The 44,390-nt window shown below is 61.5% G+C and carries 43 protein-coding genes and 2 pseudogenes; 30 read left to right on the top strand and 15 right to left on the bottom strand.

Annotated elements, in window-relative coordinates:
- Together AAFO90_RS15160 and AAFO90_RS15165 are read left to right on the top strand one after the other, a co-directional pair.
- Window positions 1-109: pseudogene (locus AAFO90_RS15160) on the top strand (IS5/IS1182 family transposase); the annotation flags it as partial.
- Window positions 110-169: 60 nt separating this feature from the next.
- Entirely contained in the window at window positions 170-1,051 is an 882-nt protein-coding gene (locus AAFO90_RS15165) for a LysR family transcriptional regulator (RefSeq protein WP_065270780.1), read from the top strand.
- Window positions 1,052-1,147: 96 nt separating this feature from the next.
- Here the strand turns inward: AAFO90_RS15165 and AAFO90_RS15170 are convergent, their stop codons facing one another.
- A complete protein-coding gene (locus tag AAFO90_RS15170) occupies window positions 1,148-2,104 on the bottom strand; it encodes an NADPH:quinone oxidoreductase family protein (protein ID WP_274832489.1) in 957 nt (318 codons plus the stop codon).
- Window positions 2,105-2,456: 352 nt separating this feature from the next.
- On the opposite strand from AAFO90_RS15170, the gene AAFO90_RS15175 reads away from it, so the two are divergent.
- The 3 genes from AAFO90_RS15175 to AAFO90_RS15185 all read left to right on the top strand — a co-directional run bounded on the left by AAFO90_RS15175 (window position 2,457) and on the right by AAFO90_RS15185 (window position 5,171).
- A complete protein-coding gene (locus AAFO90_RS15175; protein WP_065270778.1) occupies window positions 2,457-2,837 on the top strand; it encodes a helix-turn-helix transcriptional regulator in 381 nt (126 codons plus the stop codon).
- A 65-nt stretch (window positions 2,838-2,902) separates the two neighbouring features.
- Window positions 2,903-3,694: a histidinol-phosphatase gene (hisN, locus tag AAFO90_RS15180; RefSeq protein ID WP_274828344.1), complete on the top strand. Its 792-nt coding sequence runs from the start codon at window positions 2,903-2,905 to the stop codon at window positions 3,692-3,694.
- Between the two features lie 136 nt (window positions 3,695-3,830).
- Window positions 3,831-5,171 (top strand): 8-oxoguanine deaminase, encoded by a 1,341-nt coding sequence (locus tag AAFO90_RS15185; protein ID WP_274835737.1) that lies wholly within the window; start codon window positions 3,831-3,833, stop codon window positions 5,169-5,171.
- Between the two features lie 26 nt (window positions 5,172-5,197).
- Here AAFO90_RS15185 and guaD read toward each other — a convergent pair whose 3' ends face one another.
- The gene (gene guaD / locus AAFO90_RS15190; protein ID WP_274839544.1) at window positions 5,198-6,484 is read right to left on the bottom strand and encodes a guanine deaminase; all 1,287 of its coding nucleotides are present in this window, start codon (window positions 6,482-6,484) and stop codon (window positions 5,198-5,200) included.
- A 135-nt stretch (window positions 6,485-6,619) separates the two neighbouring features.
- Between guaD and mgtE the strand changes: the two genes are divergently transcribed.
- From mgtE to AAFO90_RS15210, 4 genes are all read left to right on the top strand, one after another.
- Window positions 6,620-8,008, top strand: a complete 1,389-nt coding sequence (gene mgtE / locus AAFO90_RS15195) for a magnesium transporter (protein ID WP_065270774.1) — start codon at window positions 6,620-6,622, stop codon at window positions 8,006-8,008.
- A gap of 28 nt (window positions 8,009-8,036) precedes the next feature.
- Window positions 8,037-8,600, top strand: a complete 564-nt coding sequence (locus tag AAFO90_RS15200; RefSeq protein ID WP_347509903.1) for a 5-formyltetrahydrofolate cyclo-ligase — start codon at window positions 8,037-8,039, stop codon at window positions 8,598-8,600.
- A 106-nt stretch (window positions 8,601-8,706) separates the two neighbouring features.
- Window positions 8,707-9,522 carry a TIGR00282 family metallophosphoesterase gene (locus tag AAFO90_RS15205; protein ID WP_347509904.1) on the top strand — a complete coding sequence of 272 codons (816 nt, stop codon included), beginning with the start codon at window positions 8,707-8,709 and terminating at the stop codon, window positions 9,520-9,522.
- A gap of 179 nt (window positions 9,523-9,701) precedes the next feature.
- Window positions 9,702-11,480: an SLC13 family permease gene (locus AAFO90_RS15210; RefSeq protein ID WP_347509905.1), complete on the top strand. Its 1,779-nt coding sequence runs from the start codon at window positions 9,702-9,704 to the stop codon at window positions 11,478-11,480.
- Between the two features lie 7 nt (window positions 11,481-11,487).
- On the opposite strand, the gene AAFO90_RS15215 is transcribed toward AAFO90_RS15210, so the two are convergent.
- The gene (locus AAFO90_RS15215; protein ID WP_347509906.1) at window positions 11,488-13,263 is read right to left on the bottom strand and encodes an SLC13 family permease; all 1,776 of its coding nucleotides are present in this window, start codon (window positions 13,261-13,263) and stop codon (window positions 11,488-11,490) included.
- A 250-nt stretch (window positions 13,264-13,513) separates the two neighbouring features.
- On the opposite strand from AAFO90_RS15215, the gene AAFO90_RS15220 reads away from it, so the two are divergent.
- The gene (locus AAFO90_RS15220) at window positions 13,514-14,254 is read left to right on the top strand and encodes a YebC/PmpR family DNA-binding transcriptional regulator (protein ID WP_065270771.1); all 741 of its coding nucleotides are present in this window, start codon (window positions 13,514-13,516) and stop codon (window positions 14,252-14,254) included.
- An 85-nt stretch (window positions 14,255-14,339) separates the two neighbouring features.
- On the opposite strand, the gene AAFO90_RS15225 is transcribed toward AAFO90_RS15220, so the two are convergent.
- The 4 genes from AAFO90_RS15225 to AAFO90_RS15240 form a co-directional block, all read right to left on the bottom strand.
- Complete coding sequence (locus AAFO90_RS15225; protein ID WP_065270770.1) at window positions 14,340-15,371, bottom strand: DUF1036 domain-containing protein; 1,032 nt, start codon at window positions 15,369-15,371, stop codon at window positions 14,340-14,342.
- Between the two features lie 119 nt (window positions 15,372-15,490).
- Window positions 15,491-16,339, bottom strand: a complete 849-nt coding sequence (locus AAFO90_RS15230; RefSeq protein WP_347509907.1) for a hypothetical protein — start codon at window positions 16,337-16,339, stop codon at window positions 15,491-15,493.
- Between the two features lie 13 nt (window positions 16,340-16,352).
- Window positions 16,353-17,045, bottom strand: coding sequence for a nitroreductase family protein (locus AAFO90_RS15235; protein WP_274832497.1), 693 nt, complete (start codon window positions 17,043-17,045; stop codon window positions 16,353-16,355).
- Window positions 17,046-17,066: 21 nt separating this feature from the next.
- Complete coding sequence (locus AAFO90_RS15240; protein WP_347509908.1) at window positions 17,067-17,954, bottom strand: LysR family transcriptional regulator ArgP; 888 nt, start codon at window positions 17,952-17,954, stop codon at window positions 17,067-17,069.
- Between the two features lie 96 nt (window positions 17,955-18,050).
- Here AAFO90_RS15240 and AAFO90_RS15245 point away from each other — a divergent pair, with 96 nt between their 5' ends.
- Together AAFO90_RS15245 and AAFO90_RS15250 are read left to right on the top strand one after the other, a co-directional pair.
- Window positions 18,051-18,656 (top strand): LysE/ArgO family amino acid transporter, encoded by a 606-nt coding sequence (locus AAFO90_RS15245; RefSeq protein ID WP_347509909.1) that lies wholly within the window; start codon window positions 18,051-18,053, stop codon window positions 18,654-18,656.
- 113 nt (window positions 18,657-18,769) lie between these two features.
- Window positions 18,770-19,690 (top strand): DMT family transporter, encoded by a 921-nt coding sequence (locus AAFO90_RS15250; protein ID WP_274828356.1) that lies wholly within the window; start codon window positions 18,770-18,772, stop codon window positions 19,688-19,690.
- Between the two features lie 30 nt (window positions 19,691-19,720).
- Here the strand turns inward: AAFO90_RS15250 and betI are convergent, their stop codons facing one another.
- Window positions 19,721-20,296 (bottom strand): transcriptional regulator BetI, encoded by a 576-nt coding sequence (gene betI / locus AAFO90_RS15255; RefSeq protein ID WP_065270764.1) that lies wholly within the window; start codon window positions 20,294-20,296, stop codon window positions 19,721-19,723.
- A gap of 219 nt (window positions 20,297-20,515) precedes the next feature.
- On the opposite strand from betI, the gene betC reads away from it, so the two are divergent.
- The 4 genes from betC (at window position 20,516) to AAFO90_RS15275 (ending at window position 25,714) form a co-directional block, all read left to right on the top strand.
- The gene (betC, locus tag AAFO90_RS15260) at window positions 20,516-22,024 is read left to right on the top strand and encodes a choline-sulfatase (protein ID WP_274828357.1); all 1,509 of its coding nucleotides are present in this window, start codon (window positions 20,516-20,518) and stop codon (window positions 22,022-22,024) included.
- Window positions 22,025-22,054: 30 nt separating this feature from the next.
- The gene (betB, locus tag AAFO90_RS15265; protein ID WP_347509910.1) at window positions 22,055-23,512 is read left to right on the top strand and encodes a betaine-aldehyde dehydrogenase; all 1,458 of its coding nucleotides are present in this window, start codon (window positions 22,055-22,057) and stop codon (window positions 23,510-23,512) included.
- A gap of 109 nt (window positions 23,513-23,621) precedes the next feature.
- The gene (gene betA / locus AAFO90_RS15270; protein WP_065270762.1) at window positions 23,622-25,277 is read left to right on the top strand and encodes a choline dehydrogenase; all 1,656 of its coding nucleotides are present in this window, start codon (window positions 23,622-23,624) and stop codon (window positions 25,275-25,277) included.
- Window positions 25,278-25,471: 194 nt separating this feature from the next.
- Window positions 25,472-25,714 (top strand): DUF465 domain-containing protein, encoded by a 243-nt coding sequence (locus AAFO90_RS15275; protein ID WP_274828360.1) that lies wholly within the window; start codon window positions 25,472-25,474, stop codon window positions 25,712-25,714.
- 55 nt (window positions 25,715-25,769) lie between these two features.
- Here the strand turns inward: AAFO90_RS15275 and AAFO90_RS15280 are convergent, their stop codons facing one another.
- From AAFO90_RS15280 to AAFO90_RS15290, 3 genes are all read right to left on the bottom strand, one after another.
- Window positions 25,770-27,158 carry a short-chain fatty acyl-CoA regulator family protein gene (locus AAFO90_RS15280; protein ID WP_347509911.1) on the bottom strand — a complete coding sequence of 463 codons (1,389 nt, stop codon included), beginning with the start codon at window positions 27,156-27,158 and terminating at the stop codon, window positions 25,770-25,772.
- Between the two features lie 65 nt (window positions 27,159-27,223).
- Window positions 27,224-28,444, bottom strand: a complete 1,221-nt coding sequence (locus AAFO90_RS15285) for a multidrug effflux MFS transporter (RefSeq protein WP_347509912.1) — start codon at window positions 28,442-28,444, stop codon at window positions 27,224-27,226.
- Between the two features lie 105 nt (window positions 28,445-28,549).
- A complete protein-coding gene (locus AAFO90_RS15290; protein WP_347509913.1) occupies window positions 28,550-29,722 on the bottom strand; it encodes a matrixin family metalloprotease in 1,173 nt (390 codons plus the stop codon).
- 258 nt (window positions 29,723-29,980) lie between these two features.
- Here AAFO90_RS15290 and AAFO90_RS15295 point away from each other — a divergent pair, with 258 nt between their 5' ends.
- The 5 genes from AAFO90_RS15295 (at window position 29,981) to AAFO90_RS15315 (ending at window position 33,334) form a co-directional block, all read left to right on the top strand.
- Entirely contained in the window at window positions 29,981-31,513 is a 1,533-nt protein-coding gene (locus AAFO90_RS15295) for an acyl-CoA carboxylase subunit beta (protein WP_274828364.1), read from the top strand.
- A gap of 7 nt (window positions 31,514-31,520) precedes the next feature.
- Window positions 31,521-31,871 (top strand): hypothetical protein, encoded by a 351-nt coding sequence (locus tag AAFO90_RS15300; RefSeq protein WP_274832506.1) that lies wholly within the window; start codon window positions 31,521-31,523, stop codon window positions 31,869-31,871.
- 304 nt (window positions 31,872-32,175) lie between these two features.
- Window positions 32,176-32,553 carry a DUF6497 family protein gene (locus tag AAFO90_RS15305; protein ID WP_347509914.1) on the top strand — a complete coding sequence of 126 codons (378 nt, stop codon included), beginning with the start codon at window positions 32,176-32,178 and terminating at the stop codon, window positions 32,551-32,553.
- 214 nt (window positions 32,554-32,767) lie between these two features.
- On the top strand, window positions 32,768-32,908 hold the full coding sequence (locus AAFO90_RS15310) for a hypothetical protein (RefSeq protein WP_165832697.1): 141 nt from the start codon (window positions 32,768-32,770) through the stop codon (window positions 32,906-32,908).
- 69 nt (window positions 32,909-32,977) lie between these two features.
- Complete coding sequence (locus tag AAFO90_RS15315; protein ID WP_065270754.1) at window positions 32,978-33,334, top strand: hypothetical protein; 357 nt, start codon at window positions 32,978-32,980, stop codon at window positions 33,332-33,334.
- Window positions 33,335-33,498: 164 nt separating this feature from the next.
- Here AAFO90_RS15315 and AAFO90_RS15320 read toward each other — a convergent pair whose 3' ends face one another.
- Entirely contained in the window at window positions 33,499-33,741 is a 243-nt protein-coding gene (locus AAFO90_RS15320; RefSeq protein ID WP_274828368.1) for a hypothetical protein, read from the bottom strand.
- Window positions 33,742-33,833: 92 nt separating this feature from the next.
- Between AAFO90_RS15320 and AAFO90_RS15325 the strand changes: the two genes are divergently transcribed.
- The 3 genes from AAFO90_RS15325 (at window position 33,834) to AAFO90_RS15335 (ending at window position 36,990) form a co-directional block, all read left to right on the top strand.
- A complete protein-coding gene (locus AAFO90_RS15325; protein WP_065270752.1) occupies window positions 33,834-34,037 on the top strand; it encodes a hypothetical protein in 204 nt (67 codons plus the stop codon).
- A gap of 134 nt (window positions 34,038-34,171) precedes the next feature.
- Entirely contained in the window at window positions 34,172-36,217 is a 2,046-nt protein-coding gene (locus tag AAFO90_RS15330) for an acetyl/propionyl/methylcrotonyl-CoA carboxylase subunit alpha (RefSeq protein WP_347509915.1), read from the top strand.
- 272 nt (window positions 36,218-36,489) lie between these two features.
- Window positions 36,490-36,990 carry a hypothetical protein gene (locus AAFO90_RS15335; protein WP_347509916.1) on the top strand — a complete coding sequence of 167 codons (501 nt, stop codon included), beginning with the start codon at window positions 36,490-36,492 and terminating at the stop codon, window positions 36,988-36,990.
- Window positions 36,991-36,994: 4 nt separating this feature from the next.
- Here the strand turns inward: AAFO90_RS15335 and AAFO90_RS15340 are convergent, their stop codons facing one another.
- Window positions 36,995-37,453, bottom strand: coding sequence for a DUF4174 domain-containing protein (locus tag AAFO90_RS15340; RefSeq protein WP_065270749.1), 459 nt, complete (start codon window positions 37,451-37,453; stop codon window positions 36,995-36,997).
- Between the two features lie 179 nt (window positions 37,454-37,632).
- Between AAFO90_RS15340 and AAFO90_RS15345 the strand changes: the two genes are divergently transcribed.
- Window positions 37,633-38,565 (top strand): hypothetical protein, encoded by a 933-nt coding sequence (locus AAFO90_RS15345; protein WP_347509917.1) that lies wholly within the window; start codon window positions 37,633-37,635, stop codon window positions 38,563-38,565.
- Window positions 38,531-40,657, top strand: a complete 2,127-nt coding sequence (gene scpA, locus AAFO90_RS15350; protein WP_347509918.1) for a methylmalonyl-CoA mutase — start codon at window positions 38,531-38,533, stop codon at window positions 40,655-40,657. The genes AAFO90_RS15345 and scpA overlap by 35 nt, the downstream gene beginning before the upstream one ends.
- A gap of 91 nt (window positions 40,658-40,748) precedes the next feature.
- Here scpA and AAFO90_RS15355 read toward each other — a convergent pair whose 3' ends face one another.
- The gene (locus AAFO90_RS15355) at window positions 40,749-41,243 is read right to left on the bottom strand and encodes a VOC family protein (protein WP_347509921.1); all 495 of its coding nucleotides are present in this window, start codon (window positions 41,241-41,243) and stop codon (window positions 40,749-40,751) included.
- 276 nt (window positions 41,244-41,519) lie between these two features.
- Between AAFO90_RS15355 and AAFO90_RS15360 the strand changes: the two genes are divergently transcribed.
- The 4 genes from AAFO90_RS15360 to AAFO90_RS15375 all read left to right on the top strand — a co-directional run bounded on the left by AAFO90_RS15360 (window position 41,520) and on the right by AAFO90_RS15375 (window position 44,270).
- A complete protein-coding gene (locus tag AAFO90_RS15360) occupies window positions 41,520-42,122 on the top strand; it encodes a VOC family protein (protein ID WP_347509919.1) in 603 nt (200 codons plus the stop codon).
- A gap of 64 nt (window positions 42,123-42,186) precedes the next feature.
- Window positions 42,187-42,885, top strand: a complete 699-nt coding sequence (locus AAFO90_RS15365) for a molecular chaperone DjiA (protein WP_347509920.1) — start codon at window positions 42,187-42,189, stop codon at window positions 42,883-42,885.
- The gene (locus AAFO90_RS15370; RefSeq protein ID WP_274838647.1) at window positions 42,866-43,861 is read left to right on the top strand and encodes an endonuclease/exonuclease/phosphatase family protein; all 996 of its coding nucleotides are present in this window, start codon (window positions 42,866-42,868) and stop codon (window positions 43,859-43,861) included. The genes AAFO90_RS15365 and AAFO90_RS15370 overlap by 20 nt, the downstream gene beginning before the upstream one ends.
- A 31-nt stretch (window positions 43,862-43,892) precedes the next feature.
- Window positions 43,893-44,270, top strand: coding sequence for a hypothetical protein (locus AAFO90_RS15375; protein ID WP_274835714.1), 378 nt, complete (start codon window positions 43,893-43,895; stop codon window positions 44,268-44,270).
- 29 nt (window positions 44,271-44,299) lie between these two features.
- On the opposite strand, the pseudogene AAFO90_RS15380 reads toward AAFO90_RS15375, so the two are convergent.
- Window positions 44,300-44,390: pseudogene (locus AAFO90_RS15380) on the bottom strand (IS5/IS1182 family transposase); the annotation flags it as partial.

Raw genomic sequence — 44,390 nt, forward strand, 5'->3', positions numbered from 1 at the left:
CTTCGCAAAGATCAAGGAATTCAGAGCCATAGCGACCCGCTACGAAAAGACAACGTCCAGCTACGCCGCCAATTGGCATCTCGCGGCTGCCATCATCGCCTCACGATGAATGTCCACAGACCCTAATATTGGAAACGAATGTTTTTGATATCTTCCATCAGAGGTCGTGATGATTAGAAATTTGGACCTGACGACGCTGCGCTCATTTGTGGCAGTGGCAGACAACGGTGGCGTGACACGCGCAGCAGGTTTTTTGCATCTCACTCAATCGGCGGTTTCGATGCAGTTGAAACGGCTGGAGGAGTTGCTGGGGCTTGAACTGCTGGACCGGTCGGGGCGCTCCATTGCCCTGACCCCATCGGGGGAACAGCTGCTCGGTTATGCTCGCCGCATGGTCGCGCTCAATGACGAGGTGATCACCCGGCTGACCGATCAGGCTTTTGAAGGTGAGGTTGTTCTGGGGGTGCCGCATGACGTGGTCTATCCGGTCATCCCGCGCGTACTACAGCGGTTCAACACCAGCTTTCCCCGCGTCAGCGTCAATCTGGTGACCTCGAATACCCGCGATCTGAAGGCCGGCTTCGCCAAGGGGGCCTATGACCTGATCCTGACAACCGAGGGAACTGCGGGCGAGGGCGGCGAGCCCATCCACGAAATGCCGCTGCGCTGGATCGGGGCGGTGAACGGCTCGGCCTGGCGGCAGCAGCCGCTGCGTCTTGGTTTTTGCCGCAACTGTATTTTCCGGGCCTCTGCAACCGCGGCACTGGATGAGGTTGGGATCGAGTGGGATATGGCGGTGGACAGCGAATCCGACCGCACGGTTGAGGCCACGGTAAGTGCTGACCTTGCCATTGGCGTTCTGCTGGAAGGTACCCAACCCGCTCATCAGGAGGTCATAGAACACGGTGGCGTGCTGCCTGCCTTGCCGGTGCAACAGATCAACCTCTATGGCGCGGATCGGGTGCGGGCCGAGTATGTTGGCGATCTTGCCAATATCATTCGGCAGGGATTTGCCGCTCTGCGTCCGGCGCAGTTGCGCGCAGCGGGCTGATCAAAGGGGCCGAGGGAATAAACGGCTCTCGAAAAGGGATGTGATCGCCATGGCCCTATAACCGTGCGATGGCGATTTCCCGGTTCTATTTACCTGTCACGGGGTAATAACGACCTTCCCGGTCGAGGCCCGGCTGCGCAGCAGCTCCATTCCTTCCGCGACCTGCGACAGTGGCAGGACGTGGCTGATATGCGGTTTGATCCGGCCTGCCGCGTGCCAGTCGAACAGAGTTGCAAAGGCCTGCTGAATGACCTCTGGCCGGGCTTTCATGTAGCCGCCGATATAAAAGCCGATCACGGTCAGGTTCTTGACCAGAAGATGATTGGCCGGGATCTGGGGCACTTCGCCGCTGGCAAACCCGATCGGTAGCAGCCGCCCGCAGGGATTGGTCGCCCTAAAGGCAGCTTTCCACACCGGGCCCCCGACCGCATCATAGACAACATCGGCGCCGCCCAGGTCCTTTACGATGCTGCGCAGATCCTCGCTGTCGTCGATCACGTGATCCGCTCCAGCGGCCCGGGCCACCTCCAGTTTGTCGGCGCCGCGCGCATGAGCAATAACGCGGGCGCCCATCAGCTTGCCAATCTCCACTGCGGTCAGCCCAACGCCTCCGGCAGCGCCGGTGACAAGCAGGGTTTCGCCCGGTTGCAACCGGGCGCAGTGATCCAGCGCCACCAGGCTGGTGCCATAGGCGATCTGCAGCGCGGCGGCGTGTTCAAAACTCATGCTGTCCGGAATGCGGACCGCGCGGCTGGCGTCAAACACACCTTCTTCAGCCAAGCCACCTTGACCGCAGAAGACTGCAACCCGGTCACCGATCTTGAACTCTGTTACCGTTTCTCCCAGTGCGGTTACCGTGCCAGAGACCTCCAAGCCCGGTACGAAGGGCAGGGTGGGGGTGTCCTGATAAGTGCCTTTCTGCATCAGCAGATCCGCGAAATTCAGCCCGCAGGCGGCGATCCTGACAGCGATCTGGCCTGCAGCCGGAGCCGGGCAGGCAATTTCGATCAGTTCCGGGGCGGCGTCGAAGGCGGTGACCTGATAAGCCTGCATGATGTCCTCTTGGTTTTTGCCGCGCGAAAGGTGATTCGTTGCGTGACTGTTTGACAACAGACGGCGCAAATTCACCTCGCTATTTATGGGGAGGCATTATTTCACATGTTGTTGGTCGCATTAGCATGACAAAATGATGCATGAAATCATGTATTTGGATATCTTCAACCGCGACTGACCTTTGTCGCACTTGAATTCAACCGTGGAGGTCGTAAGCTCAGCTGAGGGGTTGAGCCTCTGTCGCGGTTTTAGAAGGTCCGGTAACGCGGGCCAGTGTTGATATCCTGACGGATTTAGCAATCATCGCGGCTACTTGGGCGCGAACCACTTTGGTATAACTAGGAGATAGCACATGGCTCATCCTGTAGATGTGCATGTCGGCAAACGGATCCGTCACCGTCGCTGGCTAATTGGTATGACACAGCAGCAACTGGCCGAGAAAGTCGGCATCAAGTTCCAGCAAATTCAGAAATATGAAACCGGTGCCAACCGGGTCAGCGCCTCCCGCCTTTGGGATATTTCTGACGCGATGGACGTCCCGGTCAGTTTCTTCTTTGATGGTCTACAGGAAGAGGATAAGGCCCCTGCCGACAAGGCGGACAAGGCGTCGGTGCCTGAGGATCTGATGGGCGATAAAGAGGCCCTGGATCTGGTGCGTTCCTATTACGCGATCCCCGAGAACCAGCGCAGGCGATTGTTCGAGCTGGCCCGTGTGCTCAGCGACGCAGCCTGAAAGTGAAAAGACCCTTCGGGGTCTTTTTTCTTGAATAGCGTGCGGCCAGATGGCACCGCCATCGCATGACACAGAATCCTGATTCCGATTTGGACGTTGCGCAGAAGATGGCCGATGCGGCCGGCGCAGCGATCCTGCCGTATTTTCGCAGCGCCACTCTTGGAGCGGACAACAAGCTGGAGGACGGGTTCGATCCGGTCACCGTCGCTGATCGCGAGGCGGAACTCGCGATGCGGGCGGTGCTGGCGCAGCTGCGCCCTGATGATGGTATTCTGGGCGAGGAATTCGCTCCCGTCGAAGGCAGCTCTGGCCGGACCTGGGTTCTGGATCCTATCGATGGCACCCGCGGTTTCATAAGCGGCACGCCGACCTGGGGGGTGCTGATCGCCATGTCCGAGGCAGACGGCCCAGTGCTGGGCGTGATCGATCAGCCCTACACCGGCGAACGCTTTATCGGCGCGGCCGGGCTGGCGCAGATGACCGGGCCACAGGGAGCACGCGATCTGGCGACCCGCAACGGCACGGCGCTGGATCAGGCGATCCTTTTCACCACCTTTCCCGAAGTCGGCACCCCTGAAGAACGTGCCGGGTTCGAACGTGTCTCCGGAAAGGTCCGGCTGACGCGCTATGGCATGGATTGCTACGCCTATGCACTGCTGGCGGCGGGGCAGATCGATCTGGTGATCGAGGCAGGCCTCAACGCCTATGACGTGCAAGCTCCGATCGCAGTGATCCAGGCTGCAGGCGGTGTCGTAACTGATTGGGAGGGCGGCCCGGCTCATGAAGGCGGTCGGGTGCTGGCCGCCGCCAATGCCGAGTTGCACGCGGCGGCGCTGGCCCTTTTGAAAAACAGCTGATCAGGTCCCGTCCGGGGCTTGAGCGCGGCCATGGCAGTGCTGTATAGCACAGCCACGGCCCGAGTCCTTTACCCGTATTCTGTCGGGCCAGTTCACACTTCCAAAACCGAAACGGGTGACAAAGGAGTGTGAACCGATGCAGGAAATCCTGATTCAAAATGCGACCACCGTCATCACCATGGATGATGCGGGCCGCGTATTGCACGATGCAGATGTTCTGATCCGGGGCGGTCAGATTGCCGAGGTGGGGCAGGGGCTGCGCACGACAGGGCAGATCGTCTCTGGCCGGGGCTGCGTGGTGACGCCGGGCCTCGTCAATACGCACCACCATCTTTATCAGAACCTCACGCGCGCAGTGCCCGGGGCGCAGGACGCGCTGCTGTTTGGCTGGTTGCAACGGCTCTATCCGATCTGGGCGCGCTTTGGCCCGGAGGAGATGTTCGTCTCTGCCCAGCTGGGGCTGGTGGAACTGGCTCTCTCCGGCTGTACGCTCAGCTCTGATCATCTGTACCTTTATCCCAACGGCGCGCGGCTGGAGGATACCATCCATGCCGCCCGAGAGGTCGGTTTGCGGTTTCACCCCACACGCGGCGCCATGAGCATCGGGGAAAGCGACGGGGGATTGCCGCCGGATAGCTTGGTCGAGCAAGAGACGGCCATTCTTGAAGATATGATCCGCGTGGTTGATGGCTTTCACGATGCCTCTGAGGGCTCCATGTGCCGGGTGGGGCTTGCGCCCTGTTCGCCGTTTTCCGTCAGCCGCGAGTTGATGCGGGATGCGGCGCTGCTGGCGCGTGACAAGGGCGTGATGCTGCATACCCATCTGGCCGAAAACGATGAGGATATCGCCTATTCCGAAGCGCAGTTCGGCTGCCGCCCCGGGCAATATGCCGAGGAACTGGGCTGGACCGGCGATGACGTCTGGCACGCCCATTGCGTCAAGCTGGACGCGCAGGAGATCGATCTGTTTGCGCGCACCCGGACCGGCGTGGCGCATTGCCCCTGTTCCAATTGCCGCCTTGGCAGCGGCATTGCCCCGGTGCGGGCGATGCGCGATGCCGGGGTGCCGGTGGGGCTGGGCGTTGATGGCTCGGCCAGCAACGATATCGCCAACTTGATCGGCGAGGCGAGGCAGGCCATGCTGCTACAGAGGGTTGCGCAGGGCGCTGACGCCATGAGCGCCTATGAGGCGCTGGAAATCGCCACCCGTGGCGGCGCTGATATTCTGGGTCGTCCCGATTGCGGTCGGCTCAGCCCCGGCAAATGCGCCGACGTGGCAGTCTGGGATGTGACCGGTGTTGCTTCCAGCGGCAGCTGGGACCCGGCGGCCTTGCTGCTGGCCGGGCCGACACAGGTCAAGCATCTGTTCGTGGAAGGGCGTCAGATCATCTCTGCAGGCGAGGTCACCAGCCTTGATCTGCCACGGCTGATCGAACGCCATGGTCAGCTGGCCCGCGCCTTGGCCGAGAAGGCGTAACGAAGGGCTTCAGGCGGGGCGGGTCGTCAGACCTGCCGCCCGCCGATCCACACTTCGGACACAGCCCGGTCATCACCCATCATGATGGTGGCAAAGGCGGCCTCCCAGATGTCATCGGCGCGGGCGGCGCGCTGGGCGATGGCGGGGGTGGAGGCGAGATCGAGCACCACAAGATCGGCCTCCATGCCCGGGGCGACATTGCCAATCTTGTCTTCAAGCCGCAGCGCCGTGGCCGAGCCTTGCGTTGCCAGCCACAACAGCTGGGCTGCGTGCAGGGGCGTGCCGCGCAGCTGGCCGATCTCATAGGCTGCCGCCATGGTGCGCAGCATGGAAAAGCTGGATCCGCCGCCGGTGTCGGTGGCAAGGCCGATTCGCTGCCCTTCGGCCATCAGCCCGGCCATATCGAACAGCCCGGACCCAATGAAGGTGTTCGAGGTGGGGCAATGCACCAGCGCGGCGCCATGTTCGCGCAGCCGGTCACGTTCGCGCGGTTCCAGATGGATGGCATGCCCATAAAGGCCACGCGCGCCCAACAGGCCAAAGGCCTCGTAGGTGTCCAGATAATCGCGGGCATCCGGGAACAGATCCTTGACCCAGGCGATCTCATCCGTCTGTTCGCTGAGGTGGGTTTGCATCAGGCAGCTGGGGTTGGCGGCCCAGAGGGCGCCGATGGCCTCCAGTTGTTCAGGGGTAGAGGTGGGGGAGAACCGCGGCGTGATCGCATAATCCAGCCGGTCGACCCCGTGCCAGCGCGCGATCAGCGCGGCACTGTCGTCATAGGCAGACTGAACCGTATCCTGCAGCCCTTCTGGGGCGTTGCGGTCCATACAGGTTTTACCCGCCACAACCCGTTGCCCGCGCGCCTGCGCCGCCGTGAAGAAGGCATCGACGCTTTCGGGATGAATGGTGCAATAGCTGCAGACCGTGGTGGTGCCATGGGCAGCGGTTAGGTCCAGATAGCGGGCTGAGATCTCATCGGCATAGGCACGATCACCAAAGCGCATCTCCTCGGGGAAAGTATAGCTGTTCAGCCAGTCGATCAGCCGCTTGCCCCAGCTGGCAATGATGGCGGTCTGTGGATAGTGCACATGCGCATCGACGAAGCCGGCAAGAATCAGCTTCTCCCCGTGATCATGCAACGCGGCTGCGGGAAACCTCTGGCGCAGATCGTCAAAGCTGCCGACGGCGGCAATCTTCCCATCCTGCACGGCCACTGCCTCGCGCAGCCTTGCCGCTTCCTGCGGTGCCTCGGTGGCAAAGGGGGAGCCTTGAAAGGACAGGACCTGTCCCCGCAGGATGTGGGCGTTGCTCATGATGTGCTGTCCTTTCGTGCGAATTCACCGCGTGCAGGATACGCGCGGCGCGCGCGGCGGTAAATTGTGTCATTGTCATTGTTTTCCGGTAGCAGCTTCTTCTATTCATGGGACAAGCATCGGAAGGGGCAGCGTATGAGCACAGGCGACGAGACCATCGGGACCGACAAGGGCCAGGACGACGCCTATATGCTGGATCGCCGCCGCGTGGCGCAGATCCTTTATGCTGTGGATACCAACGACAAGGCCGAGCTGGCGAACCTGATGGAGCCGCTGCACGCGGCTGACATCGCCGACCTTCTGGAGCAGGTGAACGCCTATGATCGGGCCCGGCTGATCCGGCTTTATGACCGCGAATTCGACGGCGAAATCCTGTCAGAACTGGACGAGGCGATCCGCGAGGAAGTGATCGCGATCCTCAACCCGCAGGTTTTGGCTGAAGCAGTCCGGGATCTGGACAGCGACGATGTGGTCGACCTGCTGGAGGACCTTGAGGAGCCGCAGCAGGAAGCCATTCTCGACGCGCTGGAGGACTCCGACCGGGTCGCCATCGAACAATCGCTGAGCTACCCGGAAAACTCCGCCGGCCGCCTGATGCAGCGCGAAGTGGTGATGGCGCCGGAACACTGGACGGTTGGGCAGGCGATTGATTTCATGCGCGAAAGGTCGGACCTTCCAGCGCAGTTCTATCACGTGGTCATGGTCAGTCCGCGCCTGCATCCGGTGGGCAATGTCACCCTTGGCCGGATCATGTCGGCCCGACGCGAGGTACCGCTTACCGATCTCAGGGAAGAAACCTTCCAGGTCATTCCCGCCGATCAGGACGAGGAAGACGTGGCCTATGCCTTTAACCAGTATCACCTGATTTCGGCCCCGGTGGTCGATGACGAGGGGCGTCTTGTGGGTGTCATCACCATCGACGATGCCATGGCGGTTCTGGATGAAGAGCACGAAGAAGACATCCTTCGCCTGGCCGGTGTCGGCGAAGGCAGCCTGTCGGACCGGGTGATTGACACCACCAAGCGGCGGTTCCCCTGGCTGGCGGTCAACCTCGTAACAGCGGTGCTGGCGTCGATGGTGATTTCAATGTTCGAAGATACCATCGCCCGGTTCGTGGCCCTCGCCGTGCTTATGCCCATCGTGGCCTCGATGGGCGGCAATGCCGGCACCCAATCGCTGACGGTGGCGGTGCGTGCGCTGGCCACACGCGACCTGACAGGATCAAACGTCTGGCGGGTGATCCGGCGTGAGGTTCTGGTGGGGCTGGTCAACGGTCTGATCTTTGCCGTTGTGATGGGCTGTGTCGGGCTGTTGTGGTTCGGCTCGCCGCAGCTTGGCGCGGTGATTGGCGTCGCGATGGTCATCAATCTGGTCGTGGCAGGCCTCGCCGGGACCGTGGTGCCGGTTATGCTGGAAAAAATGAATGTGGACCCGGCACTTGCCTCGGGGGCTTTTGTGACGACGGTGACCGATATCGTTGGATTCTTTGCCTTCCTCGGTCTGGCCGGGCTGGTTCTTCTCTAGGCATTCAATCCCGGCAAAGGAGGGAGCAATGGCGGATCTGGCAGCGATCAAGGCACAAGCGCGCAAGGCGGCCTTTGCCCGGCGTAAAGAGGCCTTTGATATGGGCAAACCCGGCGCGGCCGGACATCTGTCCGAGGTGCTGGCCGGGTATCGCGGTGTTCCATTGTCCGGATACATGCCGATCCGCACCGAAATCGATCCGCTGCCTGCCATGGCCGAAGCCGCGGCTCATGGTGTGGTCGGCGTACCGGTGATCGAAGGTGCAGGTCTGCCCTTGCGGTTCAGCCGCTGGCAACCCGATGCGCCGCTGCGTGAAGGACCATTCGGCGCGATGGTGCCTGCGGTGGATGACTTCTTTGAACCCGAAATCCTGATCGTGCCGCTGGTGGCCTTTGATCGGTCCGGCGGGCGGCTTGGCTATGGCGGCGGCTTTTACGATCGCACGCTGGAGCTCTTGCGCAGCAAGCGGGCGACGCTGGCCATCGGCTTTGCCTTTGATGCGCAGGAGGCGGAAGATCTGCCGCTGGAGCCGACCGATCAGCCGCTTGACATGATCGTGACCGAAAGCCGTATCCTCCAGTTTTCCCGATAAGGAGGGGGCTTAGGCTGCGTTGTTTCAGTGGGGTTTGGCGCGAAAAACAGCGCAATAAACGTCCAGAGGGCTTGTTCCCTGCCGCAGCGCCGCCTAGGACTGAGCCATGAGAATTCTGTTTCTAGGCGATGTGATGGGCCGCGCGGGGCGCCGTGCCATCACCGAAAACCTGCCGCGACTGCGCAAGGAGTGGCGGCTGGATTTTGTTGTGGTCAACGGCGAGAACGCGTCGAATGGCATGGGGCTCAGCGGCGATCACGCCAAGCTTCTGCTTGATGCCGGGGCCGATTGTCTGACCCTTGGCGATCATGCCTTTGATCAAAAGGACATGATGCAGTTCATCGAAAAGGAACCGCGCATCATCCGGCCACTGAATTTTGCAAAAGGCGCACCGGGGCGGGGGCACCGCCTGTTCGACGCGCCCGGCGGGCGCAAGGTGCTGGTAACGCAGGCGCTGGGTCAGGTGTTCATGAAACGGGCCTATGACGATCCCTTTGGCGCTGTCGAAGGCGTGCTGAAGGCGCACCCGCGCGGCGGGCTGGCGCAGGCGGTGATCGTCGACATGCATTGCGAGGCGACCTCGGAAAAGATGGCGATGGGGCATTTCTGCAATGGCCGGGCCTCGCTGGTGGTCGGCACCCACACTCATGTCCCCACCGCTGATGCGCAGCTCCTGTCCGAAGGCACCGGTTATCTGACCGACGCGGGTATGTGCGGCGACTACAATTCCGTCATCGGCATGGATAAGGCCGAACCGATGCGCCGGTTCCTGACTGGCATGCCCAAAAGCCGCTTCACCCCGGCGGAAGGGGAGGCGACCCTGTCGGGTGTCTTTATCGTAACAGACGACCGCACCGGCGCGGCCAAGGAAATTCACATGGTCCGGGACGGTGGTCTGCTGCAAGGCGCGGCGCCGGTCTGATCCACTGACCTGTCGCTCCGGCCACCAAATGTGCATTGAAACCATCGTGAGATGCCAAATGCTTGTGGCCGGGGTGCAGAAGTGCTTGCCCCGCAATTTAGGATCGGGGACACTCTGTGCCGGTCTGGCATAATGGGCGGGACCGCAGCATCGCAAACCAGGTGGGATATTTGCCGCACATGCATGTCTTTCAAGTCGCTCAGAACGGCAGCGCCCTGATCACCCTTCTGATCGTCGCACTGATGTTTCTGGCCTTTCTGAAGGAAACCTACCCGACCGAGGTGGTGGCCCTCGCTGGGGTGTCTCTGATGCTGATCACCGGCGTTCTGCCTTATGATGCGGCGCTGCCGGTGCTTTCCAACCCGGCGCCGTGGACGATTGCGGCGATGTTCATCATCATGGGGGCCTTGGTGCGCACCGGGGCGCTGGATGCCTTTACCGCGATTGCCCGCAAACAGGCCGAGGTCAGCCCCAAGCTGGCCGTTGCCATGTTGATGGCCTTCGTCGTGGGCGCCTCTGCTATCGTCTCCAACACGCCGGTCGTGGTGGTTATGATCCCGGTGTTCATCCAGATCTCCCGCACGCTGGATGTCTCGGCCTCCAAGATGCTGATCCCGCTCAGCTATGCGGCGATCCTGGGTGGCACGCTGACGCTGATCGGTACCTCGACCAACCTCTTGGTGGATGGTGTGGCCCGGGCACAGGGTTTGGCGGCTTTCAGCATTTTCGAAGTCACGCCGCTAGGGGTCATTCTTGTGATCTGGGGCATGGTCTACTTGCGCTTCATCGCGCCGCGACTGCTGCCGGACCGGGATAACCTGGCCAACCTGCTGAGCGACCGTTCGAAGATGAAATTCTTTACCGAGGCTGTCATTCCCCCCGAAAGCAACCTGATCGGCCGTGAGGTTTCCGGCGTTCAGCTGTTCAAGCGTCCGGGCGTACGCCTGATCGACGTCATCCGCGGCGATGTCTCGCTGCGGCGGAACCTCAAGGGTGTCGAACTGCAGGTCGGGGATCGGGTGGTGCTGCGCACACAGATGACCGAACTTCTGAGCCTGCAAAGCAATAAAGAGCTGAAGCGCGTCGATCAGGTGTCAGCGGTGGAGACCAAGACTGTCGAGGTTCTGATCACCCCCGGTTGCCGTTTGGTCGGGCGCTCGCTGGGTGCCATGCGCCTGCGTCGCCGCTACGGTGTTTATGTGCTGGCGGTGCACCGGCGCAATCAGAACATCGGTGTGCAGCTCGACGATCTGGTGGTACGGGTCGGAGATACCCTGCTGCTGGAAGGCGCCCCAGCGGATATTCAGCGTCTGGCGGCAGACACCGATATGGCCGATGTCTCTCAGCCGACGCAGCGGGCCTATCGCCGCAGCCACGCACCCCTTGCGATTGCTGCGCTCCTGGGGATCGTGCTGCTGGCCGCGCTGGGCGTTGCGCCGATCCTGCTGCTGTCGGTTGTCGCGGTTGCGCTGGTGCTGGTCAGCCGCTGCATCGACGCGGATGAGGCGTTTTCCTTTGTCGACGGGCGGCTATTGGCGCTGATTTTCTCGATGCTGGCGATTGGCGCTGCGCTGGAAAGCTCGGGCGCGGTTGCGCTGATCGTCAATGCCATCGCACCGGGCCTGTCCGGCCTGCCGCCCTTCCTGCTGGTCTGGGCGGTCTATCTGCTGACGTCGGTGCTGACCGAGCTGGTGTCGAACAATGCGGTGGCGGTCGTGGTGACCCCCATCGCAATCGGGCTTGCCCAGGCGATGGGGCTGGATCCGCGTCCGCTGGTTGTTGCGGTGATGGTGGCAGCCTCGGCGTCCTTTGCGACGCCCATCGGCTATCAGACCAATATGCTGGTCTATGGTCCCGGCGGCTACAAGTTCACCGACTTCCTGCGCGTCGGCATTCCGCTGAACCTCAGCATCGGCCTGCTGGCCTCGGCCCTTATCCCGCTGTTCTGGCCTCTTTGAGGCGCGATTACATCGGCCAGAAGAACAGGATGGCCGGGATCGAAACCGCGATCACTAGGATTTCCAGCGGCAGGCCCATGCGCCAGTAATCGCCGAAATGATAGCCACCGGGACCAAGCACCAGCGTGTTGTTCTTGTGGCCGATGGGAGTCAGAAACGCCGCAGAGGCCGCCACTGCGACCGCCATCAGGAAGGGGTCTGGGGAGACATTCAGCGCCGTTGCCATCTGGATACCCACCGGGGCCGCAACAATGGCCGTGGCCGTGTTGTTCAGCACATCTGACAGCGTCATTGTGACCACCATCAGTACGGTCAGGATCGCCCAGGCAGGCAGGCCCTCGGTCAGGCCGATCAGGCCGTTGGCGATCAGCTGGGTACCGCCGGAACTGTCGAGTGCGGCGCCGAGTGGGATCATCGAGCCCAGAAGAACGACCACAGGCCATTCGACGTGATCATAGATCTCCGCCACCGGCAGGATCTTGGTCAGCACATAGGCAATCGCCACCAACCCGAGCGCCACTGGCAGGTAGACAAGGCCAACCGAGGCCGCCGCTACAGCCGCGGCAAACAGGCCGATGGCCATCCATGTTTTATCATTGGCGGTGACGGATAGGCCCCGTTGGGCCAGTGGCAGGCAGCCAAGCCATTCGGTCACATCGGCGCTGCGGTCGCGTGGGCAGAGCAGCAACAGGATATCGCCCGGCTCGATGGTGGTCTGGCGGATATGGCTGGTCAGGCGCCGCCCTTGCCGGGAAATGCCCAACAGGACCGTGCTTTGCCGCCAGGCAAGGCCTACGGCCTGGGCGCTGCGCCCGTTGACGCGCGCGGTTTCCGGCACCACCACCTCGACCAGTTCCAGCCCTTCGCCCGCGGCGGTCAGCTTTTCCTGCCGTGCGGCATCGGCAAAATCAAGCGACAGCGCTGTGCGGAACTCGTCCAGCGCTTCGGGCGTGGCCTCGATCACCAGCGTGTCGGCGGCCCGCAGGCTGTATGCGGCGGCACGACCATAAAGCCGTTTGCCGTCCCGGATCAGGCCCAGAATCGCCACGTCCGCCTTTTCGGCCTCGCTGTCCAGCTCTCCCAGGCGCCTATCGATCAGGGGGGACTCGTCGGGCACTGTCAATTCGGCGATGTAATCGGCAATCTGCGCCTCTGACGCGCCGGCGGCGTTCTCGCGCTGCGGGATAAGGCGCCAGCCGATCAGGGCCACGAAGGCGAGACCGGCAACCGAGGCAACAAGGCCGACCGGGGCGAAGTCGAACATGTGGAAGGGCTCACCAAGGGTGTCTTGGCGGATCGAGGCGATGATGATGTTGGGCGGGGTGCCGATCAGCGTGACCATACCGCCAAGGATCGTTGCAAAACTCAGCGGCATCAGGCTCAGCCCCGGCGCGCGGCCCGCCTTGCGCGCGGTCTGGATATCCACCGGCATCAACAGGGCGAGCGCAGCAACATTGTTCATGAAGGCCGACAGGACCGCGCCGATCCCTCCCATCAAGCTGATATGCAGGCCCAGGGCGCGGCTGCTGTCGAACAGCGTGCGGGTGATCAGGAACACCGCGCCAGACCGCACCAACCCGGCAGAAACGATCAGCACCAGCGCCACCACCAGCGTCGCGGGATGGCCGAAACCGGCAAAGGCATCCTTGGCCGGGACGACGCCGATCACCACCGCCACCATCAGCGCTGAAAAGGCCACCAGATCATAGCGGTAGCGCCCCCAGAGCAGCATCCCGAAGACCGCTGCGAAGATGGTGAAAAGAATGCCTTGGTCAAATGTCATTGCTGCCTGTCCCTGGTTAAATCCGGCATGAAGCCCTGCAAACGCCGGGACAGTCATTCCGGTAATGGGGGCAGTGTCGCGCAAAGCTGCAGCCGATGCCAGCACTGGCCTGAAACCGGGGCGGATTTGTGTGCCTGAAGCTTTGAGGCGTGCTGCTGAGGTGGCTGTGGCACCAATCTCTTGCGGCCCGCGATGCAGGGCTGTATCAAACGCTCCGACAAGATCAATCGGTAGAAATGGAGGCTGGCGCATGGCAGGCCACTCAAAATGGGCGAATATTCAGCACCGCAAGGGTCGTCAGGACGCCGCGCGTTCAAAGCTTTTTTCCAAGCTGGCCAAGGAAATCACCGTGGCCGCGAAGATGGGCGACCCGGATCCTGAAAAGAACCCGCGCCTGCGTCTTGCGGTGAAGGAAGCCAAGAGCCAATCGGTCCCCAAGGACGTGATCGAACGCGCGATCAAAAAGGCGATCGGCGGCGATGCGGAAAACTATGACGAGATCCGCTATGAAGGCTACGGGCCGAACGGCGTGGCGGTGATCGTCGAGGCGATGACCGACAACAAGAACCGGACCGCTTCGACGGTGCGCTCGACCTTTACCAAGAACGGCGGCAACCTTGGCGAGACCGGCTCGGTCGGCTTCATGTTCGACCGCAAAGGTGAGGTGACCTATCCGGCTTCGGTTGGCGATGCGGACACCGTGATGATGGCCGCCATCGAAGCGGGCGCCGAGGATGTCGAAAGCTCGGAAGATGGTCATATCATCTACTGCGCCGACACCGATCTCAACGATGTCTCCAACGCGCTCGAAGCGGAGCTGGGCGAGTCTGAATCGACCAAGCTGATCTGGAAGCCGACCACCACCACCGAGCTGGACCTGGAAGGCATGCAGAAGCTGATGAAGCTGGTCGATGCGCTTGAAGATGACGACGATGTGCAGCGCGTCACCACCAACTTCGAAGCCTCGGACGAGGTCATGGCGCAGCTCTAACGCGGCTATAGAACCTTCGCAGTACAAGACAAAGGCCCGCCAATTTGGCGGGCCTTTTGCGGTTGGGTTCCCGTGGGCCGAAAGGTCAGTCCAGCTTGCGGTAGCTGAGGAAATTACCGCCGGGCAGATACATCAGGGTCATTTCGAAATCGGACATGCTGTCGATGGCATAGCAGTAGCTCTCGCCGGTCTCTTCCTCGCGCGCATAAAGGTAAGGGCCTGCGCCCTGAAAACTGTCACACCAGTCTGACACGGAAATATAGTCGCGTCCGGTGATTGCACCGTCATATGTGTTGTCGCGCTCAGACCCCAGAATGTTAAACTGGGAATTGGGATCATCGACCGAGTACCAACTGCCTTGCATCCGGTTCAGGATCGAATCCGCGTTGGTCCAGGGACGAATGGTGATATCGCGCAGCACAACATCCGCGCTGCGGTCGTAAATGGCTTCCAGATCGCCCTGAACCTCGATGGGCGTGCCGGGGTCCAGTTTCTCCATGATGGCAAAGACGAACTGTGGCGTGCGCCCGTCATCGGAGACGTAGAACTTGGTGCCGTCGGCGTGAAAGCTGCAGGTGCGGGCACCCTCATAGGTGCAGTCCTGCAGGTTGGCCATGTTGGAATAGGGTTCGCCATAGGTGCCGGCCGGGGCGGGGCCTGTGGCTGGAGCAGGTGCAGGTGGCGGAGGGGCGGGCTTCGGTGTGGTTTCGCTCTTGCTGGTGGAATTGTCCACCAGCGTCAGGGTGAACTGTTTCGCGGTCTTGCCGGTGTCCAGTTTGCGGAAGCCAGTGCTCTCATATCCCCGTGCAGCACACTCGGAATCTCCCGATATTGTGAAGGCCTGTGAGGTGGTGCAGAAGGTGAAATCACCGCTGGCAAAGGCCGAACCCGAAGAATTGGCACGGTAGTAATAGTAGCGATTCTTCAGATCCCCGCCGAGCGGCGTCTTGCAATCGCCCGCATCGATGTTCCACCAGCCCTTGGATACCCAGGTATCGCCATCGGCGTATCCGATCGCCACGCTGAGGCTGCGCCCGGCATCGTTGCAGATTTCAAGGCCTGCAAAGGCAGGAGCGGCAGAGAAGGCGAGGCATAAACCGGCAGTGACAAAGCGCATAACATATCCTGAATTTGAACGATTTCAGGCTAGGCACGGGGAATGCATCGCGCAAGAAAAACTGGTCTGTAACGTGTCAGCACCGTAAAAGGCACCGCAATTGTGGCGTTTTGAGCTTTTCAGTCGGCCCCGGCGGTGATCACGCCCGCCGCGCGCAGTTCCGCGTGCTCCGGTATCCAAAGGTCTGAGTTAGCCACCTCAAAGACCCTCTGCACAAACCCTTCGCTGATGCCCTGCTGCAGGAAAAAGGACAGGTCCTTCTCCTGCTCTTTCTTCAGGTCCAGTTGCGGCAGCCCGCCTTCGAACATCAGTGCATAGCCGTGAAATCCGAGCTGTCCCTTGGGGGCGAGGAGGCGCTCCTGCCCGGCGGCAAAGATCACTGTGCAGGCAGAGGCACAGAGGTCGGCAGCCTCGGTATCAAGGCCATGGGGCCGGATCAGCTTGGCCACGCCGCGCGCCTCGTAGATCAGCCCGCCGGGGCCGGTCAGATGCAGGGAGCGGACCTCTGGCGCCGCGTCCAGCGTTGCTGCTATGCGCCGGGTCAGCCCGTGGGTGATCTCGCCTGTAAAGATCAGCGTGCGGCCATCATCGGATAGGGTCAGACTATAGAGCTGCTGGCGCGCCTGTTCCTGCTGCTTGGCATAGGGCAGGGTCTCCACCTGTCCGGCGGTCAGCAAGGCGCCCCACCACTGCGTTAGTGTCGCAAATCCTGCAAACAATAGAACCAGATAGCTGCCCCAGACTGGCGCCATCGATCCGGTGCTGCGGATGTGCCCGTCCGTGCTGCGCAGCAAATCGCGGCTTTGCCAGGCCAGCAGCAGCCCATCTGCCGCGATCAACCCCCAAGCCAGGAATACGGGCAGCCAGAAGAAATGATTGAGGGCCAGCCAGACCAGCAGAACCCCGGCCCGTGGCAACACCAGGTGCAGGCCAAGGCTGCGGCGCAGAGAGGCTGGCCCGGGTGTCACGCCGGGCTTTCTGTCATTCGAAGACCTGGCAAATCTCCTCCAGAGGTTTTTTGAACTTGGCGACTGAGGGAACCATAGCATTTTCTGCCGGATGGCCTACAGCGATGATCATCGTAGGCTTTTCCGAGGCCGGGCGACCCAGGGCGCCATTGAGGAACTTCATCGGGTTCGGCGTGTGGGTCAGGCTGACCAGACCAGCGGTATGCAGCGCCGTCAGCAAAACGCCGGTGGCAATGTTCACGCTTTCGGGTACGTAGTAGTTCTTGTAACGGGTGCCGTCCGCAAACTCGCCCCAGCGCTGGGCGAAGACCACGATCAGCCAGGGCGCGATGGTCAGATGCGGTTTGTCTTCATTCGTGCCGATCGGCTCAAGCGCCTTGATCCATTCATCGCCAGCGCCGCCTGCATAGAACTTGCGTTCTTCTTCCTCAGCCTCGGCGCGGATCCGGGCCTTCAGTTCTGGGTTCGAAACGGCCGCAAAGAACCAGGGCTGGTGGTTGGCGCCCGATGGTGCGGTGCCCGCCGCCCGGATGCAGTCCTCGATCACCTGTCGGGGCACTGGCTGATCTGTGAAATCGCGCACCGTGTGGCGCCGCTGCATATGGGCGAGAAACTCAGTCGCCTTTTCCTGCATCTGCGCATCCGTGTACGCGGCCCGGTCGGGCAATGGCAGCGGATCATAGCTGAGAGAGTCTTGTGAAAACATGAGGGGTCTTTCCGATTGGTCTCAACGGTCTTGGGTCAAATGCCGTCGCGCTGATGTCTGCACAGACCGGGTGACCTCTGCAAGGGCAGGCGCCATCACCCGCGCCACCTGCCACGTGAGCGGAACCGGCAGGATTGTGTCGGGAATGAGTGGCACCAGACGCCCGCTGTGCAGCTCTTCCCCGATGATGGAAAGCGGGTTCATGCCCCAGCCGAGACCGGCCGCTGCGGCTTCGATGAAAGCCTGGGTGGAGGGCAGGTAATGCGCGGGTGGCGACAGCCGGGGCGCCACGTTCCGCTCCAGCCACTGCTGCTGCAGCCTGTCCTTTGCGTTAAAGATCATGCAGGGCGCATCGGCAGCGGCCTCTGGCGTGACGCCGTCTGGAAACCAGCGCGCCATGAAGTCCGGGCTGGCGGTTGCCGCATAGTCCAGCGTGCCGAGCGGGTAGGCATCGAACCCGGGCACGGGCCGGGTGCTGGCGGTGACCGCGGCTGAGACCTCGCCGCGCTTCAGCCAGTCGGCGCTGTGATCCTGATCGTCCACCAGGAGATCGAACAGCACGCCGTCAGTTCCGGCCATCGCGTCGATGAACCAGCTGGCAAGGCTGTCGGCATTGACCGCGATGCGCAGCCGTACCGGGGCCGTGCCGTTTTCCAGCGCCAGCTCCCGCGCCAGCTGCGCCTCAAGAAGGCCGATATCCTCGGCATGTTTGGCAATCCTCAGCCCCGCCGCCGTGCCGGTGCAGGGCGCGCCGCGCAGGACCAGTGCGATGCCGGTACGGTCCTCCAGCGCCTTGATCCGCTGTGAAATGGCCGAGGGCGTCACCCCAAGGGTATGGGCCGCTGCCTCGAACGAGCCATGGTGTAAAACGGCCCGGAGCGCGGAAAGGTGATTGGGGTCGAGTTGCATTAGCTGTGCTTAATCTGGGTTATCATAATTAATTGGATTATCCGGGCTGCGGCGCATAGTCAAAGCGCGAAGAGTTCCAGAAGAAAGACGCCCCGCATGTCAGCCAGCCTTGTTTCCGGATTTGCCCTTGGCTTTAGCCTGATCCTCGCGATCGGGGCGCAGAACGCATTTGTGCTGCGGCAAGGGTTGCGGCGGCAGCATGTGTTCTGGATTTGCCTGACCTGTGCAGGTTCGGACGCGGTTCTGATCTATGCCGGGGTTCTGGGGTTTGGATCGCTGACGCAGGCGCTGCCGGGGATCGAGACCATCATGCGCTTTGGCGGGGCCGCTTTCCTGATCTGGTATGGCGCGCGCAGTCTGCTGGCGGCCTGGCGCGGCGGCGCCGTGCTGGAGGCGGCGGGGCAAGGCAATCAAAGCGCGCCGCTGCTGCCGGTTCTGGCGACGGTGCTGGCGCTGACCTGGCTCAACCCGCATGTCTATCTCGATACGGTGGTTCTCTTGGGCACGATCTCGGCGCAGGATCCGGCGCCGCTGATCTTTGGCCTTGGGGCCGTTTTGGCAAGTTTCACGTTTTTCTTTTCCCTTGGATATGGCGCGGGTCTGCTGGCGCCTGTGTTTGCCAAGCCCCGGTCCTGGCAGGTGCTTGAGGCAGTTGTCGGGCTGACAATGTGGGCCATTGCAGCGAACCTCCTGTTGATCTGAGGGAGGGCAAGTGCTGGGCGAGGCAGAGCGCTTCGCGGGCAAGGGTGGATGCCGAAAATAATTGCCATGTTCAGGGTTGTACCCTTTGCCGTTTGGGTGTTCTGTCTGGCGTCATGAGTGATGCGCAGCAGACAAAAGACCGGGACACCAATCCCGTGATGGGCATTTTCTGGATGCTGGTGACCGGGCTGAACTTTGTCGCGGTTACCGCATTGGTCAAATACCTGGGCGGTCGGATCCCCCCTGCCGAATCCGCCTTCCTCAGATACCTTCTGGGGCTGGTGTTCCTGATCCCGATGATTGGCGCGCTGCGTCAGGCCAAGCTGACGCCCAAGCTGTGGGGACTGTTTGCTGGACGCGGCGTTCTGCATACGCTTGGGGTGATGCTGTGGTTTTTTTCCATGACACAGATCCCGCTGGCCGAGGTCACGGCGATGAATTACCTGGCGCCGGTCTATGTCACCATCGGGGCGGCTGTGTTTCTGGGGGAAAAACTGGCCCTGCGCCGGATCGCGGCGATCATCGCGGCTTTGATTGGTGCGCTGATCATCCTGCGGCCGGGGTTTCGGGAAATCTCCCCCGGGCATATCGCGATGCTGGCGGCAGCGGTGGTTTTTGGCGGCTCTTACCTCTTGGCCAAATTCACCGTGGACGGCACCAATCCGGTTGTGGTGGTGGCGATGCTGTCGCTGTGGGTGACGGCGGGGCTGGCGCCCTTTGCGGCGGCGGTCTGGGTGACGCCGACGCTGGCCGAGCTTGGCATTCTCTTTGCGGTGGCCTGTTTCGCCACGGCGGGGCACTACACGATGACGCTTGCCTTCTCGGCGGCGCCGGTTGCGGTGACGCAGCCGGTGACCTTCCTGCAGCTGATCTGGGCGACGCTTCTGGGCGCGCTGGTGTTTGACGAGGCGATCGACATCTGGGTGGTCTCGGGCGGCGCGCTGATCCTTGGAGCAATCAGTTTCATCACCTGGCGCGAGGCGGTTCTGAAGCGTCGCGCCATCACACCGCCGGTGCCTGCGACCAAGGTCTGAAGGTCCTGCCTGTAGGCAGTTTGGCCGGTCTTACGACAGGGCCAGGTCCACGACTCGGTGTGCCGCGCGCCGTGCGGCTTCGGGATCGACCGGACCTTCGGACTGCGCGGTCTGCAGCCAGACACCGTCCATATAGCACTGCAGGGCCTGCCGCGCGGTTTCAATCTCTGCCTCGGGCAGAAGATGCCGAAGTTCGGCCAGAAAATGGCTGCGCACCCGGGTCCTATTGATGCGGTGCAGCCGCGACAGGCGCGGCGAGTAGGGCGCATTGGCCCAGAACTGCATCCACAGGCTGCATTGCGTCACGGTGAACAGATTGTCGGAAAAGTTCGCATCCATCACCGCGTATAGCCGTTCTTTCGGCGTGCGCGCGGTGGCGTAGCCTTCGACCATGGCGGTCCGCAGCTTGCGCAACAGATGCCGCATCGTGGCTTCCATCAGCCCTTCCTTGGAGCCGAAGTAATAGTTGATCGACGCCGCCGAGGCTCCGGCTTCAGCGGCGATTTCGGCCATGGTCACAACACCATAACCGCGCTTGTGCACGGCAACGATGGTGGCTTCGATCAGCTCTTCGTTGCGGATATCTCGGATGCGTTTTCGTCCCATACCGCAGTTTTGCGTTACATGCGCGCCGGATACAAGCGATGTTATGTAGCTTCAATAACTTGTATGGCGGTACAAAAAAATGTTTGGCTTACCGGCAAGTCGTGGTAGGGCAGAACAGAACCGGGGTGCCGTGCAGATCGCGCGTGGCAGGACCCGCAGCAACAGCTGCCGTTTTCCGGATTGGCCGGAGCTCAGCACAAAATGAAACAGGAGAGGCGCATGACTGCACCCAATATTCTGATCCTGATGGTGGACCAGTTGAACGGGACGTTGTTTCCGGATGGTCCGGTGGACTGGCTGCATGCGCCCAACCTGAAGAAACTGGCGGCGCGCTCGACGCGTTTTGCCAATGCCTATACCGCTTCGCCGCTTTGTGCTCCGGGGCGGGCCAGCTTTATGTCCGGGCAATTGCCCTCGCGCACTGGCGTTTATGACAACGCCGCCGAATTCCGCAGCGATATCCCGACCTACGCGCACCACCTGCGCCGTGCGGGCTATTACACCTGCCTCAGCGGAAAGATGCATTTTGTCGGCCCTGACCAGCTGCACGGGTTCGAGGAGCGCCTGACCACGGATATCTACCCGGCCGATTTCGGCTGGACGCCGGATTACCGCAAGCCGGGTGAGAGGATCGACTGGTGGTATCACAATATGGGTTCGGTGACTGGGGCAGGCGTCGCGGAAATCTCCAACCAGATGGAATACGACGACGAAGTCGCCTATCACGCCAAGGCCAAGCTTTACGATCTGGCGCGGGGCAAGGATGACCGGCCCTGGGCGATGACCGTGTCCTTTACCCATCCGCACGACCCCTATGTCGCGCGCAAGAAATACTGGGACCTTTATGAGGATTGCGAGCATCTGCTGCCCGAGGTCCCGGCGATGAAGTATGAGGACCACGACGCCCATTCCAAGCGCATCTTTGACGCCAACGACTGGCGCAGCTTCGACATCACCGAAGAAGACATCCGCCGCTCGCGCCGTGCCTATTTCGCCAATATCTCATATCTGGATGACAAGATCGGTGAGATCCTTGAGGTGCTGGAAACCACCCGCCAGGAGGCGATCATCCTGTTCGTTTCCGATCACGGCGACATGCTGGGCGAGCGCGGACTTTGGTTCAAGATGAGCTTCTTCGAAGGCTCTTCGCGCGTGCCGCTGATGATCTCCGCCCCGGATCTGCCCGCCGGGCGTATCGATGCGCCGGTGTCGACGTTGGATGTCACCCCGACGCTGGGTGTTCTGGCTGGGGTGTCGATGGAGGAGATCGCCCCCTGGACCGACGGCGAGAACCTTGTGCCGCTGGCCAAGGGCGAAGAACGCAGCGCACCGGTGACCATCGAATACGCAGCCGAGGCGTCCTATGCGCCGCTGGTGTCGCTGCGCTATGGCAAGTGGAAGTACAACCGCTGCGCGCTCGACCCTGATCAGCTGTTTGATCTGGAGGCCGACCCGAAGGAACTGACCAATCTGGCGGATCACCCCGACCATGCGGGCACCCTGCAAACCCTGCGTGCAAAATCCGAAGCGCGCTGGAACCTGGAACAGTTCGACGCCGAGGTGCGCGCCAGCCAGGCGCGCCGCTGGATCGTCTACGAAGCGCTGCGCCAGGGCGGCTATTACCCCTGGGACTACCAGCCGCTGCAAAAGGCTTCGGAACGTTACATGCGCAACCACATGGATCTCAATGTGGTTGAGGAAAACGCCCGCTTCCCGCGCGGCGAATAACCCAATTTCAAGACTGGACAGGCCACTATCATGACCCATCCCGCAGCCCCCAAGGCCAGCCATTTCATCAATGGCGCCTATGTCGAAAACACCGCTGGGACCGCCATTCCGGTGATCTATGCGGCCACCGGCGAAGAGATCGCCACCGTGCATGCCGCGACGCCCGAGATCGTCGAAGAGGCGCTCGCTTCGGCCCAGGCGGCGCAAAAGGCCTGGGCGAAGATGACGGGTGCCGAGCGCGGCCGTATCCTGCGCCGCGCCGCCGACATCATGCGCGAACGCAATCACGAGCTGTCGGTGCTGGAAACCTATGACACCGGCAAGCCCTTGCAGGAAACGCTGGTGGCGGATGCGACCTCTGGCGCCGATGCGCTGGAGTATTTCGGCGGTCTGGCCGCCAGCCTCACTGGCGAGCATATCCCGCTGGGCGAAGACTGGGTTTATACCGTGCGCGAACCCCTGGGGCTGTGCGTCGGGATCGGCGCCTGGAATTATCCCACGCAGATCGCCTGCTGGAAGGCGGCGCCGGCGCTGGCCTGTGGCAATGCCATGGTGTTCAAACCTTCCGAGACAACGACGCTTTGCGCCCTGAAGGTTGCCGAGATCCTGCACGAGGCAGGCCTACCTGCAGGGGTGTTCAACGTGGTTCAGGGCATGGGCGAAGTTGGCGGAGCCTTGGTTGCCGACCCGCGCGTCGACAAGGTGTCGCTGACCGGATCGGTACCGACTGGCAAAAAGGTCTACGCTGCCGCTGCGGCCGACATGAAGCACGTCACAATGGAGCTGGGCGGCAAGTCACCTCTGGTCATTTTCGACGATGCCGATATTGAAAACGCGGTTGGCGGTGCGATCAACGGCAACTTCTATTCTTCCGGGCAGGTCTGCTCGAACGGCACCCGGGTCTTTGTGCAAAAGGGCATCAAGGAGAAATTCCTCGCGCGGTTGGCCGAGCGGACCAAAGGCGCGGTTCTGGGAGATCCGCAGGACGAGGCGGTCAACTTTGGCCCCATGGTGTCAGAACGGCAGATGGAGATCGTTCTGGGTTATATCGAAAAGGGTAAGGCCGAGGGCGCGCGCCTGATCTGCGGCGGCGAACGTGTGGACCGACCCGGCTATTTCATTGCGCCGACCGTCTTTGCCGATGTGACGGACGATATGGTGATCGCGCGCGAGGAGATCTTTGGTCCGGTGATGTCGGTTCTGGATTTCGAAACCGAGGAAGAGGTGATCGAACGCGCCAATGCCACGGAATTCGGCCTCTCCGCAGGTGTCTTTACTCGTGACTTCACTCGGGCTCACCGGGTGATCGGGGCGCTGGAGGCGGGCAGCTGCTTTATCAACTCCTACAACGACGCGCCGGTCGAGGCGCCCTTTGGAGGGGTCAAGGCCAGCGGTGTGGGGCGCGAGAATTCCAAGGAAGCCATCAAACACTTCAGCCAGGTCAAATCCGTCTATGTGCGCATGGGCGATGTCGAAGCGGCCTTCTGATTGCCCTTCCGGTCAACGCCCACCCACCCGCCCCGTCGCCCGGAAGGGCAATCGGGGCAGGGGGCAGGCCAGGTTTGGACGGGTCGTTGACCGGTGACGGAGAAATGCGATGAACGCTGATTATGTGATTGTGGGCGCCGGATCTGCTGGTTGTGCGCTGGCCTACCGGCTGAGCGAGGCCGGGCACCGGGTGTTGGTGATCGAGCACGGGGGCACCGATATGGGCCCCTTTATCCAGATGCCTGCGGCGCTGTCCTATCCGATGAACATGTCGCTTTATGACTGGGGCTATAAATCCGAACCGGAACAGCATCTGGGCGGACGCGAATTGGTCTGCCCGCGTGGCAAGGTGATTGGGGGCTCTTCCTCGATCAACGGGATGGTTTATGTGCGCGGCCATGCCGGCGACTACAACCACTGGGCCGAAAGCGGCGCCCGGGGTTGGTCCTATGCGGATGTGCTGCCCTATTTCAAACGGATGGAAACCTGGCACGATGGGGGCCACGGCGGCGATCCTGACTGGCGCGGCACCGATGGTCCGTTGCACATCAGCCGCGGCCCGCGCGACAATCCCCTGCACGATGCCTTTGTCGAGGCCGGGCGCCAGGCCGGTTATCCGGTAACCGGAGACTATAACGGCCAGCAGCAGGAAGGCTTTGGCCCGATGGAGATGACTGTCTGGAAGGGACGGCGGTGGTCGGCGGCCAATGCCTATCTTAGGCCGGCCCTGAAGCGCGACACCTGCGATGTCATCCGCGCCCTGGCGCGCCGCATCGTGATCGAAGAGGGGCGTGCCACCGGGGTCGAGGTGGAGCGCGGCGGCAAGGTCGAGGTGATCCGGGCAAACCGCGAAGTGATCGTCTCGGCGTCCTCGCTAAACTCGCCGAAACTGCTGATGCTGTCCGGCATCGGACCGGCGGCCCATCTGGCCGAACACGGGATTGACGTAGTGGCGGATCGTCCGGGCGTGGGGCAGAACCTTCAGGACCACCTTGAGGTCTACATGCAGATGGCCTGCAGCCAGCCGATTACCCTTTACAAATACTGGAACCTTCTGGGCAAAGGTTTGGTCGGGGCGCAGTGGCTGTTCACCAAGACAGGTCTTGGCGCCTCCAACCAATTCGAAAGCGCGGCCTTCATCCGCTCGGACAAGGGGGTTGAATATCCGGATATCCAGTACCACTTCCTGCCGATGGCGGTGCGCTATGACGGTCAGGCCGCCGCCGAAGGGCACGGGTTCCAGGCCCATGTCGGCCCCATGCGATCACCCTCGCGCGGGAATGTCAGCCTGCGTTCTTCCGATCCCAAGGCGGCGCCGAAGATCCTGTTCAACTACATGAGCACCGAGCAGGATTGGGAGGATTTCCGCAAATGCATCCGCCTGACACGGGAGATCTTTTCGCAGGATGCCTTCAAACCCTTCGTCAAGCATGAGATCCAGCCCGGCAATGAACTGCAGAGCGACGATGAGATCGACAGTTTCATCCGCGAGCATGCCGAAAGCGCCTATCACCCCTGTGGCACTTGCAAGATGGGAGCAGAGGATGATCCGATGGCGGTTGTGGATCCCGAATGCCGCGTCATCGGCGTCGATGGCCTGCGGGTGGCGGACAGCTCGATCTTCCCGCGCATTACCAATGGCAACCTCAACGGCCCGTCGATCATGACCGGAGAAAAGGCCGCAGATCACATTCTGGGGCGCCGCCTGCCGTCTTCAAATGCCGAACCCTGGTTCCATCCGGGCTGGCAAGCCGCACAGAGGTAAGCACCTCAATTACTGTTTGATAAGGCCGCCCCCTGCACCACGCAGCGGGGCGGTTTCCTGTTGGATCTGATGCACCTCTGTTTAAAGCGCAGCAGAAATGTTGCTTGCGGGCCTTTGATTTGATCCCGGTCAAAGTGAGGTTTCAAACCAGCATCTAATGTCCTGTCAAGCAATACAGATAAAGGAGCGAACAGATGTCCAACACGCCTCATGAACTGGCCCAGGAATTCCCCGACAAGGCGGAGCTGATCAGCCAGTTGAAACAATCCGATGCGCATTTCGCCAAGCTTGCGGATGAGTATCACGAGGTGAACCGCGCCGTGCACCGTGCCGAAACCAATGTGGAGCCGGTTGAGGAGCTGGCCGAGGTTGAGATGCGCAAGAAACGTGCCGCACTCAAGGACGAAATCTGGAGCCTCCTGTCCGAAAAGGCCTGAAGCACAGAGCGTTGGTAAAAAGTTCCGGGGTCCGCAATGCGGGCCCCATTTTGTGTCAGCTGACCTCGTAGGGCAGTACGCCACGTGCATCCGCATTGATGCTGAGGCGGCGTTCCAGTGGCGGGACAGACCGCTGGTGACAGTCCTTGCGTTCGCAGATACGGCAGGAAATGCCGATCGGCTCGTAAGCGGAGGCATTATTCACATCCAGACTGTCGGCATAGATGAGCGCATCTGCATGGCGCACTTCGCAGCCAAGGGAAATGGCATAGCGCCGCACCGGTGAGCCGAAGGAGCCGCCGGGTTTTGAGACATCATGGGCCAGCGACAGGTAGCGTACCCCATCCGGGGTTTCGGCCAGCTGACGCAGGAATCGGCCCGGCGTTTCAAAGGCCCGGTGTACGTTCCACAGCGGGCAGGCGCCGCCAAAGCGGGCAAACTGCAGCCGTGTGGCAGAATGGCGTTTGGTGATGGTGCCGGCCTGATCCACCCGCACAAAGAAGAAGGGAATGCCCTTGGCGCCCGGCCGTTGCAGGGTCGACAGCCGGTGTGCGACCTGTTCGATCGAGGCGCCGAAATGGGTGGCCAGTCGCTCCAGATCGTGGCGGGTCTCCTGCGCAGCGGCGAGGAACCGGCCATAGGGCATCAGGGCGGCGCCCGCGAAATAATTGGCGAGGCCGATCTTGGCGATGGCGCGGGCTTCGCTGGTCTGGAAGCGGGCAAAATCCAGCGTCGCCTCCAGCAGGCTGTCCTGGCTGAGCAGCGCCACCTGCAGCAGCAGCTGAAATACCTGAGTAGAGGGGGCGCTGCGGTTTGAGAGCCTTAAGGTGCGGCTCTCGGCGTCGTAGCTGCGCAGCCCGGTCATATCCGTCATCTGAACCGTGATCCCGGCGTTTTCCAGCGCCGATAGCGCCGCAGCGCGCACATCTGCCGCGCCAGCAAAGCGTTCTGCGGCCCGGTCCACCGCGTCGATGTAGTTGTCGCAATAATGGAAGAAATCGCGCACTTCCTCCCAGGGGCTGGCCTGGATGCGGGCATCCTCGCGCCCCAGTGCCTCATCAAGAGAGGCAAGCCGTTCGTGGGTCTGCCGGTAGGCCCGGTGCAGCGTCAGGAAGGCACGCGCCAGCGCCGGTGCGTTCGATGCGGTCAGGCGCAGATCGGCTAAGGGCGGCGGGTCATCGGCAAAAACCGGGTCCGCCATCGCCTCGCGCATGTCGCTGACCAGGCGCTCGCTGTCACCGGTGCTCAGCTCGGTGACATCCATGCCGAATTCCTGCGCCAGAGCCAGCACCACGGTGGTCGACACCGGACGGTTGTTGTTCTCCATCTGGTTGAGATAGGGCAGGGAGACACCCAGCTTGGCGGCAAAATCCTTTTGCGTCAGCTCAAGCCGGGTCCGCATTTCGCGCAGCTTGGCTCCGGCATAAAGCTTTTGGGTGGCCATCGGGTCTACCTTTGCAAATCATCTCCACGCTCAGTGTATAATTGCAAACCCGATGGGGCAAGGCGCTAGAGCTGCAGAGATTTTTCCCGCTGGATCACAAGGATGATCGCAAGAAGTCCCAGCACGGCTGTGACAAACATGATAGCAAGCAGCGGCACGGCTGTGGCGCCGGGTACCAGAACCCAGCCCGCCATCGCACTAAGGCCCGCTCCGCCGCCAATCATAATGGCACCGCTAAGGCCCGAGGCAGACCCGGCCAGGTGCGGGCGCACGGAAATCGCGCCCGCAGTGGCATTCGGGATGGCCATACCATTGCCGAGGCCGACGCAAGTCATGAAGCCGAAGAAGGTATAAAGACTGTCCAGCCCGGCCAGCGCGATCCCTAGAGAGATAGCAACGCCGACCCCGTTGATGATACAGCCCCAGAGCACCATACGGTTGACGCCGAAGGCCATGGAAAAGCGCCCGGAAACAAAGTTCCCCAGGAAGTACCCGACTGCGGGCGCGGCAAAACAGATGCCGAGCGTCGCCGGGTCAAGGCCATAGACCTGTGTGCCGACAAAGGGTGCGCCGCCGAGGTAGGCAAAGAAGGCGCCGGAGGCCAGTCCAGAGGCCAGCGAATAACCCCAGAAGCGCGGCGAGCGGAACAGTTCGGGGTATTCCTTGAACTGCGCAAGCAGGGTCTTGCCGCTTTTCTGCGCGGTTTCCCCAAAATCGAAATAGGTCAGCGCGTAGGTGCCCAGTGCCAGCACCACCAGCAGCCAGAAGTTGGCCTGCCAGCCAAAGATCTGGTCCAGAATCCCGCCGATCGCGGGGCTGATCATCGGGACCACAGCCATGCCCATGGTGACATAGCCGATCATGCTGGCAGCCTTGTCGGTGTCATAGATGTCACGCACTGCGGCACGGCTCAGCACCATGGTGGCGGCAATCGCAGCCTGTGCCATTCGGAAGAACAGAAAAATTTCCGCATTCGGGGCAAAGATGCAGCCGAGTGTGGCCATCAGGAACAGGATGATACTGGCAAGAATCACCGGTCTGCGGCCCATCTTGTCCGAAATCGGGCCAACCAGAATCTGCACCACCGCGTTCACCGCCAGATAAAGCGCGACGGAGAGCTGCATCAGCCGGTAGTCGACCTCAAAATATACTGCCATGCCCGGCAGGGAAGGCAGAAAGACATTCATCGCGAGGGCAGAGATGCCTGCCAGAAGGATGAGCGTACCGATATGGGGCGCCGTTCGGGGCGCCCGGGGAGAGATGTTCATGCGCGGAGTAGTTGTCATGCTAAGGGGTTAGTGCAGCAGCGACAAATTGTCTATTGGTGATATTACACACCCCCTGTGCGCGGGCGGGGCCATCAATGTGCCCCGTGCCGAATGGCGATGTCGTCAGATCAGAATGTCGTCGCTAATATCGGCCAGTGTAATGCCCTTGACCAACAGGGTGTCGGCGCCAAAGTCGAACAAAACGCCTTTGTCCGTGTCACTTGCCGCGGCAAGGAGGGTGGCCTGATCGCCGTGGCCAGTGATCTCAAGGCTATCCAAATCATCGGCAAAATCTCTGATCGTGTCGTTGCCGAAGCTGTTGTTGAACACGAACTTGTCATCTCCGCGACCGCCGAACAGCCTGTCATTGCCGGACTGACCGTTCAGGATGTCGTTGCCGCCGTTGCCTTTCAGCGTATCGTTGCCATTGCCGCCGAACAGCCGGTCCCGGTGTCCGCCTCCGCTCAGGAAATCCTTGCTGTTGCCGCCGCGAAGAACGTCCCGTCCGGCGTTGCCTTCCAGATCATCGCGCCCACCCTGGCCAAACAGGCGATCCCGGCTGGCGCCGCCTTCGAGCTGGTCGCTGCCTCTTTGGCCAAAGATCGTGTCCTCTCCGCCGCTGTCCCAGATCGCATCAACGGTATTGGTGCGCGATCCGGTGTAGCGGGTGTCGCCGGTGTTGTAGTCGGCTGAGCCCCAGATGTCCTGCAGCGCCAGGACGTCGAACAGCATCATCGCACCGCTGTCCTGGCCGTTGATCGGGTTGGTAGTGTAGGACATGATGGAATAAAGGTTGCTGTCGTATTCCTCCGGCAGGTTGGCGTCCGGGTCGAATGTGTGCCGCAAGCCCATCGCGTGGCCCAGTTCGTGCAGCAGCAGATTCATTGCATCGGCCGAGGACAGATCGCGGCTCTCGTCAAAGACTACGAAGCCGTCCCATTCGGTAATGGTGGTGTCAAAAAAGCTGACACCGTAACCGCCATAGCCCGAGGTGTTGCCGGACAGGGTGACTGCGCCGACGTTGATATCCGGATCGTCCTCACCGCTGACCTCGGTAAATTCGACGTTCAGAAAACTTTCGATATGCGCCAGCGCGGTCTCGAAATTGGCCTTCTCGGCGGTCGTGAAATCCCGCCAGCCGCTGTAGGTGGTGTCTGTGGGGAGGTCACCCGGCTGCTGCGTGCCGGCATATTGATAGGTAATCTCGAGCCGCGGAGCGCCAGTCGAGTTCATCGGATCGCTGTCGTAAAAGCGGGCGAATTGCAGGGCCTTGATGATTTCCGCTTGGCTCAGCATCTGATCATTTTCCTCACTGGTTACCGGGATCGACGGTTACTGATCAAAAGCTTACTGCCGGGTCGGGGTTGAGGAAAGAGGCGCTAGCCCGCGGTGCGCCAAGACCGGCGGTTTGCAGCCGGATAATGCCGAGGATTTTGCTAAATATGCAAATTTGCTTATGGCGTATGCAAACGATTTGCAAATTTGCGACAAAGGGCTTTGGCCCAGACAGCCCCCGGGCTATTGTCGCCCGGAAATCTATAGGGGACCTGTGCCATGAAAGATATCCTTTCCGAGCTGGAAGAGCGCCGCGACACCGCGCGGCTGGGCGGTGGGCAAAAGCGGATCGATGCGCAGCATGGACGCGGCAAGCTGACAGCGCGCGAACGGATTGATCTGTTGCTGGACGAAGGCAGCTTTGAAGAGTTCGACATGTTCGTCGCGCACCGCTGCACCGATTTTGGTATGGAAAAACAAAAGCCTGCCGGCGATGGTGTTGTCACTGGCTGGGGCACCATCAACGGCCGTATGGTCTATGTTTTCAGCCAGGACTTTACCGTCTTTGGCGGCTCGCTCAGCGAAACCCACGCGCAGAAAATCTGCAAGATCATGGACATGGCCGTGCAAAACGGCGCGCCGGTGATCGGTATCAACGACTCGGGCGGGGCCCGTATTCAGGAAGGCGTTGCCTCGCTGGCTGGCTATGCCGAAGTGTTCCAGCGCAATATCATGGCTTCGGGCGTGGTGCCGCAGATCTCGGTTATCATGGGCCCCTGCGCGGGCGGCGCGGTCTATTCGCCTGCCATGACCGACTTCATCTTCATGGTCAAAGACAGCTCCTACATGTTCGTGACTGGCCCCGACGTGGTGAAAACCGTTACCAATGAGGTCGTCACCGCCGAGGAACTGGGCGGTGCCTCGACCCACACCAAGAAATCCTCGGTTGCCGATGGCGCCTTTGAAAACGACGTCGAAGCACTGGCCGAAGTGCGCCGCCTGGTGGATTTCCTGCCGCTCAACAACCGCGAAAAGCCTCCGGTGCGCCCCTTCTTTGATGAGCCGGGCCGGATCGAGGAAAGCCTTGATACCCTGATCCCAGAAAACCCGAACACGCCCTACGACATGAAGGAACTCATCACCAAGGTCGCGGACGAAGGTGATTTCTACGAGATCCAGGAAGATTTCGCCAAGAACATCATCACAGGGTTTATTCGCCTCGAAGGGCAGACCGTGGGTGTTGTCGCCAACCAGCCAATGGTTCTGGCCGGTTGCCTCGATATCGACTCCAGCCGCAAGGCAGCGCGTTTCGTGCGCTTCTGCGATTGTTTCGAAATCCCGATCCTGACGCTGGTCGACGTGCCGGGCTTCCTGCCGGGCACCACGCAGGAATATGGCGGCGTCATCAAGCACGGTGCCAAGCTGCTGTTTGCCTATGGTGAGGCGACTGTTCCAAAAGTGACCGTCATCACCCGCAAGGCCTATGGCGGTGCCTATGACGTGATGGCCTCCAAGCACCTGCGCGGCGATTTCAACTACGCTTGGCCCACGGCCGAGATCGCTGTGATGGGCGCCAAGGGCGCGACCGAAATCATTCACCGCGCCGATCTGGGTGACGCAGACAAGATCGCGGCTCATACCAAGGATTACGAAGACCGCTTCGCCAATCCCTTTGTGGCGGCGGAACGCGGCTTCATCGACGAGGTGATCATGCCGCAATCCACCCGCAAGCGGGTCAGCCGGGCCTTCGCGAGCCTTCGTAACAAGAAGCTCGAGAACCCGTGGAAGAAACACGACAACATCCCGTTGTGATCTGCTGATGGCGCGTTCGTGGCATATCCTGCGCGAGGAGGGGGCTCTGACACTCTGTCGGCAGCGCCCACCTCGGTTCGATGTGGCGGTGGCCGCGGATCTGCCCAAGGCGGATCCGTTACGGCTGGCGCATCAGATCCGGCAGGATATGTGGCGGGCGTTGCAAGACGTGCGGGGGTTCTCTCCGGTGGTTCGGGTGGCGCAGACCGCCGAGGGCGTCAGGGTGACGGCTGGCGGTCGCGTCCTGGGGCTGGTGTCTCCGGTGCTGGCCGAGCGGATTGAAGCTGTGCTGGAAAAACCGGCAAACCGCGGGCGCTGGCTGCGCCACGCGGCGCGCGGGCAGGGGGCGGATCTGTGACTTTCCTGATGTGCGCCCTTTCCGGTAGTCCTGCGCGAGTGGTGGGAGAGGCAATGCCCCACAGCTCTGCATATGCGTGTACGGGGTTTGTGCGGCGCCAAAGAATGCCGCTTGGGCAAATCATTTTGCACAAATTTGTAACAACGTTTGACACGAAGGGCGAATCGGCTCCATGATCCGGCTCATCGGCATAAGGACAGCGCGCGCCGCGTGCGCAGCGCCTGCAGCCCCGGCAGGAGGAGCCCATCGTTTTTGGGGTCGGGGCTGCGGATATTTTGTGGCCGTCGTTTCTGGTTTCCTGAATATGCTCGCAGCGTCTGCCGCTTCGGCAGGTGAGGCCGGAGTGGCGCCGATTTCCGTACCTTCTGGTCAGCCGGTCACCCTGTCTGAAGTGCTGCTGGATCGTGACCCTGGTGCACTGTGGCTGCGCTTGCGTTTCGTGGCGCCGCAGATTTCCCGCAATGGCGGCACAGCCACCCATGATCAGGCGATGGCGGATATGGATCACCTGTGCCAGGAGCTGGCACTCTCCTATATGCAGGAACACGCGCTGCAGCCGGAACGTATCGTCATCTCATTTGCCGATCGCGCTGTGCCCTTTGGTGTGCAGGATCCCGCCGCCACCCAGTATTTCGAAGCCTATCGTCCGAGTGGCGACACCTGCATCTGGGAGGGTTTCTGATGTATCTACAAGATCTTGCGACCCTCGACTGTAGTGCACCTTTGCCTGCGGCTTTGCGATCACAAAGCTACCGCTCCGCGTGTTTTCGATGTGAAAAGACCTGTCATTCGGCTATGATGCAGCTGGGCGGCGTAAATGCCGTCCGCATATTGAGGTCGAACCCTGCAGAGGTACTTCCCTCGGCGGGTTTCAGGACAATAATCAGGAGACAGAAATGTCCAAGAGCATCAAGCTTTTCACGCTGGCTGGTTTGCTGGCGACCGTCGCTGCATGCGGCTCAAAAGAAGAAGAATTTGTCGTGGTGGAGCCCGAGCCCATCTCGGTCGAACCGACCTACACCGGCAAATACAAGTAACATCGTCAGGGGTCCGGCCCTGTGGCCGGCCCCAGTCGCCGCGCGGGGTGCCGGACTGGAGGCATCACCATGCTGAAACACCGCGGGTTTCCCGGCCGTCTTCCGGGTACCGATTTCCAGTTCACCATTCGTCGTCCAAACCCCAAAGGGGTCACGCCGATCACTCAGCGTGAGCGGTTCCGCGACCGGCGTCCGCCGGACCGCAGGGCCGATGCGGCCTTTATGCGGGCGCTGTGGGAGAATTTTGGCGACCAGCCTTTCGAACGGGGCAACCTTGATGCCGGGCGGCTGAGCTGGCTGTTCGGGCGCGAAGTCGTGGCCGCCGAAGAGCCCTTTGATCCCGAAGATTACGAGGCACTGCTTGTCATCGATGTGGATGTCGCGCGCCTGTCCTTCCCTGAAGCCTTTGACGGGACCGCAGACTGATGGCTCTGGCGGGCTACCATATCACGGCGCTGCGCAACTGCGCGGCAGCCCCGGTGACTGGTGGTCCGTCCGCCCGCCTGTTTGGCGGCCAATGCCGGGATTCTGTGCGCTGCGTCGGCGTGAATTCGCACATGGGGCGCGCCTTTCAGCGGGAAGCTGCGCAGTCAGTGGCGTTGCAGAACACCGGGCTTTCCACCCCTGCCAATAGCTGCATTCTGGATGTGACAGTACGGAATGCTCGCGCTGTCACGCATCTGTTCCAGTCCCTTGACTTGGATGGGCAGGACCGCGCCCCCATCCGCGGCCTGCCTCTTTTTTTGCGGCGCAACATTTGCCTGTTCCTTGAGTGCATCCAGTGCGCGGAACCCCGCCACAGGCTGCGGGAAAGCGGGCGGTCCATCGCTCATTCCGGCACCCAGAGGCCCCGCGCGTTGCGGCTCGTTGGGCGTCCTGCAATCTTCTCTGGCCAGATAAATTCGGTCAGAAAAGGAAAACGGCAATGCAGGCAACACGGATACTCTCGCTCCTGGCCCTGTGCGGCGGATTGGCGGCCTGTGGGCAGTCAACCGGCGAGCAGGTCGTCTATGGCGCCAGCGCAGGCGCGCTCGGCTCGCTTTTGCTCGACGGCAACCCGGTTACCGGCGCCGCTGTTGGCACAGCTGCAAATCTCATCTACTGCAAGGAAAACCCTGGCAAATGCTGATCGCATCGCCGCGGCCCTTGCCCTGACATTCCGGCCCCTTGAGGCCGGTTCAACCACCGCGCAGATGCCGCGCCCGGGTGCGTCCCGGGGGCGGCGTCCTGCATTCCGGCTCAAAAGAGAACAAGGGACTGCCAATGTTTGATAAGATCCTGATCGCCAACCGGGGCGAGATCGCCTGCCGCGTCATCAAGACGGCGCGCAAAATGGGCATCAAGACCGTTGCCATCTATTCTGATGCGGACAAGCAGGCGCTGCATGTTCAGATGGCGGATGAGGCCGTGCACATCGGCCCGCCGCCCGCGAACCAGTCCTATATCGTGATCGACAAGGTCATGGACGCCATCCGTCAGAGCGGCGCCCAAGCGGTGCATCCCGGCTATGGCTTCCTGTCTGAAAACTCCAAATTCGCCGAGGCGCTGGCCGCCGAGGGCGTCGCCTTTGTTGGCCCCCCCGTAGGGGCCATCGAAAGCATGGGTGACAAGATCACCTCCAAGAAGATTGCCCAAGAGGCAAACGTCAGCACGGTTCCCGGCTACATGGGCCTCATCGAGGACGCCGATGAGGCGGTGAAGATCTCGAACGAGATCGGCTACCCGGTGATGATCAAGGCCTCTGCCGGCGGCGGCGGAAAGGGGATGCGGATCGCCTGGAACGACGAGGAGGCCCGCGAAGGTTTCCAGTCCTCCAAGAACGAGGCGGCGAACTCTTTTGGCGATGACCGGATCTTTATCGAGAAATTCGTCACACAGCCACGCCACATCGAAATTCAGGTGCTCTGCGACACCCACGGCAACGGCATCTATCTGGGGGAGCGCGAATGCTCGATCCAGCGCCGCAACCAGAAGGTCGTCGAAGAGGCGCCGTCGCCCTTCCTTGATGAAGCCACCCGCAAGGCGATGGGCGAGCAGGCCGTCGCCCTGGCCAAGGCGGTGGGCTATGCCTCTGCCGGTACGGTGGAATTCATCGTTGATGGCGACAAGAACTTCTATTTCCTGGAAATGAACACCCGCCTGCAGGTGGAACACCCCGTGACCGAGCTGATCACTGGCGTTGACCTGGTGGAGCAGATGATCCGTGTCGCCGGTGGTGAGCCGCTGAGCATTACTCAGGATGATGTGAAACTGACGGGCTGGGCGATTGAAAACCGCCTTTACGCCGAAGATCCCTATCGCAACTTCCTGCCCTCCATCGGTCGTCTGACCCGTTATCGTCCCCCGGCAGAGCAAGCCTCTGGCCCGCTGCTGGAAAACGGCAAATGGCAGGGCGAAGCGCCCGAAGGCCCCGTCGCAGTGCGCAACGACACCGGCGTCTATGAGGGCGGCGAGATCTCCATGTATTACGATCCGATGATCGCCAAGCTTTGCACCTGGGCGCCGACCCGTGAGGCAGCGATTGCGGCCATGCGTGATGCGCTGGACGGGTTCGAGGTTGAGGGCATCGGTCACAACCTGCCGTTCCTGTCGGCTGTGATGGATCATCCGAAATTCGTTAGCGGCGACATGACCACCGCCTTTATCGCCGAAGAGTACCCGGACGGGTTTGAAGGCGTCGAACTGCCCGAGGCAGAGCTGCGCCGCATCGCGGCTGCCACAGCAGCCATGCACCGCGTCGCCGAAATCCGCCGCACTCGTGTGTCGGGCCGTATGGACAACCACGAACGCAAGGTGGGAACCGATTGGGTGGTGACGCTTCAGGGCCAGTCCTTCGATGTGACAATCGAGGCAGATCCCTCCGGCTCCACCGTGCGCTTTGCCGACGGGGAAACGGTCCGGGTGGCTTCGGACTGGACGCCGGGCGATCAGCTGGCGCGGGTTTCTACGGATGACAGCGGACTGGTTCTGAAGGTTGGCAAGATCTCTGGCGGCTTCCGTATCCGCAGCCGCGGCGCCGATCTGAAGGTGCACGTGCGCACGCCGCGTCAGGCGGAACTCGCGCGCCTGATGCCCGAGAAGCTGCCGCCGGACACCTCCAAGATGCTGCTCTGCCCAATGCCTGGCCTGATCGTGAAGGTCGATGTCGAGGTTGGCCAGGAAGTGCAGGAAGGCCAGCCGCTTTGCACCGTTGAAGCGATGAAAATGGAAAACATCCTGCGCGCCGAACGCAAGGGGATTGTGTCCAAGGTCAACGCAAGCGCCGGTGACAGCCTCGCTGTGGACGATGTCATCATGGAGTTCGAATAAGGTGCAGCAGGGGGCAGCCATACTTGCCGGAGGGTTTGCGGGGCGATCTGCCGCGCGAGTCCGCCTGCGAGGCCGGACAGGGCATCGCCCTGAGGCCGGGGCTGCCCTTTTTTGTGCGGGGTATGACAACCCATGCACGAATTCTTCAGAATTGGCTGGCAGATTGATCCGGACGGGGCGATGGGCCCGCGACCGCTCCTGCATGGTGGGGGCGGTTTCGTGCCGCGTCCAGCCCGCACGCGAGAGGTATCAAGGGTTTCCGGAGGCGCCACATGATCCGCATTGCTGTCAGTCTGCTGTCGGGCCTTTTGGTGCTGGGGGCCTGTGCGCTGGACAAGGAAGAGGAAGTGCGCGCTCAGATCGCGCCCTGGGTCAAGCTGGGCGAGACCTATTTCTTCGAATCCTCAAGCAGTTGCACTGCGGCGGTCTTCTACATCGAAAGCCCGCGCATCAGCTCGTTGGTGTCCCGGGCACGGTCGATGGCGACGGGCATGAATATGCTCTCGGCAGGCAAACCGGTCTATTTCGATGTTCGGGGCAAAACACCCAACGCGCTGACCGAGGAAATCATGTCTCGCGATCTGCCGCAGGGGATCAGCGTGCTGAACTCCGGTTTGGCTGGGGCACACTGCATGACCGAATTGGTCAAGGGCGTCTATTATCAGGCCATCATGAACCCGACTTCGCAGCTGATTTTCGTGCCGGATGGCGATGCGATGATCGTGCTCGACCGGCAGGCCGGGGCGCTGATCTACGTGCGTGGCAGCGGCTGACGCCTCAGCTGCCGCGGCGTTCTTCGACCTCGCGCAGGCGCGATGGGAATTTGTCGATGGTCCGGGTCAGCTCCCGCACTGTCCAGGGATGCGGTTTTCGCAGTTTCACACCGCCGTCTTTGCCCACCAACACCAGCATAAAGCCGCGCGGGCGCAGTTTCTTGCGCAGGTCGGACCGCGCGCTTGGATCGGTGTCGGTCAGAACAACCACGTCCCGGTCCAGCAAATCCGCCGCACGTTTTGCCAGCCGTTCCATTTGGTCGTGGAATCGCGGATCCTCAGGGCTGTCGGCAAAGACCACAACGGGCCGTTTGTGCCACAGGAAATCGCTCAGATCGCCTTTGTACTCCGGTTCGATCCACCCTGTGGTATCGGCGGTGGTTGCTTCCTCGGCGCTGGCACCGGCTGCAATGGTGGCGCAGGGAAGAAAAGCTGTCAGAACAAGGGCTAGGATTGGTTTCATGATCTCTCCTGTTGCTGTCAATATATGCCGCGCCAGTGCGAATGCGATGGCCGAATGTGTTCGAGCCGAAAAAAATTCAGAGGACATTAACCGCTTTGAGAGGGTGAAGAGGGCATGATCCGTCCGTCTCCCTCTGATGGTCCGCAAAAACGGACCCCGTCCAAAGGACTGGAAAAGCGATGCAAGTAATTGTTCATGTCGGTGCTCATCGGTGCGCCACCACCTCGTTTCAGGATTATATGCGGTTCAATGCCGCCGCGCTGGCCGAACAGCGGCTGGAGGTCTGGGGCCCGGATCTGACCCGGGACGGGCTGTTTCACGGCATTCAGCCAACCCCGGCCGTGGGCAGCGCTGCGGCGGCGTCTAAACGGGCGCGTGGGCGGCTTCGGATGCGTCTGGACCAGAGCCGCGATGCGGGTACCGAGCAGTTGCTGATCAGCGACGAGAACATGATCGGCAGCGTGCGGGAAAACCTGCGACTTGCCGGGCTCTACTGCGGGATCGGAGAGCGTCTGGCGCGCTTCAACGAAGCCTTTGATGGCAGGGTGTCGGTGCTGGCGGTGAACCTGCGCAGCCTCGAAGCTTACTGGACCTCGGCGCTGACCTATGCGGTGGCGCGCGGGCATCGGGTGCCTGCGACAGGGCAGCTGAACCGGCTGCTGGAAAGCACCCGCAGCTGGCGTGATGTGCTGACCGACATGGCCTGTAGCATGCCGGATACTGAAATCCGGGTGCTGCCCTTTGAAACCTTTGGGGGCCGCCCCGAGTTGCAGCTGGAGCTGCTGACCGGGTGCAAGGCGCCACGCGAAAACGCCCGCATGCGCCATGCGGCGTCCCCGCGACTGGAAGAACTGCGCGGCATGATCCCGACCTCGGCCGCCCGGAGCCTGCCCGAAGGAGAGGGTCGCTGGCGCCCCCTGGACGAGGTGCAAAGCGCGGTGCTGCGCGAGCGTTACGCTGATGATCTCATGTGGCTGGCCTCGGGCGCCGATGGCCTGGCCCGTATTATGTATGACCCGGAAAAACAGGTGGCGGGACAAAACCCGCTCCGTACCGACTTGACGAGAGGAAGACCCCATGACGAAGACAGACGATTGGCGGGCTCTGGCTGAAAAAGAGCTGCGTGGCCGCCCGCTTGAGGACCTGACCTGGCAGACGCTCGAAGGGATCGACGTCAAGCCGCTTTATACCGAGGAAGACACCAAGGCGCTGCCCCATATGGGCACGCTTCCAGGGTTCGGCCCGTTCACGCGCGGCGTGAAGGCGACCATGTACGCAGGCCGCCCCTGGACCATCCGGCAATACGCCGGTTTCTCGACCGCCGAGGAAAGTAACGCATTCTATCGCCGCAACCTGGCCGCCGGTCAGCAGGGCGTTTCGGTTGCCTTCGACCTGGCCACCCACCGCGGTTATGACAGCGACCACCCCCGCGTGGTGGGCGATGTCGGCAAGGCCGGCGTTGCCATCGACAGTGTCGAGGACATGAAAATCCTCTTTGACGGTATCCCGCTCGACAAGGTCTCGGTGTCAATGACCATGAACGGCGCGGTGATCCCGATCCTGGCGAACTTCATCGTCGCAGGTGAAGAGCAGGGCCACGACAAGAGCCTGCTGGCGGGCACCATTCAGAACGACATTCTGAAAGAGTTCATGGTGCGCAACACCTATATTTATCCGCCCGCACCCTCGATGCGGATCATTTCGGACATCATCGAATATACGTCGAACGAGATGCCGAAATTCAACTCCATCTCGATCTCGGGCTACCACATGCAGGAGGCCGGCGCGAACCTGGTGCAGGAGCTGGCCTATACGCTGGCGGATGGGCGCGAATACGTGCGTGCCGCGATCGAGGCCGGGATGGATGTGGACAAATTCGCAGGCCGCCTGTCGTTCTTCTTTGCCATCGGCATGAACTTCTTCATGGAGATCTCCAAACTGCGGGCCGCGCGTACCCTGTGGCACCGGGTGATGACCGATTTTGGCGCCAAGAGTGACCGGTCGAAAATGCTGCGCACACACTGCCAGACCTCGGGCGTGTCTCTGCAGGAGCAGGATCCCTATAACAACGTGATCCGCACCGCCTATGAAGCGATGTCGGCTGTCCTCGGCGGCACCCAGTCGCTGCACACCAACGCGCTGGACGAAGCGATTGCCCTGCCGACGGATTTCTCGGCTCGTATCGCCCGTAACACCCAGTTGGTGCTGCGGGAAGAAACCGGCGTCACCAATGTGGTCGACCCGCTGGCCGGTTCCTACTACGTGGAAAGCCTGACGAATGAGCTGATCGACAAGGCCTGGGCCCTGATGGAAGAGGTCGAGGAAATGGGCGGCATGACCAAGGCGGTCGCCTCTGGCATGCCCAAGCTGCGCATCGAAGAAAGCGCTGCCCGTCGCCAGGCGATGATCGACCGCGGCGAAGAGGTGATCGTCGGCGTCAACAAGTACCGCAAGGAAAAAGAAGACCCGATCGACATTCTGGACGTGGATAACGTCAAGGTCCGCGAAAGCCAGATCGCGCGGCTGGAAAAGATCCGCGCCACCCGCGACGATGCGGCCTGCACGGCTGCCTTGGATGAAGTCACCCGCGTGGCCAAGGAAGGTGGCAACCTTCTGGCCGCCGCAGTCGAAGCTGCCCGCGCCCGGGCTTCGGTCGGAGAGATCAGCATGGCGATGGAAAAGGAATTCGGCCGTCACAGCGCCGAGGTGAAAACCCTGGCCGGTGTGTATGGCGCCGCGTACGAAGGCGACGAAGGTTTTGCCGCGATCCAGAAATCGATCGATGAATTCGCTGCAGATGAAGGACGCCGTCCGCGTCTTCTGGTGGTGAAAATGGGGCAGGACGGTCACGACCGCGGCGCCAAGGTGATCGCGACCGCCTTTGCTGATATCGGTTTTGACGTCGACGTAGGCCCGCTGTTCCAGACCCCGGATGAGGCCGCACAGGATGCCATCGACAACGATGTGCATGTGGTCGGGATCTCCAGCCAGGCCGCAGGTCACAAGACGCTGGCACCGCAGCTGGTTCAGGCGCTGAAAGAGCAAGGCGCAGAGGATATCATCGTGATCTGCGGCGGTGTTATCCCGCAGCAGGACTATCAGTTCCTCTATGACAATGGCGTCAAGGCGATCTTCGGCCCCGGTACCAATATCCCCGAGGCGGCGCAGGATATCCTGAAACTGATCCGCGAGGCGCGCAGCTGATCCTTGCGGTCAGCGCGTTGGCCTGAAAAAGAGACACCCGGTGCCCCGTGGCGCCGGGTTTTCTGTTTCAGCCGCCTTCCCCTCGTCAGGATCAGCGGTGCGTCCGGTTCTCCCATACTGAATAACCGCCCACGCCAAAATCCGCATCTGGCGCCTCATCCAGCATATGCAACATCTCGATGGAATGGCCGTCCGGATCCTTGAAATAGACAGAGACCGCGGGCATCCAGCCTAGAACTACAGGCTCATCCGCCGGTGCGCCATTAAATCCAAGCGGTGTGATACCCTGGGCGGGCAGGCGCTCAAAGGACTGAAGTACCGCCTCTTTCGTGGCGCGAAAGGCAAAATGCAGCTGCATGCTCAGGGGCGCGCTGCCCGCGCCCCAAAGCCCCAGCATCCCGGTTTCTTTTGGCCCGGCCCAGAGAAACACGACATTGCGCTCCGGCAGCCGCCGGGCCAGCGGCAACCCCAACTGGCCGCAATAAAACGCCAGCGACTGGTCCAGATCCCGCACCGGCAGGTGGGTTTCATAGATGCCAAGGATATGTTGAGCGGCCCATTGTTCCGGGGGTAGTTGGTCGTGCATGATCTTCTCCGGTTCCGGCGGGGCGCGGCCCCGCGGGTCTTTGCTGTATGTCATGATGCGCGTTTCTACGCGGCGCGAGGCCGGGCAGGGCGCCTGATGATTCCAAGCCTAATTTCTGAAGTTGACTTTAGATCAAGCTGAAATCGGCCCCCCCAGTCAGACCCGCGATGTTGCTAAGCGCCCTTCGGCTCAGGTGGCGGGTTTCCTTCCGCTGGGAATTTGCTAGGGTCCGCGCGAAAGACAACGACACAAATCAGTCGCAACAGGGGCTTAGCCATGGAACTGGATCACATTGCCGTCGCCGGTGAAACGCTTGCGGAGGCCACGGCCCATGTCGAAGCCGCGCTTGGCGTGCCGCTTCAGACAGGCGGGCAGCACCCGGTATTCGGCACGCACAACCGGCTTTTGGGGCTGGCCGACGGGCTTTATCTCGAGGCCATCGCCATTGATCCCGAGGCAACGCCGGAACGCAGCCCGCGCTGGTTCGATCTCGATAGTTTCACCGGGGCTCCGCGCCTGACCAACTGGATCTGCCGCGCAACCGGCCTGCCGGAATTGCTGGAGCGGATGCCGGATGGGGCCGGGATCCCGGTGCCGCTGACCCGAGGCGATCTGGTCTGGGATATGGCAGTGCCCGCCGATGGCAAGCTGCCTTTTGACAATCTGTTTCCGGCGCTCATCGAATGGCACAGCGCCCATCCCGCGCCCCGGCTGGAGCAGCAAGGCTGCGCGTTGCGGCGCCTTGTGATCGCGCATCCCGATGCGGCCGATCTTGAAGCGCTTTTGCCGCTCAACGACGGTCGGTTGGTGTTTGAAACCGGACCTGCTGCCATGGAGGCAGAATTCGACACGCCGCACGGTATTCGTCTGCTGCGTTAAAAAATCACCTGTTTCCGGTGCCTGTGGTCCTGACAGGTCGCGCAAACCGCATTAGGCTTTTCTTATGTCTCTTTGGAGCCGCATATCTGATGCGCTGGGCGCGCTGGCCAAGGGTGAAAGCCTGGCGGATGTTTTTGACCGCCTGCGGGCGCCACCTGAACGTACCGTGGGTTTTGCCGTCGCGGTGATCGCGCTGGGGGCCAAGATGGCCAAGGCGGACGGGCAGGTCACCCGGGACGAGGTGACCGCCTTTCGCGAGGTGTTCCAGATCGCCCGCGATGACGAGGCAGGCGCGGCGCGGGTCTTCAACATGGCGCGCACCGATGTGGCGGGCTATCAGGACTATGCGGCGCGTATCCAGCGCATGTTTGCCAATGATCCGGCGACCCTTTGCGATCTGATGGAAGGACTGTTTCACATCGCGCTGGCAGATGGCTTCTATCATCCCGGCGAGAATGAGTTTCTGGAAGAGGTCAGCCGCATCTTCGGTCAGACTCCGCAACAGTTCACCGCCCTGCGCGCGCGGTTTGTGACCGATGCGCCAAAGGATCCCTACACGGTGCTGGGGGTGTCGGCGGATATGCCGATTGATGAAATCCGCAAGCACTGGCGCAAGCTGGTGCGGGAAACCCATCCCGATGCGATGCTGGCTCGGGGCGTCCCCGAAGAGGCGGTGCGTCTGGCGGAAAAGCGGATGATCGACATCAACCGCGCGTGGGACGAGATCAACGGATGCGGGGCACATGCGGCTGGTCACCTATAATATCGAGTGGTTTTCACACCTCTTCGACAAGAATGACCAGCTTATTCTGGACAATAAGCCCTCGGGGCGGCACGGGGTGGATCGCTATACCCAAGGGGTATCGCTGGCGCATGTTTTCCAGACGCTTGATGCCGACGCGGTGATGGTGATCGAGGCGCCCAATACCGGGCGGCGGCAGCGGACCGTGCGCGCTCTTGGCGCTTTTGCCGCCGAAGCGGGGCTGCGCGCCAACGAGGTGATCAGCGGCTTTGCCACCGATACCCATCAGGAAATCGCCCTGATGTACGACCCAGCGGTACTGAGCGCCGAACACGATGCCCGGAGCAGCAAGGAAGCGCCGCGTTTCGATACCCGTTTCGAGCTGGACCTCGACACCGATTCCATCCCGGAACATGTGCGGTTTTCAAAGCCGCCGCTGGAGCTGAACGTCACGACAGCCGGGGGGAAGACCCTGCGGATGATCGGCGCGCACCTAAAGTCCAAGGCGCCCTATGGGGTGAAGGGGCATGACGCCATCATCCAGCGCGCTATTGAGAACCGGCGCACGCAGTTGGCACAGGCGATCTGGCTGCACCGGCGCATTGCCGATCATATCGCGGCAGGGGATGATCTGATCCTGATGGGCGATCTGAACGATGGTCCGGGTCTGGATGAATACGAGCGCCTATTCGGGCAATCCTCGGTTGAGATTATCATGGGGCAGGATCTGACCGACCCCCATGCCGAAAGCCTGAAAAAGCCCCGGCCAGGCATCGTGCCCAGCACCGCGCGGTTTTATGATGAGGAAAAGAAACGGTTCTTCCGGGCGTGCCTTGACTATGTGATGATTTCACAAAGCCTGACGGCCTATAATCCTCGCTGGCGGATCTGGCACCCGTTCGAGGACGCTGATTGCTATGCCGATGAGGTCCTACGCGAGGCGCTGCTCATGGCCTCGGATCATTTCCCTGTCAGCCTCGATATCGATCTGACTTAAAATCATCGCATAGGAAGCTTATATTGGACCCATGAAACGGTTTTTACATGTAAGTGCCGCCTGCCTGCTGTGCCTGTCCGCCCCTGTGGCGGCGCAGGAGAGCGAGGAGAATGGTAAGGGTTTGATGGAAAAAGGCGCTGAGCTGTTCTGGGAAGGGCTGCGCAAGGAAATGGCCCCCGCGCTGGAAGATCTGGAAGGGTTGGCCGCAGAAATCGGCCCCTCCATGCGGGAATTTCTGTCCGAGATGGGACCGGCGCTGGCAGCCATTGCGGCCGAGGTCGAGGACTGGAGCAGCTACGAGCTGCCGGAAATCCTGCCCAATGGCGATATCATCATCCGCAAGAAGCCAGAGGCGCCCTCTCCTGAAGAGAAAGACGAAGTCCCGGAGAACGGCGTTACCGATCTCTAAGAGTCTGATTCAAAACTTTTCGAGTGAATTCATTGTCTTGCGAGCATCCGCGTGACGCGGCGGATGTGTGCGATTGTGACCCAAGCTGCCGCGCTGGCGATGGATTTTTCCCAATCCTTC

The organism is Phaeobacter sp. CAU 1743, from assembly GCF_039839315.1.
GTDB lineage: Bacteria > Pseudomonadota > Alphaproteobacteria > Rhodobacterales > Rhodobacteraceae > Phycobacter > Phycobacter gallaeciensis_A.

Excerpts from the sequence above, each read along its gene's own strand:
- AAFO90_RS15315 (WP_065270754.1), top strand. The coding sequence starts at position 32,978 with ATGCTGAAACACCGCGGGTTTCCCGGCCGTCTTCCGGGTACCGATTTC.
- AAFO90_RS15175 (WP_065270778.1), top strand. The coding sequence starts at position 2,457 with ATGGCTCATCCTGTAGATGTGCATGTCGGCAAACGGATCCGTCACCGT.
- betI (WP_065270764.1), bottom strand. The coding sequence starts at position 20,296 with ATGGGACGAAAACGCATCCGAGATATCCGCAACGAAGAGCTGATCGAA.
- guaD (WP_274839544.1), bottom strand. The coding sequence starts at position 6,484 with ATGAGCAACGCCCACATCCTGCGGGGACAGGTCCTGTCCTTTCAAGGC.
- AAFO90_RS15285 (WP_347509912.1), bottom strand. The coding sequence starts at position 28,444 with ATGACAACTACTCCGCGCATGAACATCTCTCCCCGGGCGCCCCGAACG.
- AAFO90_RS15370 (WP_274838647.1), top strand. The coding sequence starts at position 42,866 with ATGCGGCTGGTCACCTATAATATCGAGTGGTTTTCACACCTCTTCGAC.
- AAFO90_RS15220 (WP_065270771.1), top strand. The coding sequence starts at position 13,514 with ATGGCAGGCCACTCAAAATGGGCGAATATTCAGCACCGCAAGGGTCGT.
- AAFO90_RS15165 (WP_065270780.1), top strand. The coding sequence starts at position 170 with ATGATTAGAAATTTGGACCTGACGACGCTGCGCTCATTTGTGGCAGTG.
- betA (WP_065270762.1), top strand. The coding sequence starts at position 23,622 with ATGAACGCTGATTATGTGATTGTGGGCGCCGGATCTGCTGGTTGTGCG.
- AAFO90_RS15335 (WP_347509916.1), top strand. The coding sequence starts at position 36,490 with ATGATCCGCATTGCTGTCAGTCTGCTGTCGGGCCTTTTGGTGCTGGGG.
- AAFO90_RS15235 (WP_274832497.1), bottom strand. The coding sequence starts at position 17,045 with ATGTTTTCACAAGACTCTCTCAGCTATGATCCGCTGCCATTGCCCGAC.
- AAFO90_RS15215 (WP_347509906.1), bottom strand. The coding sequence starts at position 13,263 with ATGACATTTGACCAAGGCATTCTTTTCACCATCTTCGCAGCGGTCTTC.
- AAFO90_RS15225 (WP_065270770.1), bottom strand. The coding sequence starts at position 15,371 with ATGCGCTTTGTCACTGCCGGTTTATGCCTCGCCTTCTCTGCCGCTCCT.
- hisN (WP_274828344.1), top strand. The coding sequence starts at position 2,903 with ATGACACAGAATCCTGATTCCGATTTGGACGTTGCGCAGAAGATGGCC.
- AAFO90_RS15170 (WP_274832489.1), bottom strand. The coding sequence starts at position 2,104 with ATGCAGGCTTATCAGGTCACCGCCTTCGACGCCGCCCCGGAACTGATC.
- mgtE (WP_065270774.1), top strand. The coding sequence starts at position 6,620 with ATGAGCACAGGCGACGAGACCATCGGGACCGACAAGGGCCAGGACGAC.
- AAFO90_RS15340 (WP_065270749.1), bottom strand. The coding sequence starts at position 37,453 with ATGAAACCAATCCTAGCCCTTGTTCTGACAGCTTTTCTTCCCTGCGCC.
- scpA (WP_347509918.1), top strand. The coding sequence starts at position 38,531 with ATGACGAAGACAGACGATTGGCGGGCTCTGGCTGAAAAAGAGCTGCGT.
- AAFO90_RS15245 (WP_347509909.1), top strand. The coding sequence starts at position 18,051 with ATGTCAGCCAGCCTTGTTTCCGGATTTGCCCTTGGCTTTAGCCTGATC.
- AAFO90_RS15275 (WP_274828360.1), top strand. The coding sequence starts at position 25,472 with ATGTCCAACACGCCTCATGAACTGGCCCAGGAATTCCCCGACAAGGCG.
- AAFO90_RS15185 (WP_274835737.1), top strand. The coding sequence starts at position 3,831 with ATGCAGGAAATCCTGATTCAAAATGCGACCACCGTCATCACCATGGAT.
- AAFO90_RS15205 (WP_347509904.1), top strand. The coding sequence starts at position 8,707 with ATGAGAATTCTGTTTCTAGGCGATGTGATGGGCCGCGCGGGGCGCCGT.
- AAFO90_RS15200 (WP_347509903.1), top strand. The coding sequence starts at position 8,037 with ATGGCGGATCTGGCAGCGATCAAGGCACAAGCGCGCAAGGCGGCCTTT.
- AAFO90_RS15345 (WP_347509917.1), top strand. The coding sequence starts at position 37,633 with ATGCAAGTAATTGTTCATGTCGGTGCTCATCGGTGCGCCACCACCTCG.
- AAFO90_RS15250 (WP_274828356.1), top strand. The coding sequence starts at position 18,770 with ATGAGTGATGCGCAGCAGACAAAAGACCGGGACACCAATCCCGTGATG.
- betC (WP_274828357.1), top strand. The coding sequence starts at position 20,516 with ATGACTGCACCCAATATTCTGATCCTGATGGTGGACCAGTTGAACGGG.
- AAFO90_RS15240 (WP_347509908.1), bottom strand. The coding sequence starts at position 17,954 with ATGCAACTCGACCCCAATCACCTTTCCGCGCTCCGGGCCGTTTTACAC.
- AAFO90_RS15210 (WP_347509905.1), top strand. The coding sequence starts at position 9,702 with ATGCATGTCTTTCAAGTCGCTCAGAACGGCAGCGCCCTGATCACCCTT.
- AAFO90_RS15355 (WP_347509921.1), bottom strand. The coding sequence starts at position 41,243 with ATGCACGACCAACTACCCCCGGAACAATGGGCCGCTCAACATATCCTT.
- AAFO90_RS15330 (WP_347509915.1), top strand. The coding sequence starts at position 34,172 with ATGTTTGATAAGATCCTGATCGCCAACCGGGGCGAGATCGCCTGCCGC.
- AAFO90_RS15310 (WP_165832697.1), top strand. The coding sequence starts at position 32,768 with ATGTCCAAGAGCATCAAGCTTTTCACGCTGGCTGGTTTGCTGGCGACC.
- AAFO90_RS15375 (WP_274835714.1), top strand. The coding sequence starts at position 43,893 with ATGAAACGGTTTTTACATGTAAGTGCCGCCTGCCTGCTGTGCCTGTCC.
- AAFO90_RS15365 (WP_347509920.1), top strand. The coding sequence starts at position 42,187 with ATGTCTCTTTGGAGCCGCATATCTGATGCGCTGGGCGCGCTGGCCAAG.
- AAFO90_RS15295 (WP_274828364.1), top strand. The coding sequence starts at position 29,981 with ATGAAAGATATCCTTTCCGAGCTGGAAGAGCGCCGCGACACCGCGCGG.
- AAFO90_RS15360 (WP_347509919.1), top strand. The coding sequence starts at position 41,520 with ATGGAACTGGATCACATTGCCGTCGCCGGTGAAACGCTTGCGGAGGCC.
- AAFO90_RS15325 (WP_065270752.1), top strand. The coding sequence starts at position 33,834 with ATGCAGGCAACACGGATACTCTCGCTCCTGGCCCTGTGCGGCGGATTG.
- AAFO90_RS15290 (WP_347509913.1), bottom strand. The coding sequence starts at position 29,722 with ATGCTGAGCCAAGCGGAAATCATCAAGGCCCTGCAATTCGCCCGCTTT.
- AAFO90_RS15320 (WP_274828368.1), bottom strand. The coding sequence starts at position 33,741 with ATGAGCGATGGACCGCCCGCTTTCCCGCAGCCTGTGGCGGGGTTCCGC.
- betB (WP_347509910.1), top strand. The coding sequence starts at position 22,055 with ATGACCCATCCCGCAGCCCCCAAGGCCAGCCATTTCATCAATGGCGCC.
- AAFO90_RS15300 (WP_274832506.1), top strand. The coding sequence starts at position 31,521 with ATGGCGCGTTCGTGGCATATCCTGCGCGAGGAGGGGGCTCTGACACTC.
- AAFO90_RS15305 (WP_347509914.1), top strand. The coding sequence starts at position 32,176 with ATGCTCGCAGCGTCTGCCGCTTCGGCAGGTGAGGCCGGAGTGGCGCCG.
- AAFO90_RS15280 (WP_347509911.1), bottom strand. The coding sequence starts at position 27,158 with ATGGCCACCCAAAAGCTTTATGCCGGAGCCAAGCTGCGCGAAATGCGG.